59 protein-coding genes (1 of these 59 cut by a window edge) are annotated in these 57,217 nt (G+C 73.2%); 51 read left to right on the top strand and 8 right to left on the bottom strand.

Annotated elements, in window-relative coordinates; translation table 11 throughout:
• The 5 genes from DFQ13_RS28370 to DFQ13_RS28350 form a co-directional block, all read right to left on the bottom strand.
• A protein-coding gene (locus DFQ13_RS28370) for an acyl-CoA dehydrogenase family protein (RefSeq protein ID WP_181400181.1) crosses the window boundary here: on the bottom strand, positions 1-583 show its start. Its footprint begins 632 nt before the window's first position; the window shows 583 of its 1,215 coding nt (coding positions 1-583); it begins with the start codon at positions 581-583; its stop codon lies off the left edge, out of view.
• A gap of 10 nt (positions 584-593) precedes the next feature.
• Complete coding sequence (sfnG, locus tag DFQ13_RS28365; protein WP_110081989.1) at positions 594-1,724, bottom strand: dimethylsulfone monooxygenase SfnG; 1,131 nt, start codon at positions 1,722-1,724, stop codon at positions 594-596.
• 133 nt (positions 1,725-1,857) lie between these two features.
• Positions 1,858-2,454, bottom strand: coding sequence for a uridine kinase (locus DFQ13_RS28360; RefSeq protein ID WP_110081988.1), 597 nt, complete (start codon positions 2,452-2,454; stop codon positions 1,858-1,860).
• Positions 2,455-2,482: 28 nt separating this feature from the next.
• Entirely contained in the window at positions 2,483-2,788 is a 306-nt protein-coding gene (locus tag DFQ13_RS28355; protein WP_035280898.1) for a hypothetical protein, read from the bottom strand.
• A gap of 61 nt (positions 2,789-2,849) precedes the next feature.
• Complete coding sequence (locus DFQ13_RS28350) at positions 2,850-3,131, bottom strand: hypothetical protein (protein WP_110081987.1); 282 nt, start codon at positions 3,129-3,131, stop codon at positions 2,850-2,852.
• Positions 3,132-3,254: 123 nt separating this feature from the next.
• Here DFQ13_RS28350 and DFQ13_RS28345 point away from each other — a divergent pair, with 123 nt between their 5' ends.
• From DFQ13_RS28345 to DFQ13_RS28300, 10 genes are all read left to right on the top strand, one after another.
• Positions 3,255-4,121: a helix-turn-helix domain-containing protein gene (locus tag DFQ13_RS28345; protein WP_110081986.1), complete on the top strand. Its 867-nt coding sequence runs from the start codon at positions 3,255-3,257 to the stop codon at positions 4,119-4,121.
• 2 nt (positions 4,122-4,123) lie between these two features.
• A complete protein-coding gene (locus tag DFQ13_RS28340) occupies positions 4,124-4,330 on the top strand; it encodes a DUF397 domain-containing protein (RefSeq protein WP_110081985.1) in 207 nt (68 codons plus the stop codon).
• A gap of 18 nt (positions 4,331-4,348) precedes the next feature.
• Entirely contained in the window at positions 4,349-5,710 is a 1,362-nt protein-coding gene (locus DFQ13_RS28335; RefSeq protein ID WP_407643221.1) for a replication-associated recombination protein A, read from the top strand.
• Positions 5,711-5,883: 173 nt separating this feature from the next.
• Complete coding sequence (locus DFQ13_RS28330) at positions 5,884-6,300, top strand: DUF948 domain-containing protein (RefSeq protein WP_110081984.1); 417 nt, start codon at positions 5,884-5,886, stop codon at positions 6,298-6,300.
• Positions 6,297-6,632 (top strand): hypothetical protein, encoded by a 336-nt coding sequence (locus tag DFQ13_RS28325; RefSeq protein ID WP_110081983.1) that lies wholly within the window; start codon positions 6,297-6,299, stop codon positions 6,630-6,632. The genes DFQ13_RS28330 and DFQ13_RS28325 overlap by 4 nt, the downstream gene beginning before the upstream one ends.
• Positions 6,633-6,693: 61 nt before the next feature.
• Positions 6,694-9,366, top strand: a complete 2,673-nt coding sequence (gene alaS, locus DFQ13_RS28320; RefSeq protein WP_110081982.1) for an alanine--tRNA ligase — start codon at positions 6,694-6,696, stop codon at positions 9,364-9,366.
• Positions 9,363-9,857: a Holliday junction resolvase RuvX gene (gene ruvX, locus DFQ13_RS28315; RefSeq protein ID WP_110081981.1), complete on the top strand. Its 495-nt coding sequence runs from the start codon at positions 9,363-9,365 to the stop codon at positions 9,855-9,857. Before alaS ends, ruvX begins: the two co-directional genes overlap by 4 nt.
• Positions 9,854-11,068 (top strand): endolytic transglycosylase MltG, encoded by a 1,215-nt coding sequence (mltG, locus tag DFQ13_RS28310; RefSeq protein WP_035280920.1) that lies wholly within the window; start codon positions 9,854-9,856, stop codon positions 11,066-11,068. The genes ruvX and mltG overlap by 4 nt, the downstream gene beginning before the upstream one ends.
• On the top strand, positions 11,049-11,909 hold the full coding sequence (locus DFQ13_RS28305) for a shikimate dehydrogenase (protein ID WP_110081980.1): 861 nt from the start codon (positions 11,049-11,051) through the stop codon (positions 11,907-11,909). Before mltG ends, DFQ13_RS28305 begins: the two co-directional genes overlap by 20 nt.
• A gap of 104 nt (positions 11,910-12,013) precedes the next feature.
• The gene (locus tag DFQ13_RS28300; RefSeq protein WP_110081979.1) at positions 12,014-12,757 is read left to right on the top strand and encodes a prepilin peptidase; all 744 of its coding nucleotides are present in this window, start codon (positions 12,014-12,016) and stop codon (positions 12,755-12,757) included.
• 28 nt (positions 12,758-12,785) lie between these two features.
• Here DFQ13_RS28300 and DFQ13_RS28295 read toward each other — a convergent pair whose 3' ends face one another.
• Complete coding sequence (locus DFQ13_RS28295) at positions 12,786-13,157, bottom strand: hypothetical protein (RefSeq protein WP_110081978.1); 372 nt, start codon at positions 13,155-13,157, stop codon at positions 12,786-12,788.
• 122 nt (positions 13,158-13,279) lie between these two features.
• On the opposite strand from DFQ13_RS28295, the gene aroC reads away from it, so the two are divergent.
• The 5 genes from aroC (at position 13,280) to DFQ13_RS28270 (ending at position 18,305) form a co-directional block, all read left to right on the top strand.
• Complete coding sequence (aroC, locus tag DFQ13_RS28290; RefSeq protein WP_035280924.1) at positions 13,280-14,470, top strand: chorismate synthase; 1,191 nt, start codon at positions 13,280-13,282, stop codon at positions 14,468-14,470.
• The gene (locus DFQ13_RS28285) at positions 14,467-15,081 is read left to right on the top strand and encodes a shikimate kinase (protein ID WP_110081977.1); all 615 of its coding nucleotides are present in this window, start codon (positions 14,467-14,469) and stop codon (positions 15,079-15,081) included. Before aroC ends, DFQ13_RS28285 begins: the two co-directional genes overlap by 4 nt.
• A complete protein-coding gene (aroB, locus tag DFQ13_RS28280; protein WP_084175430.1) occupies positions 15,078-16,187 on the top strand; it encodes a 3-dehydroquinate synthase in 1,110 nt (369 codons plus the stop codon). Before DFQ13_RS28285 ends, aroB begins: the two co-directional genes overlap by 4 nt.
• On the top strand, positions 16,184-16,615 hold the full coding sequence (gene aroQ, locus DFQ13_RS28275; protein WP_035280929.1) for a type II 3-dehydroquinate dehydratase: 432 nt from the start codon (positions 16,184-16,186) through the stop codon (positions 16,613-16,615). Before aroB ends, aroQ begins: the two co-directional genes overlap by 4 nt.
• Positions 16,616-16,832: 217 nt before the next feature.
• On the top strand, positions 16,833-18,305 hold the full coding sequence (locus tag DFQ13_RS28270; protein ID WP_325050959.1) for a glycoside hydrolase family protein: 1,473 nt from the start codon (positions 16,833-16,835) through the stop codon (positions 18,303-18,305).
• A gap of 27 nt (positions 18,306-18,332) precedes the next feature.
• On the opposite strand, the gene DFQ13_RS28265 is transcribed toward DFQ13_RS28270, so the two are convergent.
• The gene (locus DFQ13_RS28265; protein ID WP_181400180.1) at positions 18,333-18,785 is read right to left on the bottom strand and encodes a B-4DMT family transporter; all 453 of its coding nucleotides are present in this window, start codon (positions 18,783-18,785) and stop codon (positions 18,333-18,335) included.
• A 136-nt stretch (positions 18,786-18,921) separates the two neighbouring features.
• Here DFQ13_RS28265 and DFQ13_RS28260 point away from each other — a divergent pair, with 136 nt between their 5' ends.
• From DFQ13_RS28260 to nusB, 3 genes are read left to right on the top strand one after another with little or no spacing between them, the layout of a single operon-like run.
• Complete coding sequence (locus DFQ13_RS28260) at positions 18,922-19,989, top strand: M24 family metallopeptidase (protein WP_110081975.1); 1,068 nt, start codon at positions 18,922-18,924, stop codon at positions 19,987-19,989.
• Positions 19,990-20,033: 44 nt separating this feature from the next.
• Entirely contained in the window at positions 20,034-20,597 is a 564-nt protein-coding gene (gene efp, locus DFQ13_RS28255) for an elongation factor P (protein WP_035280935.1), read from the top strand.
• A gap of 1 nt (position 20,598) precedes the next feature.
• Positions 20,599-21,018, top strand: coding sequence for a transcription antitermination factor NusB (gene nusB / locus DFQ13_RS28250; RefSeq protein WP_110081974.1), 420 nt, complete (start codon positions 20,599-20,601; stop codon positions 21,016-21,018).
• 72 nt (positions 21,019-21,090) lie between these two features.
• Here nusB and bldD read toward each other — a convergent pair whose 3' ends face one another.
• A complete protein-coding gene (gene bldD, locus DFQ13_RS28245; RefSeq protein ID WP_018686187.1) occupies positions 21,091-21,579 on the bottom strand; it encodes a transcriptional regulator BldD in 489 nt (162 codons plus the stop codon).
• 254 nt (positions 21,580-21,833) lie between these two features.
• Between bldD and pyrR the strand changes: the two genes are divergently transcribed.
• The 33 genes from pyrR (at position 21,834) to tyrS (ending at position 56,665) form a co-directional block, all read left to right on the top strand.
• Entirely contained in the window at positions 21,834-22,427 is a 594-nt protein-coding gene (gene pyrR, locus DFQ13_RS28240; RefSeq protein ID WP_110081973.1) for a bifunctional pyr operon transcriptional regulator/uracil phosphoribosyltransferase PyrR, read from the top strand.
• Entirely contained in the window at positions 22,424-23,374 is a 951-nt protein-coding gene (locus DFQ13_RS28235; RefSeq protein ID WP_110081972.1) for an aspartate carbamoyltransferase catalytic subunit, read from the top strand. Before pyrR ends, DFQ13_RS28235 begins: the two co-directional genes overlap by 4 nt.
• Positions 23,371-24,666 (top strand): dihydroorotase, encoded by a 1,296-nt coding sequence (locus DFQ13_RS28230; RefSeq protein WP_110081971.1) that lies wholly within the window; start codon positions 23,371-23,373, stop codon positions 24,664-24,666. Before DFQ13_RS28235 ends, DFQ13_RS28230 begins: the two co-directional genes overlap by 4 nt.
• The gene (locus DFQ13_RS28225) at positions 24,663-25,193 is read left to right on the top strand and encodes a PH-like domain-containing protein (RefSeq protein WP_035280946.1); all 531 of its coding nucleotides are present in this window, start codon (positions 24,663-24,665) and stop codon (positions 25,191-25,193) included. Before DFQ13_RS28230 ends, DFQ13_RS28225 begins: the two co-directional genes overlap by 4 nt.
• Positions 25,186-26,331 (top strand): glutamine-hydrolyzing carbamoyl-phosphate synthase small subunit, encoded by a 1,146-nt coding sequence (gene carA, locus DFQ13_RS28220; protein ID WP_233427511.1) that lies wholly within the window; start codon positions 25,186-25,188, stop codon positions 26,329-26,331. Before DFQ13_RS28225 ends, carA begins: the two co-directional genes overlap by 8 nt.
• The gene (carB, locus tag DFQ13_RS28215) at positions 26,331-29,642 is read left to right on the top strand and encodes a carbamoyl-phosphate synthase large subunit (RefSeq protein WP_035280948.1); all 3,312 of its coding nucleotides are present in this window, start codon (positions 26,331-26,333) and stop codon (positions 29,640-29,642) included. The genes carA and carB overlap by 1 nt, the downstream gene beginning before the upstream one ends.
• Entirely contained in the window at positions 29,639-30,475 is an 837-nt protein-coding gene (gene pyrF, locus DFQ13_RS28210; protein WP_035280951.1) for an orotidine-5'-phosphate decarboxylase, read from the top strand. The genes carB and pyrF overlap by 4 nt, the downstream gene beginning before the upstream one ends.
• A gap of 401 nt (positions 30,476-30,876) precedes the next feature.
• Positions 30,877-31,194 carry an integration host factor, actinobacterial type gene (gene mihF, locus DFQ13_RS28205; RefSeq protein WP_035280954.1) on the top strand — a complete coding sequence of 106 codons (318 nt, stop codon included), beginning with the start codon at positions 30,877-30,879 and terminating at the stop codon, positions 31,192-31,194.
• A 60-nt stretch (positions 31,195-31,254) separates the two neighbouring features.
• Entirely contained in the window at positions 31,255-31,815 is a 561-nt protein-coding gene (gene gmk, locus DFQ13_RS28200) for a guanylate kinase (protein ID WP_407643220.1), read from the top strand.
• Positions 31,815-32,099: a DNA-directed RNA polymerase subunit omega gene (gene rpoZ / locus DFQ13_RS28195; RefSeq protein WP_035281060.1), complete on the top strand. Its 285-nt coding sequence runs from the start codon at positions 31,815-31,817 to the stop codon at positions 32,097-32,099. Before gmk ends, rpoZ begins: the two co-directional genes overlap by 1 nt.
• Positions 32,096-33,355: a bifunctional phosphopantothenoylcysteine decarboxylase/phosphopantothenate--cysteine ligase CoaBC gene (gene coaBC, locus DFQ13_RS28190; protein ID WP_110081969.1), complete on the top strand. Its 1,260-nt coding sequence runs from the start codon at positions 32,096-32,098 to the stop codon at positions 33,353-33,355. Before rpoZ ends, coaBC begins: the two co-directional genes overlap by 4 nt.
• Positions 33,356-33,426: 71 nt before the next feature.
• Complete coding sequence (metK, locus tag DFQ13_RS28185) at positions 33,427-34,608, top strand: methionine adenosyltransferase (protein ID WP_084175435.1); 1,182 nt, start codon at positions 33,427-33,429, stop codon at positions 34,606-34,608.
• Positions 34,609-34,717: 109 nt separating this feature from the next.
• On the top strand, positions 34,718-35,185 hold the full coding sequence (locus DFQ13_RS28180; RefSeq protein ID WP_181400179.1) for a DUF5313 family protein: 468 nt from the start codon (positions 34,718-34,720) through the stop codon (positions 35,183-35,185).
• Between the two features lie 31 nt (positions 35,186-35,216).
• Positions 35,217-37,262: a primosomal protein N' gene (locus DFQ13_RS28175; protein WP_110081968.1), complete on the top strand. Its 2,046-nt coding sequence runs from the start codon at positions 35,217-35,219 to the stop codon at positions 37,260-37,262.
• 89 nt (positions 37,263-37,351) lie between these two features.
• Positions 37,352-37,897, top strand: coding sequence for a peptide deformylase (gene def, locus DFQ13_RS28170; RefSeq protein WP_035280965.1), 546 nt, complete (start codon positions 37,352-37,354; stop codon positions 37,895-37,897).
• A complete protein-coding gene (fmt, locus tag DFQ13_RS28165; protein WP_035280966.1) occupies positions 37,897-38,826 on the top strand; it encodes a methionyl-tRNA formyltransferase in 930 nt (309 codons plus the stop codon). Before def ends, fmt begins: the two co-directional genes overlap by 1 nt.
• Positions 38,823-40,292: an RsmB/NOP family class I SAM-dependent RNA methyltransferase gene (locus tag DFQ13_RS28160; protein WP_052020966.1), complete on the top strand. Its 1,470-nt coding sequence runs from the start codon at positions 38,823-38,825 to the stop codon at positions 40,290-40,292. Before fmt ends, DFQ13_RS28160 begins: the two co-directional genes overlap by 4 nt.
• The gene (locus tag DFQ13_RS28155) at positions 40,293-40,793 is read left to right on the top strand and encodes a flavoprotein (protein WP_035280967.1); all 501 of its coding nucleotides are present in this window, start codon (positions 40,293-40,295) and stop codon (positions 40,791-40,793) included.
• Between the two features lie 35 nt (positions 40,794-40,828).
• Positions 40,829-41,803, top strand: a complete 975-nt coding sequence (locus tag DFQ13_RS28150; protein ID WP_110081967.1) for an asparaginase — start codon at positions 40,829-40,831, stop codon at positions 41,801-41,803.
• 128 nt (positions 41,804-41,931) lie between these two features.
• Positions 41,932-43,131, top strand: a complete 1,200-nt coding sequence (locus DFQ13_RS28145) for a cytochrome P450 (protein ID WP_233438610.1) — start codon at positions 41,932-41,934, stop codon at positions 43,129-43,131.
• A 15-nt stretch (positions 43,132-43,146) separates the two neighbouring features.
• Positions 43,147-43,794 carry a TetR/AcrR family transcriptional regulator gene (locus tag DFQ13_RS28140; RefSeq protein ID WP_110081965.1) on the top strand — a complete coding sequence of 216 codons (648 nt, stop codon included), beginning with the start codon at positions 43,147-43,149 and terminating at the stop codon, positions 43,792-43,794.
• Between the two features lie 32 nt (positions 43,795-43,826).
• Complete coding sequence (gene argC, locus DFQ13_RS28135; protein WP_110081964.1) at positions 43,827-44,846, top strand: N-acetyl-gamma-glutamyl-phosphate reductase; 1,020 nt, start codon at positions 43,827-43,829, stop codon at positions 44,844-44,846.
• On the top strand, positions 44,843-46,021 hold the full coding sequence (gene argJ / locus DFQ13_RS28130) for a bifunctional glutamate N-acetyltransferase/amino-acid acetyltransferase ArgJ (protein ID WP_110081963.1): 1,179 nt from the start codon (positions 44,843-44,845) through the stop codon (positions 46,019-46,021). Before argC ends, argJ begins: the two co-directional genes overlap by 4 nt.
• Positions 46,018-46,905, top strand: coding sequence for an acetylglutamate kinase (gene argB / locus DFQ13_RS28125; protein WP_035280978.1), 888 nt, complete (start codon positions 46,018-46,020; stop codon positions 46,903-46,905). The genes argJ and argB overlap by 4 nt, the downstream gene beginning before the upstream one ends.
• Entirely contained in the window at positions 46,902-48,092 is a 1,191-nt protein-coding gene (locus DFQ13_RS28120; RefSeq protein ID WP_035280980.1) for an acetylornithine transaminase, read from the top strand. The genes argB and DFQ13_RS28120 overlap by 4 nt, the downstream gene beginning before the upstream one ends.
• Before the next feature lie 3 nt (positions 48,093-48,095).
• The gene (argF, locus tag DFQ13_RS28115) at positions 48,096-49,016 is read left to right on the top strand and encodes an ornithine carbamoyltransferase (protein WP_035280982.1); all 921 of its coding nucleotides are present in this window, start codon (positions 48,096-48,098) and stop codon (positions 49,014-49,016) included.
• The gene (locus tag DFQ13_RS28110; protein WP_035280983.1) at positions 49,013-49,534 is read left to right on the top strand and encodes an arginine repressor; all 522 of its coding nucleotides are present in this window, start codon (positions 49,013-49,015) and stop codon (positions 49,532-49,534) included. Before argF ends, DFQ13_RS28110 begins: the two co-directional genes overlap by 4 nt.
• Positions 49,527-50,720 carry an argininosuccinate synthase gene (locus DFQ13_RS28105; protein WP_110081962.1) on the top strand — a complete coding sequence of 398 codons (1,194 nt, stop codon included), beginning with the start codon at positions 49,527-49,529 and terminating at the stop codon, positions 50,718-50,720. Before DFQ13_RS28110 ends, DFQ13_RS28105 begins: the two co-directional genes overlap by 8 nt.
• A gap of 81 nt (positions 50,721-50,801) precedes the next feature.
• Positions 50,802-52,229, top strand: coding sequence for an argininosuccinate lyase (gene argH / locus DFQ13_RS28100; RefSeq protein ID WP_110081961.1), 1,428 nt, complete (start codon positions 50,802-50,804; stop codon positions 52,227-52,229).
• Positions 52,226-52,933 carry an SGNH/GDSL hydrolase family protein gene (locus DFQ13_RS28095; RefSeq protein ID WP_110081960.1) on the top strand — a complete coding sequence of 236 codons (708 nt, stop codon included), beginning with the start codon at positions 52,226-52,228 and terminating at the stop codon, positions 52,931-52,933. Before argH ends, DFQ13_RS28095 begins: the two co-directional genes overlap by 4 nt.
• A gap of 51 nt (positions 52,934-52,984) precedes the next feature.
• Positions 52,985-53,623, top strand: a complete 639-nt coding sequence (locus DFQ13_RS28090; RefSeq protein WP_035280991.1) for a DNA-3-methyladenine glycosylase — start codon at positions 52,985-52,987, stop codon at positions 53,621-53,623.
• A 38-nt stretch (positions 53,624-53,661) separates the two neighbouring features.
• Positions 53,662-55,359, top strand: a complete 1,698-nt coding sequence (locus tag DFQ13_RS34170) for a hypothetical protein (protein WP_181400178.1) — start codon at positions 53,662-53,664, stop codon at positions 55,357-55,359.
• A 22-nt stretch (positions 55,360-55,381) separates the two neighbouring features.
• Positions 55,382-56,665, top strand: a complete 1,284-nt coding sequence (gene tyrS, locus DFQ13_RS28080; RefSeq protein WP_110081959.1) for a tyrosine--tRNA ligase — start codon at positions 55,382-55,384, stop codon at positions 56,663-56,665.
• Positions 56,666-57,217: the final 552 nt, after the last annotated feature.

Raw genomic sequence — 57,217 nt, 5'->3', positions numbered from 1 at the left:
AGTCGTCGTGGAAGGTGAGGCCGGGGGTGTCGGAGGGCACGATGGCGAAGACGTGCTTGTCCGTGCCCTCCAGCACGCCCTCCAGCACGGTCAGGTCGGAGACCCGGCTGCCGGTGGAGAACGACTTGCGTCCGTTGTAGACGATCGTGTCGCCCTCGTCGGTGATGGTCACGTCGGAGTCGCGGGGGTTGACCGCGCCGCCGAAGAAGAGGCGGTTGGTCGTCGCCAGCTCCTCCACGGCGGTGATCTGCTCCGGTGTCCCCACCAGGCGCGCCGCCCAGAACCACAGGTAGTGGTAGCCGAGCAGTTGGCCGATGGAGCCGTCGGCCGCGGCGATCTCGCGGACGACCCGGTACGCGGTCGGCCACTCCTGCCCGCCGCCGCCGTGCTCGGTCGGGCCGAGCAGGGTCACCAGGCCGGAGTCCTTGAGCAGTCGGACCTCCGCGTGCGGGGTCTTGCCCTCCCGGTCGCGGGTGACGGCGTCGACGGCCAGCAGTGCGGACACCTCCGCCGCGCGGGACACCCAGCCCTCGGCGGTGGTCGGGGTCTCGGTCTTCGACCAGTCGGTCTCGGTGGTGGTCACGGTTTCCTCCTCAGACGGTCAGCGGTTCGGGGGTGGCCGCGCCGCGGTCGGCGTCGGCTTCAAGCGCGCGGACGATCGGCAGGACGTGCTCGCCGAAATACGCTACTTCCTCGTGGTAGTGCAGGAAACCCAGGAGAGCCAAGTTCACCCCGAGGGAGCGGTAGGCGACCAGCCGCTCGGCGATCTGCTCCGGGGTGCCGATCAGCTTCGAGCGGAAGCCGTCGTTGTACTGGACGAGGTCCTCGAACGAGGAGTCCGCCCACATGCCCTTCCCGTCGCCGGTGGAGCTGCCCGCCTGCTGAACGGCGTCGCGGAAACCCTTGACCGCGTCGGGATCGGCCTTCGCCACGACCTCCCGCAGCGTCTCCCTCGCCTCCGCCTCGGTGTCGCGGGCGATGAGGAAACCGTTGAGCCCGAAGCGGACCGTGCGGCCGTGCTGCTCGGCGGAGTGGTTCACCTCGGTGATCTGCTCGGTGACCCCGTCGAAGTCCTTGCCGTTGCTGAAGTACCAGTCCGAGACGCGCCCGGCCATCGCGCGGGCGGCGGTGGAGTTCCCGCCCTGGAAGATCTCGGGGTGGGGCCGCCCCTCGGCCGCGAGCGGCTTGGGCTTGAGGTCGTAGCCGCGCAACCGGTAGAAGTCACCCGCGAACTGGGCTTCGTCTTCGGTCCAGCTCGCCCGCAGCACCCGGATGAACTCCTCCGAGCGCCGGTAGCGCTCGTCGTGTTCGAGCCACGGCTCGCCGAGCGCGGTGAACTCGCCCTTGAACCAGCCGGAAACCACGTTGACCGCGGCCCGCCCGCCGGAGAGGTGGTCGGCGGTGGCGATCAGCTTCGCCAGCACCCCCGGGTGCCACAACCCCGGGTGCACCGCGGCGATCACCTTCAACCGCTGCGTCGCCAGCAGCAGGGCCAGGCTGAAGCTCGTCGACTCCTGCTGGAAGGCCGCGCCGTAGCTGGCCATGTAGCGGACCTGGCTCAGCGCGTACTCGAAACCGTTGTCCTCGGCCAGGACGGCGAGTTCGCGGTTGTAGTCGTAGGACCAGTCGGTGCGCTGCTCGATGCTGCTGACGACGAGACCACCGCTGACGTTCGGCACCCAGTAGGCGAACTTGAGCGGGTCTGGGGGAGGGGATGCGGCCATGGGCCAATCGGAGCACCACGCCCCGCGACCGGGCAACGACCGCGGGTTTCCTTCCAGCCGCTGGGAGAACTGTGGCGGTTCGTGGTCGGTTCTGTTGCGTGGGTTGCGCTCGCGGGCGCCGTGCGCGTGTCGGTCAGGCGTTCGCGAGGACCCCGGCCCCGGCGACCACCCGGACGGCCTCCTCCGGCGCGCAGCGGCGCATCCCGGCCCGCTCGCACCGGCGCACCACCGCCGCGTGCTCGCGCCACAGCCGCAGCCCCCGGCGCAGCAGCACCGGCACCGGCTTGCGCGACTCGGCCACGTCCCTGGCGAACCGCCGCAGCGCCGTCCGCCCCGCGCTCGGGTCCAGCACGATCGCCTCGGCCAGCACCCCGGCCGCCGCGCAGCCCTCGACGATCCGGTCGGCGAACAGCCCCTCGGCGACGAAGACCGGTGCCCCCGCCAACTCCACCCGGCGCGTGCCGACCCTGCGGTCGGCGCCGAGCTCGTACACCGGGATGTCGGCGGAACCGGTCGTGGCCAGCGCGACCACCGCGGCCAGGGCGTCCGGGGCGTGCCAGGAACCGGGCAGGTCCCAGTCGACGCGGCCCGCGGCGTCGCGCGGCAGGGCCGGGTCGTGGCCCTCGCGGTAGAAGTCGTCCAGCCGCAGCACCGGCAGGCCGAGGCGGGCGCCGAGGGTGGACTTGCCGGAACCGGAGGGGCCCGCGAGGAGGATGACGGTCGAGGTCACGGGACGTCATCCTCCCACACGACGCCCGCTATTCACCCCGCGTCTTCGGCAGGATCGTCTCGATGTAGGGCACGAACACCCTGTGGTACATCGTTCCGTCCATGAAGTCGGCCGAGGCGAGCACCCGGGTGCGGAACCGGCGCAGCTCACCAAGCCGCCCCTGAGCGGCCAGCCGCGCCCGCACCTGGATCGACTGCCTGGTCACCTCGTCGCGGGCGGCGCGGACCATCCCCGGCGGGGTGACCGCGTCCATCAGCACCGCCAGCTTGCCGATCTCCCGCTCGAAGTGCCGCAGGTCGTGCGGCACCCGGTAGAACCTGTCCAACAAGCCCACGCGTTCTCAACTCCCCGACAGCGCGCTCCGCCCCGTGGGGTCGCGGTCCCGGTGGCGGCCGTTACCCGGGTAGCGTCGCACGCTGTGGGCCAGCAGCCCGCGCTGGATCGTCATCCGCTTCTTCCCGGACGACGGCGCTGTCGAGTTCGGCGATCGCCTGGGTGGCGAGGTCGAGGAGTTGGCGCAGGTTGTCCCGGCCGAGGGTCAGGACGTACTCGCTGCTCTGCCCGAAGTGGAGTGTGGCGTTGTCGTTGAGCGCGCAGGCCTCGAAGTGCATGGGCACGGTATGGGTCATCTCGACCCATGTTTCGACCGACACGCCCGGTTGGGTATAGAGCGCCATGGTTCTCGCCTCCACCGGCTAGGGTTCCCAGCGGGCTTGGAAGCCCGACTGTCTCCCGGATAAGCTAGGGCGACAGTCGGGCTTGAAACAAGTCGTCTGATCGGGTGAAACAGGGAGTTCGACATGGGGCAGGCCCGCCCGACCTTCGAGCGCAGGCAGCTCGGCCTCACCCTGCGCAGACTGCGCGACTCGGCGGGCGTCACCCAGCAGGCGGCGGCGGATGCGGTGGGCAAGGTCCGGTCGCGGATCGTGCAGTTGGAGGACGGCACCGCGACCGCCAGCGAAGAGGACCTGACCACGCTGCTCGACTGCTACGGCGTGGCCGGGGACGAGCGCGAGACCGTGCTCGACCTCGGCGCCCAGGCCCGCAAGCGCAGGCAGCGGCGGGTGCACATCGACCAGTTGCCCGACGCCTACCAGCGGTTCGCCGATCTGGAAGCCAGCGCGGCGGAGATCAACTGGTTCGAGACCGGCATCATCCCCGGCCTCTTGCAGTCCCCCGGCTATGTGCAGGCCGTCCTGGCCGAGTGTGACGGCATCTGGTGGCCGCAAGCGGATTCGCAGGGCCCCGAGCGGCTCGCCTACCGGATGGACCGGCAGGCGCGCCTGCTCAAGGCCGAAGATCGACGGATCATGCGGTTCGTCGTCACCGAGGACGCCCTGCGGGCGAACATGGGCAGTGTCGAGGTCATGCGTGAGCAGTTGCACCACCTGCTCGGCCTGCTCGATAAGTTCCCGGACCTGAACGTCCGCGTGCTGACCAACGACGCGTTCGGCAATCCCGCGAGGGGGAGCGGTCTGTGGGTCTTCGGTTTCGGTGAGCGCGGGACGCCGGTCGGGTATTCGCCATCGGTCCTGGGGCCATCGATGTACTACGACGGCGAGGCCGAGGTCGAGAGTATGCTGCGTGCGTTCTACCGAGTATGGGAACTTGCGTTGAGCCGCAAGGAATCCCGGCGGCTGGTGCAGCGTATCGTCAAGGAGTTGTGATCATGGCCCTCGTGCGGGACACCGGCTGGTTCAAGAGCACCCGCAGCGGGGGAGCCAACGAAGGCTGTGTCGAGGTGCGGATCACCCCGTCGACGACCGGCGTGCGGGACACCAAGAACCGGACCGGTGGCGCGCTGAGCCTGCGCAGCGCCGCGTGGGGAACCTTCGTGACCGGCGCCAAAGACGGCCGGTTCGACCTGTCCCTGTGAACGGGTAGCGTCGCCCGGGTGGAACAGGAGTTCGACCTCGACCTCTTCGGCACGACCTCCGGCCCGCCCGCGCAGCCGCCGGGGCCGCGCCGGGTGAGCCCGTCCGCGCCACTGGCCGTGCGGATGCGCCCGGCCACCCTCGACGAGGTGCTGGGCCAGGACCACCTGCTCGGCCCCGGCGCCCCGCTGCGGCGGCTGGTGGAGGGCGCCGCACCCGCGTCGATCCTGCTCTACGGGCCGCCCGGCACCGGCAAGACCACCCTGGCCACCCTGGTGTCCTCGGCGATCGGCAGGCGGTTCGTGGCGCTGTCGGCGCTCTCGGCCGGGGTCAAGGAGGTGCGCGGGGTCATCGACGACGCCCGCAGGCGCCTGACCCACTCCGGCGAGTCCACCGTGCTGTTCATCGACGAGGTGCACCGCTTCTCCCGCACCCAGCAGGACGCGCTGCTCGGCGCGGTCGAGGACCGGATCGTGCTGCTGGTCGCGGCCACCACCGAGAACCCGTTCTTCTCCGTGGTCTCCCCGCTGCTGTCGCGCTCGATCGTGCTGCAACTGCACCCGCTCGGCGACGAGGACGTCCGCGCGCTGGTGCGCCGGGCGGTCGCCGACGAGCGCGGCCTCGCGGGCGCGGTGACGCTGGAGGCCGAGGCCGAGGACCACGTCGTCCGGCTCGCGGGCGGCGACGCCCGGCGCGCGCTCACCGCGCTGGAGGCCGCCGCCGACTCCGCCACCGCCACCCGCGGCGGCGTGGTCGACCTCGCCACCGTCGAGGCCACGCTGGACAAGGCCGCCGTGCGCTACGACCGCTCGGGCGACCAGCACTACGACGTGATGAGCGCGTTCATCAAGTCCATCCGCGGCTCCGACGTCGACGCCGCGCTGCACTACCTGGCCAGGATGGTCGAGGCGGGGGAGGACCCCAGGTTCATCGCCCGGCGGCTGATCGTGCACGCCACCGAGGACGTCGGCATGGCCGACCCGACCGCGCTGCCCGCCGCCGTGGCCGCCGCGCAGGCCGTGCAGCTCATCGGCATGCCCGAGGGCAGGCTGGCGCTGGCCCAGGTCACCGTGCACCTGGCCACCGCGCCCAAGTCCAACGCGGTGATCACCGCCATCGACAGCGCGCTCGCCGACGTCCGCGCGGGCGCCGCGGGCACGGTGCCACCGCACCTGCGCGACGGGCACTACGCGGGCGCCAAGGAACTGGGCAACGCCACCGGCTACCGCTACCCGCACGACGCCCCCGAGGGCGTGCTGCGCCAGCAGTACCCGCCGGACGCCCTGCGCGGCCGCGACTACTACAACCCCACGCAGCGCGGCGCCGAGCGCCCGCTGGCCGACCGGGTGCCGAAACTGCGCAGGCTCGTACGCGGAGACTGATCGACTCTCCGGTCCCTGTGGACAACTCTTCGCGCAGATCACCGGCGAAGCGGAGACTGTGGTGACAGCGGCGCAGGTCCGGGCAGGCCGGGCCGGACCGGGCGCGGTAGCCTGACGCCGATCACCCGCCCCCCGACCGCACCCGGGGAGCGACGGCCTAGGAGGAGAGTCTCGTGACAGCAGGGCAGATCGCCGCGCTGATCGCCGCGGGCGCGTTCGTCCTGCTCGTGGTGCTGCTGGGCATCGTGCTGTTCAAGCTCGGCCGCACCCTCGATGAGACGACCATCGCGATCCGCAAGGCGCACCAGAACAGCGACCCGCTGTTCGCGGGCGCCAACACCACGCTGACGCACGTCAACACCCAGCTCGAGCGGGTCGACGGCATCACCTCCAACGCGCAGGCCGTCACCGGCAACGTGTCGGCGCTGACCTCGGTCTTCACCGCCACCCTGGGCGGCCCGCTGGTCAAGGCCGCCGCGCTGTCCTACGGGGTGAGCAAGGCCGTCCGCGCCCGCCGCAAGGCCAAGGGCGCGCTGGAGGGCAAGCACGCGGGCCCGGGCCTGCGCCGCGGGCGGGGGGCGAAGAAGTGAAGCGCCTGTTCTGGCTCGGCGTCGGCGTCGCCACCGGCGTGGCCCTGTCCCGCAAGGCCCGCGACACCGCGCACGCGGTCACCCCGGCCGGGATCGCGGGCAACGTCGGCGACGCCGTGCGCGAGCTCGCCGGTGCCATCGGCGCCTTCGGCGCGGACGTCCGCGCGGGCATGTCCGAGCGCGAGGAGCAGCTGACCGGTGAGGTCGAGCGCCGCTCCGGGGTCACCCCCGGGGCGCGGCACGCCCTGACCGGCGCCACCGCCCCGCAGCGCAGGCCGCGCCGGGCGGAGCCGCGCGCCACCGACGCGCGAGCGCGCCGGGCGGACGGCTGAGCACACGCTCGGCCTCCGCCGTTCGCGCCCGCCGAACCCGCTCGACCCCTGAGGACCGACAGTGCAGACACACGAGATCTCCCGCCGCTTCCGGGAGTACTTCACCAGCAACGGCCACACCCCGGTACCCAGCGCCTCGCTGATCCTGGAAGACCCCAACCTGCTGTTCGTCAACGCGGGCATGGTGCAGTTCAAGCCGTACTTCCTCGGTGACGCCCCGGCCCCGTGGCCGCGCGCCACCAGCATCCAGAAGTGCGTGCGCACCGGCGACATCGACGAGGTCGGCAAGACCACCCGGCACAACACGTTCTTCCAGATGGCCGGGAACTTCTCCTTCGGCGACTACTTCAAGGCCCAGGCCGTCGAGCACGCCTGGGCCCTGCTGACGAACAGCCAGTCCGACGGCGGCTACGGCTTCGACCCGGACCGGCTGTGGGCCACCGTCTACACCGACGACGACGAGGCCCTCGACCTCTGGAAGAAGATCGCGGGCCTGCCCGAGGAGCGCATCCAGCGCCGCGACGGCAAGGACAACTACTGGGACATGGGCATCCCCGGTCCCGGCGGCCCCTGCTCGGAGATCTACTACGACCGCGGCCCCGAGCACGGCCGCGAGGGCGGCCCGGTCGCCGACGAGGACCGCTACCTCGAGGTGTGGAACCTCGTCTTCATGCAGGACGTGCGCGGCGAGCTGTCCCCCAAGGAGGGGCACAAGCCGATCGGTTCGCTGCCGCGCCGCAACATCGACACCGGCATGGGCATCGAGCGGGTCGCCGCGCTGCTGCAGGGCGTGGACAACGTCTACGAGACCGACCTGGTCCGCCCGGTGATCGCCAAGGCCGAGGAGATGTCCGGCCGCCGTTATGGCAACCCGGGCGGCGCAGTCGATGACGTGCGCTTCCGCGTCATCGCCGACCACGCCCGCTCCGGCATGATGATCATCGGTGACGGCGTCACCCCCGGCAACGAGGCCCGCGGCTACGTGCTGCGCCGCCTGCTGCGCCGCATCGTCCGCTCCGTGCGCCTGCTCGGCGTGCAGGAGCCGGTGCTCGGCGAGTTCGCCGCCGTCGTCCGCGACACCATGTCCCCGTCCTACCCCGAGCTGGCCACCGACTTCCCCCGCATCGAGTCGATCATGCGCAAGGAGGAGGAGACCTTCCTCGCCACCCTGGCCAGCGGCTCGCGCATCTTCGACCTGGCCGCCGACAAGCTCGTCGACGACGGCAAGGCCACCCTGCCCGGCGACAAGGCCTTCCAGCTCCACGACACCTACGGCTTCCCGATCGACCTCACCCTGGAGATGGCCGCCGAGCGCGGGCTGTCGGTGGACGAGACCGGGTTCCGCGAGCTGATGGCCGAGCAGCGCGCCCGCGCCAAGGCCGACGCCGCCTCCCGCAAGACCGGCCACGGCGACCAGTCGGTGTACCGCGAACTGCTCGCCCAGGGCAACACCGTGTTCACCGGCTACGAGGAGCTGACCACCGAGGCCAAGGTCATCGGCCTGGTCCGCGACGGCAAGCGGGTCCCCGGCGCCGCCGAGGGCGAGGTGCTGGAGGTCGTGCTCGACCGCACCCCGCTCTACGCCGAGGCCGGTGGCCAGGAGAGCGACGCCGGGACGATCACCACCGCCTCCGGCGCCGTGCTCGAGGTCGTCGACGTGCAGAAGATCGCCCGCAAGCTGTGGGTGCACCAGGTGCGCGTGCGCTCCGGCGAGATCACCGAGGGCGCCGAGGTCGAGGCCAGGGTCGACCCGGAGTGGAGGGTCGGCGCCCGGCAGGGGCACTCCGGCACGCACGTCGTGCACGCCGCCCTGCGCCAGGTGCTCGGCCCGACCGCGCTGCAGAGCGGCTCGTACAACAAGCCCGGCTACCTGCGGCTCGACTTCGCCTGGTCCGGCGCGCTGTCGCCGGAGACCAAGAGCGAGATCGAAGAGGTCTCCAACCTCGCCGTCCGCCAGGACCTGCCGGTCAAGGTCGTCTACACCGACATGGGCGGCGCCCAGGAACTCGGCGCGGTCGCCCTGTTCGGCGAAACCTACGACGAGACGGTGCGCGTCGTGGAGATCGGCGGCCCGTGGTCGCGCGAGCTCTGCGGTGGCACGCACGTGGAGCACTCCTCGCAGATCGGCCCGATCAGCCTGCTCGGCGAGTCCTCCGTTGGCTCCGGCAGCCGCCGCCTGGAGGCCTACGTGGGCATGGACGCCATGCGCTACCTGGCCAAGGAGCGCGCCCTGGTGCAGAACCTGGCCGCCATGCTCAAGGTGCCCGACGTGGAGGTCCCGGCCAGGGTCGAGGCTCTGGTCGACCGGCTGCGCAACGCCGAGAAGGAGCTGGAGAAGCTGCGCGCGGGCCAGTTGCTCTCCTCCGCCGGGACGCTGGCCGAGCAGGCCGAGGACGTGCGCGGCACGGCCCTGGTCGCGCTCAAGGTGCCCGACGGCATCGGCGGCGGCGACCTGCGCAACCTCGCCGTCGAGGTGCGCAACCGGCTCGGGACGCGCCCCGGGGTGGTCGCCCTGTTCTCCGCCGGTGACGGCGGCAAGGTCGCCTTCGTGGTCGCCACCACCCCCGCCGCCCGCGACGCCGGGCTGGCCGCGGGCAAGCTGGTGCCCGCCTTCGCCCCGGCCATCGAGGCCCGCGGCGGCGGCAAGCCCGACCTGGCCCAGGGCGGTGGCGCCAACGCCGGGGGCATCGGTGAGGCCGTCACCGCGCTGAGGCGGGCCCTGGACGGCGCGTGAACCCCTCACCGCACCGGCCCGGGGCCGACGACCCGGGGCGCGGCCGCAGGCTCGCCGTGGACGTCGGCTCCGTCCGGGTCGGGGTGGCGCTGAGCGACCCCGCGCCGATCCTGGCCACCCCGCTGATCACGTTGGCGCGGGACGAGAAGGCCGGGGCCGACCTGGCCGCGCTGGCCGGTCTGGTCACCGAGCACGAGGTGGTCGAGGTCGTGGTCGGCCTGCCCAGGACCCTGGCCGCCCGGCACGGCGCCGCGGCCGAGGCCGCGGTCGCCTACGCCACCGACCTGGCCGCCCGGATCGCCCCGGTGCCGGTGCGGCTGGCCGACGAGCGGTTGACGACGGTCAGCGCGTCGCGGATGCTCAGCCAACGCGGTGTCCGGGGGAAGAAGCAGCGCGCTGTGGTCGACCAGGCCGCGGCGGTGGAGATCCTGCAGGCCTGGCTCGACGCCAGGGCCGCTGCGCTCGCACGATCTGCGGAGGCGGACTCATGACTGACGACCTCGGTCTGTTCGAGGAGGAGCCGGAGCGCCGCGAGCGCCCGCGCAAACCCAGGACCGGTGCCACGGCGCGCCCGGCCAAGCCCGACCGCAGGCGGCTCAAGCTGATCGTCGTCGGGCTGGTCGTCCTGCTCATCCTGGGCGGCGGGGCCTGGTACGGCTACCGGTTCATCAGCGACATCGGCGGCTACGACGACTTCGCGGGCGCCGGGGAGACCGACGTCGTGGTCGAGGTCGAGGGCGGTGACTCCACCGCCAACATCGCCACCAGGCTCAAGGACACCGGGGTGGTGGCCAGCTCCAAGGCGTTCCTCTCCGCCGCCGCGACCGACGCCCGGGTCCGCTCGGTGCAGCCGGGCTACTACGTGATGCGCACCAAGATCTCCGGCGCGGACGCGGTCGCCCGCATCGTCGACCCGGCCTCCAGGGTGGGCAACCTGCAGATCCGCGCGGGCACGCAGCTCGATGACATCGTCAACGGCGAGACCACCACCCCCGGCGTGCTGTCGCTCATCGCCAAGGCCTCGTGCGCCAAGCTCAACGGCCAGGACGTCTGCGTGTCGGTCGAGGACCTGCGCCAGGTCGCGCAGACGGCGGACCTGGCCGCGCTGGGCGTGCCCGACTGGGCGGCCGTGGACGCCGCCAGGGCCGAGCCCAAGCACCGGCTCGAAGGCCTGGTCATGCCGGACGTCTACGAGGTCAAGCCGGGCACCTCCGCCGAGGAGGTGTGGAAGAAGCTGCTGGCCGACTCCGTCGCCAGGCTGCAGAGCATCGGGATGCCCGGCCTGGCCGACAGCACCGGCTTCACCCCGTACCAGGTCCTGGTCATGGCGTCGCTGGTGCAGCGCGAGGCCATCAAGCCCGACTTCGCCAAGGTCTCGCGGGTCACCTACAACCGCCTCGCCCTGCCGATGAACCTGCAGTACGACTCGACGGTGAACTACGTCCTGGACCGCCCGGACATCCGCACCCGGTCCGAGGACCGCGCCAAGGCCGGGCCGTACAACACCTACGCGAGCCCCGGTCTGCCCCCGACGCCCATCGCCGCGGTCAGCCGCGAGGCGCTGGAGGCCGCGGCCAAGCCCGCCGAGGGCAGTTGGCTGTACTTCGTGCGCTGCCAGAAGGACGGCACCTCCTGCTTCGCCGACACGCTGCCCGAGCACAACGCGAACATCAAGCTGGCCGATGAGAACGACGCCTACTGAGCGGCGCGCGGCGGTCCTGGGCTCCCCGGTCGCCCACTCGCTGTCGCCGGTGCTGCACGGTGCCGCCTACGCCGCGCTGGGCCTGGACTGGACCTACGAGCGGATCGAGTGCGACGAAGCCGGGCTGCCGGGCCTGGTCGCCTCGCTCGGCCCGGAGTGGGCGGGTCTGTCGGTCACCATGCCCGGCAAGCGCGCCGCCCTGCGGGTGGCCGACACCGCCTCCGACCGGGCCGTCGCGGTCGGCGCCGCCAACACCCTCGTGCACCGCCCCGACGGCTCGTGGCACGCCGACTGCACCGACGTCGACGGCGTCGCGGGTGCCCTGCTGGTGGCCGCCGCCTACCAGCCGAGGGCGGGCGACCCGGCCCTGGTCCTGGGTGCGGGCGGTACCGCCTGCGCGGCCCTGGCGGCCTTCGCCGCGCTGGGCCTGTCGTCGGCCACCCTGGTCGTGCGGGACCGCACCCGCGCCGCCGACGCCGAGGACTGCGCCGACCGCCTCAGCCTCCCGGTGACCGTCCTGGAGTGGGACACCGCCGACTTCCGCGCCCTGGCCGCGAACTGCACGGTGCTGGTCACCACCGCCCCCGCCCAGGCCGTCGAGCCCATCGCCGCGGACCTCGCGGGGGCCCGCCACCTGCTGGACGTCATCTACCACCCCTGGCCCACCCCGCTGGCCGCCGCCGCGGCCGAGTCCGGGGCCCACCTCGCCACCGGCCTGGACATGCTGCTGCACCAGGCTTTCGGCCAGGTCGAGCTCTTCACCGCCCAGGCGGCCCCCCGGGTCGCCATGCGCGACGCCCTCCGGGACGCCGTCGCCGACCCGGTGCCGCTGCCCCTGTAGACCCGCGGATTCCTTGCACTGCACGGAATCCGCGGGCTGTCAAACGTCCATCCCCACGCCATCGTGGCAATGACAAGGCTCCGCCGGGTTCGTACGGTGGAGTCATGACCAAGACATCGTTCCCCATGTCGTTCCCCGCAACATTTTCCGCCGCCGCAAGGGTTTCCGCCCAGGTCCTCGCCGTCGCCTGCCTGGTCTTGCTCTGCGCGGCCTGGCTCTCCCCGTTCCTGGTCCTCGCCCTGGCGACGGGTTCCCTGGCCGGGGCGCTCTCCCGCAACCTCCTGGCCAAGGTCCCGCACGGCACCAGAGCCGGACCGGGGCAGTGCGAGCTCCCCACGGCTCTCCTGTGGACAGTCGTCGCCTTCCTCTGGCAGCACGCCCACCTGCCGACGGCGTGGTTGACCGTGGTCCTCCCGCTCACCTGGGTGGCCGTGCCCCTGGCGGTGGTCGACCTCCACCACCGCCGCCTGCCCAGGGCCCTCACCGTTCCCACCGCGGCCTTGGCGTTACCGCTGCTGGCCGGGCCCGCGCTCACCACGGGTTGGGTGCTTCTGCTCCACGCGGTCTTGGGCGCGGCCGTCCTCGGTGCGCTCCACAGCCTCATCCACCACGCGAACCCCGCGGCGTTGGGCAGGGGAGACGTCTTCCTCTCCGCCCCACTGGGTGCCGTGCAGGGTGCCCTCGGCTTGCCCGCGCTGATCGCGGCGACCTTCCTGGCCGCGGTCACCACGCTCGCCCTCCACGTGGTGACCCGCCGCACTCCCCGCTACCGCACCGGTGTCCCGCACGCGCCCGGGATGCTGTTGGGCACGACGACGGTCGCCCTGGTGACCCTCGCCGGTGTGTGATCCGCGCCCGCCGACACGGGCGCCGGGATCAGCCCGCCGTGTAGTAGTAGTTGTCCGCCACGACCCGCCCGGTGCCGTCCAACGACAGCCGGAACACGTGGAACAGCGACGGGTGCCGCTCGATCCAGGTCACCGCGGTCTCGTAGAGGCTGCTGGTCCCGACCCAGTGCGCGGTGACGACCTCCTTGGGCACGTCGAACCGGCGGGCGGTCGGGAAGGTGAACGTCCGGGCCGTCCTGTCGATCGTGATCTGTCCCATCGCGATCAGGTCCTGCGGGGTGGTCGTCACCACGCCCCGCACCGCCGCGGATGCGGTCGGGGAGGCCGAGGCGGGAGTGGTGAACGCGGCCACGCCGGTCAGGGTCAGAACGGCGGCCAGGGCCGGGATGAGCTTCCACATTCGGCACTCCTGGTTTGTTTGTACCTTTTGTCCATTTTATCAGGTGAGGAGGTGACCGGCGGAGCGTCCAGCCTGCCCGAGGCTGTGCGGGCGGCGCGGGGTTGACATGACAGGATTGCCGCGTGCTGCGTTGGATGACCGCTGGAGAGTCACACGGGCCCGCGCTGGTCGCCGTGCTGGAAGGCATGGTGTCCGGGGTCGAGGTCACCACCTCTGACCTGGGGGAGCAGTTGGCCCGCAGGCGGCTCGGGTTCGGCCGGAGTCCCCGGATGGGCTTCGAGACCGACAAGGTCGACTTCCTCGGCGGCGTGCGGCACGGCCGCACCCAGGGCGGGCCGATCGCGGTGCAGATCGACAACGCCGAGTGGCCCAAGTGGTCCAAGGTCATGGCCGCCGACCCGGTGGACCCGGAGGAACTGGCCGACCTGAGCCGCAACGAGCCGCTCACCCGGCCCCGACCGGGGCACGCGGACCTGCCCGGGATGCAGAAGTACGACTTCCCGGAGGCCCGGCCGGTCCTGGAGCGGGCGAGTGCGCGGGAGACCGCGAGCCGCACCGCGCTGGGCACGGTGGCCAAGGCGTTCCTGCGCCAACTGCTCGGCATCGAGGTGATCAGCCACGTCGTCTCGATCGGCGCGGCCGCCGCGCCGGAGGGGCCGCTGCCCGGACCGGGTGACCTGGCGGCCATCGACGAGAGCCCGGTGCGCTCGTTCAGCCAGGCCGGGACCGACGCCATGGTCGCCGAGGTCGAGGCGGTCAAGAAGGCGGGTGACACCGTCGGCGGGGTCATCGAGGTGATCGCCTACGGGCTGCCGCCGGGCCTGGGCTCGCACGTGCACTGGGACCGGCGGCTGGACTCGCGGCTGGCCGGTGCCCTGATGGGCGTGCAGGCGATGAAGGGCGTGGAGATCGGCGACGGCTTCACCACCGCCCAGCGGTGGGGGAGTGGGGCCCACGACGAGATCGACCGGGACGCGGACGCGGTGTCCGGGGTCAGCAGGCGCTCCAACCGGGCGGGTGGGTTGGAGGGCGGCATCACCAACGGCGAGCCGCTGCGGGTGCGGGTGGCGATGAAGCCGATCTCCACCGTGCCGCGCGCGCTGTCCACCGTCGACGTCGTCACCGGGGAGCCCGCGGTGGCCATCCACCAGCGCTCCGACGTGTGCGCGGTGCCGCGCGCGGGCGTCGTGCTGGAATCGGTGGTGGCCCTGGTGCTGGCCGAGGCGGCGCTGGAGAAGTTCGGCGGCGACTCGCTGCCGGAGACCCGCCGCAACGCCGAGGGGTACCTCGAGGCGCTGCGGAAGCGCTGGTGAGCCCGGTCGCGGTCGTCGTCGGACCGCCGGGGGCGGGCAAGACGACGACCGGTGAGGGCTTGGCCGCGGCGTTGGGCCTGCCGTTCCGCGACACCGACGCGGACATCGTGGCGGGTGCGGGCAAGCCGATCACCGAGATCTTCACCGACGACGGCGAACCCGCGTTCCGCGAACTCGAGGAGCGGGCCGTCGCCGCGGCGCTGGCCGAGCACCCGGGGGTGTTGGCGCTGGGCGGGGGAGCGGTGCTGTCCCGGGCGACCCGGGCGCTGCTGGCCGAGCACACCGTGGTCTTCCTCAACGTCGGCTTCGCCGAGGGGGTCCGCCGCACCGGGCTGTCGGCGGCCCGACCGCTGCTGGTCGGGATCAACCCGAGGGCGCGGTTCCGGGAACTGCTCGACGAGCGCCTGCCGCTCTACCGCGAGGTGGCCACCGTCGAGGTGCTCACCGACGCGCTGACCCCCGACGAGGTCGTCGCCGAACTGGTGGCGTCGCTCCCGGCCCGCCCCGGTGGGCAGGCCGCGGACGGCACCGGACCGACCGCGGACCCCGCCGGACCGACCGCGGGCACGACCGCGGACCAAACCGCAGACCAGACCGAGGAGAGGCGTTGACCGTGCAGCCGGTGCGCATCAGGGTGGCCACCGACCGCCCCTACGACGTGGTGATCGGCAAGGGCCTGCTCGACGAGCTGGTGCAGGCGGTGGCCGGGGCGTCGAAGGTGGCGATCATCCACCAGCCGACCCTGGCCGCGACCGCCGAGGCGACCCGCGAGGAACTGGCCAGGGCGGGGCTGGACGCCCACCGGGTGGAGATCCCCGACGCCGAGGACGGCAAGGCGCTGTCGGTCGCCGCGTTCTGCTGGGAGGTCTTCGGCCGGATGGGCCTGGACCGCCAGGGCGCGGTGCTGGCGCTGGGCGGCGGCGCGGTCACCGACCTGGGCGGCTTCGTCGCGGGCACCTGGATGCGCGGGGTGAAGCTGGTCAACGTGCCGACCACCCTGCTGGGCATGGTCGACGCGGCGGTCGGCGGCAAGACCGGCATCAACACCGACGCGGGCAAGAACCTCGTCGGCGTCATCCACGAACCCTCCGCCGTGCTGGTCGACCTGGCCACCCTGACCACGCTGCCGCGCAACGAACTGGTCGCGGGCATGGCCGAGGTGATCAAGGGTGGCTTCATCGGCGACCCGAAGATCCTCGACCTGATCGAGGCCGACCCGGCCGCCGCCCTCGACCCCGAGGGCGACGTGCTCGCCGACCTGGTCCGCCGCAAGATCCAGGTCAAGGCCGACGTGGTCGCCTCCGACCTGCGCGAGGCCAGCCTGCGCGAATTCCTCAACTACGGCCACACCCTGGCCCACGCCATCGAGCGCCGCGAGCGCTACAAGTGGCGCCACGGCGCCGCGGTCAGCGTCGGCCTGGTCTTCGCCGCCGAACTGGCCCGCCTCGCGGGCAGGCTCGACGACGCCACCGCCGACCGCCACCGCGCCATCCTCACCGCCGTCGGCCTGCCCGTCACCTACGACGCCGACGCGCTGCCCCAGCTCGTCGAGGGGATGCTGACCGACAAGAAGACCAAGTCCGGCGTCCTGCGCTTCGTCGTGCTCGACGGCCTCGCCAAGCCCGCCCGGCTGGAGGGCCCCGACCCGGCGCTGCTGGCCGCGGCCTACTCGGTGGTGGCGACCGAGCAGCCCACGTCCGGGACGGTGCTGCTGTGAGGGTCTTCGTCCTCAACGGCCCCAACCTGGGCAGGCTCGGCACCCGGGAGCCGGAGGTCTACGGCAGCACCACCCACGCCGACCTGGTCGCCCGGTGCGAGGAGACCGGCCGGGAACTGGGCCTCGACGTCACCGTGCGCCAGACCGACCACGAGGGCGAAATGCTCGGCTGGCTGCACGAGGCCGCCGAGCAGTCGGTCCCGGTCGTCCTCAACGCCGCCGCCTGGACCCACTACTCCATCGCCGTCCGCGACGCCGCCGCGCAGCTCACCGCCCCGCTGGTGGAGGTGCACATCTCCAACGTGCACAAGCGCGAGACCTTCCGCCACACCAGCCTCCTCTCCGACATCGCGGTCGGCGTCATAGTCGGCCTCGGCGTCGACGGCTACCCCCTCGCCCTCCGCTGGCTGGCCGACAACACCCGCTGACCTGAGTCGGACAGCACCTGAACTGCGAAAATGGTCCTGGTGGGTCCGGGTGGAGGCGCTGTTCGAGGCTCCCGCGCCCCGTGCCGCAGGGCGGTGGAGGGGCGGTGGGGCGTTCGCCGGTGCCTAGACTGGGCCGGACGCCGACCCCGACGGCGTCCCGGCACGGAGGTCCCCACCGCACATGCCCAGCAGGTTTCGGCGCGTTCGCCATGCCCTCGTGTCCCTGGTCGTGGTGGTCGTCGCGGCGGGCTGCTCGGCGGACGCGGAGGGCGTGACCGAGCGGGGGCCGCAGCGGACCACCGCCGCCCCCGTCCCGGCCGCGCGGGCGGAGGCCGAGCCGGTGCGGTTGGGGACCGACCGGGAGCGGGCCGGCCCGCAGGTGGTGGCGGCGGGCGGTGGGGACGCGGTCTACAACTACGCGCCGACGCTGATGGCCGAGGGCGGTCGGTACCGGATGTGGTGGTGCAGCCAGCTCGGCACCGCCGCCCCACCCGGTGACGACGTCCTGCTGGCCGAGTCGGAGAGGCCGTGGGGCCCGTACAGCGGTCCGGACGGCAGCCCAGGCACCGCGGTGTTCTCCGGCAGCTCCACCGGCTTCGACGGCATGCACACCTGCGACCCGTCGGTGATCAAGGTCGGGGGGACCTACTACCTGTACTACACCGGTGCGGCGGGCCACCACGCCAACGGCAACGCCATCGGCCTGGCCACCAGCCCCGACGGCCGGGTGTGGACCAGGGCCAACGGGGGCGCCCCCATCGTCACCGCCTCCCACGACGTCCTCCGGGACAACGTCTACGGCACCGGCCAACCCGCCGCCACCCACGTCAACGGCTGGTTCTACCTGATGTTCACCGACACCACCGGCCGCGGCGCGGGCTGGAACGGGGCGGGCCAGTTCGTCCTCCGCGCCCGCGACCCCGCCTTCGGCACCGACGTGGAACTCCTCGGCGAGGGCGGCTTCCACCGCACCATGGGCACCGCCGACCGCAGCCGTTCCGTCGTCGACGCGTTCAGCGCCGACCTGATGTGGGTGCCCGCCCTGGGCGCGTTCGCCATCGCGCACGAAACCGCCGACGGCACCAGCCTGACGTTCTGGGACCGCGAGTTCCGCCGCAAGCCCTACACCTCGGTCGTCATCCCCGGCCCGTGGAAGGAGGGCCCCGGCCTCATCCGCACCCCGGAGGGCCACGCCCTGCCGTCCCTGGACGACCCCTGCGACCGGGTCCCGGTCGACCTGGTCCGCGCCACGGTCGACGCGGCGGCCCCCACGGCCCTCAAGTACTTCGGCGCCGACCTCACCGGCACCACAGCCTGCGCCGACGCCGCCCGCGCCCTCAGGGCACTGGAGGGTTTCGCCGTGCCCTCCCCGGAACGCACCATCGACGTGGTCCTGCACGGCAAACTCATCCGGGTCGAACGGCGCTCGGTGGCCGAACGCCTGTCGGTGAAGATCCTCGACCACCGCGTCCCCGCCCTGGACGCGGTCCCGGTGGCTGCCCGCCTCAGCACCGCGGCCGCCGGAATCCAAACCGGCCCCGCCCAGGCGGGCCTCCTCCTGGACGACAAGCGCCTGTGGGCGCTCTCGGACCCGAAGCTGGCCACCCTCAACTCCTCCAAGCTGGCCAAGGTCACCCCCCGGGAGTGGGCCGCCCACCAACGCGGCCCCGACCTGATCGCCCGCCGCTGACCCCCGCCCCAGAGGCGCGCGGACGCCCTAGCCGCGCGGCCGGGGCGACGGTTTCGCCCGCACGGGCTCGTCCTCGTCCTCACGCGGCCGGTCCGGGTCCAAGCGCGGGCCGACCACCAGACCCAACCCGGCCGGAAGCAGCACCAGCAGCGCGCTGAACGCCGCACCCCCGGTCAGCGCCCCGCCCAGCGCACTGACCCCGGTCTGATCGACGAAGATCCCCCGCCCGATCACCTGCAGCACCGCCGACCCCACACCCGCGACCAGCGCGGCGACCACCCAGGCCGTCACCCGCTCCGGCACCTGCCGCCACCCGTCGACGGCGGCCCACACGGCGGCAACGCCCACCAGGACCCCGAGCGAGATCGCCTCCACCACCGACTGGCCGGTCGGGTTCCCCGCCTTCACCGCGGCCACGACCACAGCCACGACGGCATGGACAACGGCCAGCACGGCCCCGCGCACCACCCACAGACGCATTCCCGCAGCGTAAGCCCGTCGCCGCGGCGGGTGCCAGCGCGCCCGTCCCGCCCGCCCCGCCTCCGACCGCCCCCGCGCCGCCGTCCCGGCGGCAGAGCGCGCCACCGCACCGGCCTGCTCGTCCTAAGCTCTCCCCATGGCTGTGCACGCGCGGCGGCGGGACGCCCTCCGGAAGGAACTCAGTGACCGTGGCCTGGACGGGCTGCTGGTCACCGACCTGCTCAACATCCGGTACCTGACCGGTTTCACCGGCTCCAACGCCGCCCTCCTGGTCACCCATTCGGAGGAGACGACCCTCTTCTGCACCGATAGCCGCTACACCGAGCAGTCCGCGTCCCAGGTGCCCGACCTCGCCAAGGTGATCGACCGCGCCAGCGCCCTCGCCCTGGCCGACAAGGCTTCCGGTGCCGTCGGTTTCGAGAGCCAGCACGTGACCGTCGACGGCCACGACGCCCTCGCAGGCGCCACGCGGGCCACGTTGACCAGGGCGCCGAACCTGGTCGAGGGGTTGCGGCTGGTCAAGGACGAGACCGAGGTGGACGCGCTGCGCCGGGCCTGCGCCGCCGCCGACAACGCCCTCGCCGACCTCGTCGAGGCGGGCGGCCTCGTCGGGCGCTCCGAGAAGGAGGTGGCCCGAGACCTGGAGAACCGGATGCGCGACCACGGCGCGGAGGGGCCGTCCTTCGAGTCGATCGTGGCCACCGGGGCGCACTCCGCGATCCCGCACCACCGGCCGACCGACGCCGTCCTCGCCGCCGGGGACTTCCTCAAGCTCGACTTCGGGGCGCTCGTCGACGGCTACCACTCCGACATGACCCGCACCCTGGTGCTCACCCGGGCCGCCGACTGGCAGCGCGACCTGTACGGCCTCGTCGCCCGGTCGCAGGCCGCCGGGGTCGCCGCGCTCGCGCCGGGGGTGCCCACCCGCGACGTCGACCGGGCGGCCCGGGGGGTGATCGAGGACGCCGGGCGCGGGGAGGAGTTCCTGCACGGGCTCGGGCACGGCGTGGGTTTGCAGGTCCATGAGGCGCCGAGCCTGGCCAAGACCTCGGTGGGTACACTTTCCGCCGGAATGGCGGTCACCGTCGAACCGGGTGTGTACGTGTCCGGCAAGGGCGGGGTCCGCATCGAGGACACGCTCGTCGTGCGGGACGCCGGTCCCGAACTCCTCACGCTGACCACCAAGCAGCTCATGGTCGTCTAGACAGCGACCATCAACGCGCGCGGATAACAGGAGATCGGAAGCAAGTGGCCTCGACCAACGACCTGAAGAACGGCCTGGTGCTCAACATCGAGGGCCAGCTCTGGACCGTCACCGAGTTCCAGCACGTCAAGCCCGGCAAGGGGCCCGCGTTCGTCCGGACCAAGCTCAAGCACGTCATGACCGGCAAGGTCGTCGACAAGACCTTCAACGCCGGGGTCAAGGTCGACACGGCCACCGTGGACCGCCGGGAGATGACCTACCTCTACAACGACAGTTCCGAGTTCGTCTTCATGGACGGCGACACCTTCGAGCAGATCTCCATCGCCGCCGAGGTCGTGGCCGAGCAGGCGCGGTTCCTGCTGGAGAACGGGACCGCGGTGGTGTCCTCGCACGAGGGCGTGCCGCTGTTCATCGAGCTGCCCACCTCGGTCGAGCTGGTCATCGAGCACACCGACCCGGGCCTGCAGGGCGACCGCTCCACCGGCGGCACCAAGCCCGCCAAGCTGGAGACCGGCGCGGAGATCCAGGTGCCGCTGTTCGTCACCACCGGCGAGAAGGTCAAGGTCGACACCCGCGACGGGCGCTACCTCGGCCGCGTCAGCAGCTGACGTGGGTGCTCGCAGCAAGGCCCGCAAGCGCGCCGTCGACCTGCTCTTCGAGGCCGCGGTGCGCAAGGCCGACCCGGTCACCATCATGGCCGACCGGGTCGGCTCCCCGGACGTGCCGCCGGTCAACGACTACACCGTCACCCTGGTCGAGGGCGTGACCACCCACCAGGCCCGGATCGACGAACTGCTCACCGAGCACGCCGAGGGCTGGTCGCTGGCCCGGATGCCCGCCGTCGACCTCGCGGTGCTGCGGCTGGGCCTCTACGAACTGCTCTGGGCCACCGACGTGCCCGACGCGGTGGCCATCGACGAGGCCGTGCAGTTGGCGAAGTCGCTGTCGACCGACGACTCGCCCCGGTTCGTCAACGGGGTGCTCGGTCGGATCGCGGGCATCGCCGACCGGCTCCGCGCCACCCTGTAGGTCCCCGCCGAACGGCGAAGACGCCCCACGCGCAGCATCCCCGTCTGCGCGTGCGGCGTCCCGCCGTCGACCCTAGTCCTCTTTCGAGGGGCGTGCCTCGGGAGGAAGCACCCCCCAGTCGATGAGCTGCTCGGTCAGCTCGCCGGGGGTCATGTCGTAGATGATCGCCAGCGACCGCAGGTCCTCGGTGCGGATGGACAGCACCTTGCCGTTGTAGTCGCCGCGCTGGCTCTGGATGGTCGCCGCGTAGCGGGCCAGCGGGCCCACCTTCTCCGCGGGCAGCTGTTGCAGCCGCTCCAGGTTGATCACGATCTTGGTGGCGGGTTCGGCACCGGAGGGCACCCGGCCCTCTGGCAGCAGTTCCACCACGGGCACGCCGTAGAAGTCGGCCAGCTCGGCCAGCTTCTGCACGGTCACCGCCCGGTCGCCGCGCTCGTAGGAGCCGACCACGACTGCCTTCCAGCGGCCGCCCGACTTCTGCTCGACGCCGTGCAACGACAGCCCCTGCTGCTGGCGGATGGCACGGAGCTTGGCTCCCAGCGCCTTGGCGTAGTCGCCCATACGGCGGTTCTCCATTTCCTTCGCCCCGTCGGCGCTATCGACCGACGCGGGGATCTTCACCTCAACACGCAGAGTAATGGTTACCCAGAGTTGCCAGCAGGTCAAGCCAATCCGGCGACCGGGCGTCGTCCAGCCCACACGGACCACCCCTTCGAACCCCTGCCGAAGCCTGATACGGTCGCCACGACCCCTGGTCAGGGGATCGACCGACATCCTTTAAGGACCCGTCCGGTGAGGCGGGGAAGGAGTCCACCGTGCCGCCGCGAGACCGTGGCGCGCCGGAACCGGCCGGGCAGCGCGAGCTGCTGACGGCGGGCGACGTCGCGCGCACCATCGCCCGAATGGCCCATCAGGTCATCGAGAAGACGTCGCTCGGTGCTTCCGGCGCACCGCCGGTCGTGCTGCTGGGCATCCCCACCAGGGGCGCCCCGCTGGCCGCCAGGCTCGCCGCCCGGATCGCCGAGTTCTCCGGTGTGACCGTGCCCACCGGCACCCTCGACATCACCCTCTACCGCGACGACCTGCGCAGGCGCCCGACCCGCCCGCTGGGCGAGACCGCGCTGCCGCAGGGCGGGATCGACAAGGCCCTGGTCGTGCTGGTCGACGACGTGCTGTTCTCCGGGCGGACCATCCGCGCGGCGCTCGACGCGCTGCGCGACGCCGGTGGCCGCCCGCGGGCGGTGCAGCTCGCCGTGCTGGTCGACCGGGGGCACCGCGAGCTGCCGATCCGCGCGGACTACGTGGGCAAGAACGTGCCCACCGCGCGCGCCGAGGAGGTGCACGTCCTGCTGACCGAGACCGACGACCGCGACGGCGTGCTGCTGCACCGGGAGGGGGAGTCCGGGTGAAGCACCTGCTGGGCACCGACGGCCTCGACCGCGACACCGCGCTGGCCGTGCTCGACACCTCCGACGGCCTCAAGCGGACCCTGCTGGGCCGCGAGGTGCGCAAGCTGCCGACGCTGCGCGGCCGCACGGTGATCACCATGTTCTACGAGAACTCCACCCGCACCCGGGTCTCCTTCGAGATCGCCGGGAAGTGGATGAGCGCCGATGTGGTGAACGTCTCCGCGGGCGGGTCCTCGGTCGGCAAGGGCGAGTCGTTGCGCGACACCGCGCTGACCCTGGCCGCCGCGGGCGCCGACTGCGTGATCGTGCGGCACCCGGCCTCGGGTGCCGCGCACCGGCTGGCGGGCTGGCTGGCCGAGGCCGGGACCAGCGTGGTGAACGCGGGCGACGGCACCCACGAGCACCCCACCCAGGCCCTGCTCGACGCCGCGACCCTGCGGGACCGGCTCGGCGACGTCGAGGGCAGGCGGATCGGCGTGGTCGGCGACGTGCTGCACAGCCGGGTCGCCCGCTCCAACGTGCACCTGCTGACGACGCTGGGCGCCGAGGTCGTGCTGGTCGCGCCGCCGACCCTGCTGCCGACCGGCGTCGCCGACTGGTCGGTGGGCGACGCCGGGTCGCTGGTGGTCAGCCACGAGCTGGACCCGGAGCTGCCGACGCTGGACGCGGTGATGATGCTGCGGGTGCAGGCCGAGCGGATGCACGGCGGCTTCTTCCCGTCGGCGCGCGAGTACGCGATCGCCTACGGGCTCAGCGAGAACCGGTTGCGGCTGCTGCCGGAGCACGCGCCGGTGCTGCACCCGGGGCCGATGCTGCGCGGCATGGAGATCTCGGCCGCGGTGGCGGACTCCCCGCGTGCGGCCATCACCCAGCAGGTGACCAACGGCGTGCACGTCCGGATGGCCGTGCTCTACCACCTGCTCGCCGGAGAAGAGGACGGGTCATGACCACGCTGCTCATCCGCGGCGCCACGCCGTACGGCGAGGGCGGCCCGGTCGACGTCCTGGTGCGCGACGGCGTGATCCGGGAGATCGCCGACCGGGTCGACGCCGACGCCGGGACCGAGGTGCTGGACGCGGGCGGGCTGGTCGCCCTGCCCGGGTTCGTCGACCTGCACACGCACCTGCGCGAACCCGGCCGCGAGGACACCGAGACCATCGAGACCGGCTCCCGGGCCGCCGCGCTGGGCGGGTACACCGCCGTGTTCGCCATGGCCAACACCGACCCGGTGGCCGACAACGCCGTGGTGGTCGAGCACGTGTGGCGGCGCGGCCGGGAGGTCGGGCTGGTCGACGTGCACCCGGTCGGCGCGGTCACCGTCGGGCTCAAGGGGGAGCGGCTGGCCGAGCTGGGCACGATGGCCCGGTCCGCGGCGGGCGTGCGGATCTTCTCCGACGACGGCCTGTGCGTGGCCGACCCGCTGATCATGCGCCGGGCGCTGGAGTACACGAAGGCCCTCGACGCGGTCATCGCCCAGCACGCCGAGGAGCCGAGGCTGACCGTCGGCGCGCAGGCGCACGAGGGCGAGCAGGCCGCGCGGCTGGGCCTGGCGGGCTGGCCCGCGGTGGCCGAGGAGTCGATCGTGGCCCGCGACTGCCTGCTGGCCCGGCACGTCGGCGCCCGGCTGCACGTCTGCCACGTCTCCACCGCGGGCACCGCCGAGGTGCTGCGCTGGGCCAAGGGGCGGGGCACCCGGGTCTCCGCCGAGGTCACCCCGCACCACCTGCTGCTCGACGACTCGCGGCTGAGCACCTACGACCCGGTGAACAAGGTCAACCCGCCGCTGCGCACCGCGACCGACGCCGCCGCGCTGCGCGCCGCCCTCGCCGACGGCACGGTGGACTGCGTGGCCACCGACCACGCCCCGCACGCGAGCCAGGACAAGGACTGCGAGTGGTCCGCCGCCCGGCCCGGGATGCTCGGGTTGCAGACCGCGCTGCCGATCGTGGTGCAGACCATGGTCAACCCCGGGCTGCTGGACTGGCGCGGGGTCGCGCGGGTGATGAGCGAGCGCCCCGCCGAGATCGCCGGGCTGCCCGACCAGGGCAGGCCGATCGCCGTGGGCGAGCCCGCGACGCTGACCCTGGTCGACCCGGCGGGCCGCTGGACCGTGCGTGGCGCGGACCTGGCCAGCGTCGCCGCCAACACCCCCTACGAGGGCATGGAGCTGCCCGGCGCGGTGGTCGCCACCGTGCTGCGCGGTGCCCTCACCGCCCGGGACGGGAAGGCCGCGAAGTGAACCGCCTCGGCCTGACCCTGCTGTTCCTGGCCGTGTTCGCGCTGCTGGTCGCCCTGATGTGGTGGGGCTACCGCAACCGGCGCAAGCGCCAGGCCGACCTGCCCGCCTTCCCGGCTGTCCCCGAGGGGCTGCTGGAACAGGTTCGCGGGGGCAAGACCGAACCACTGCTGCCGCCGAGCACCGGCGTCTACGCCAGCACGGTGACCGACCGGAGCTGGCAGGACCGGGTGGCCGTCGGCGACGTCGGCTTCCGCGCCGACGCCACCGCCCACCTGCTGCCCGGCGGCCTGCTGTTCGACCGCACCGGCGCCACCCCGGTCTGGATACCGGCGGAGTCGGTGCGCGCCGCGCGCACCGAGGCCGGGATCGCCGGGAAGGTGATGGGCGGCGGCGGCCTGCTGGTGGTCCGCTGGGCGGTCGGCGGGCACGAGTTCGACACCGGCTTCCGAGCCGACGACAAGGACGACTACGACACGTGGGTGCCGGCCATCGGCGCGCTGAACCCGGAGGTGGCAAACGGTGAGTGAAGCCCGGCTGACCAAGATTTCCGACCACGCCCCCGCCGCGCTGGTCCTGGAGGACGGGCGCGTCTTCCCCGGCGAGGCCTACGGCGCCACCGGGGAGAGCTTCGGCGAGGTGGTGTTCTGCACCGCCATGACCGGCTACCAGGAGACCCTGACCGACCCCTCCTACCACCGGCAGATCGTGGTGCAGACCGCCCCGCAGATCGGCAACACCGGCTGGAACGACGAGGACGACGAGTCCTCCCGCATCTGGGTGTCCGGCTACGTCGTGCGCGACCCCGCCCGCACCCCGTCGAACTGGCGGTCCACCCGGACCCTGGACGACGCGCTGGTCGACGGCGGGGTGGTCGGCGTCAGCGGCGTCGACACCCGGTCGCTGACCCGGCACCTGCGCGAGCGCGGCGCCATGCGCGCCGGGGTGTTCTCCGGCGAGGCGCTGCGCGACCGCGACGCGATGGTCGCCAGGGTGCGCGAGGCCCAGGGGATGGTCGGCGCCGCGCTGGCCGACGAGGTGAGCACCGCCACCGGCTACGTGGTCCCGGCCGAGGGCGAGCGCCGCTTCCGGGTGGCCGCGCTGGACCTGGGCATCAAGTCCAACACCCCCAGGATGCTGGCCGCGCGCGGGATCGAGACGCACGTGCTGCCGTCGACGACGAGCCTGGACGACCTGCTCGCGGTCGAGGCCGACGGGGTGTTCCTGTCCAACGGCCCCGGCGACCCGGCCACCGCCGAGCACCCGGTGGCGCTGACCAGGGCGGTCCTCGAGCGGCGCATCCCGCTGTTCGGCATCTGCTTCGGCAACCAGATCCTCGGCCGCGCCCTGGGCCTGGACACCTACAAGCTGCGCTACGGCCACCGCGGGGTCAACATCCCGGTGATCGACGTGGCGACCGGCTCGGTGGCGATCACCTCGCAGAACCACGGGTTCGCCATCCGGGGCGAGGTCGGCAAGCCGTTCGACACCCCGTTCGGCGCCGCCGAGGTCAGCCACTACTGCCCCAACGACGGCTGCGTGGAGGGCGTGCGCGCGCTCGACGTGCCCGCCTTCTCCGTGCAGTACCACCCCGAGGCCGCCGCGGGCCCGCACGACGCGGCGGACCTGTTCGACCGGTTCGCAGACCTGATGGAGGGCAACCGCTGATGGCCAAGCGCGAGGACATCAAGCACGTGCTGGTGATCGGCTCCGGCCCGATCGTCATCGGCCAGGCGTGCGAGTTCGACTACTCCGGCACCCAGGCGTGCCGGGTGCTGCGCGAGGAGGGCCTGCGGGTCAGCCTGGTGAACTCCAACCCGGCGACGATCATGACCGACCCGGAGTTCGCCGACGCCACCTACATCGAGCCGATCACCGTGGAGTTCGTGGAGAAGGTGATCGCGGCCGAGCGCCCCGACGCCATCCTGGCGACCCTGGGCGGGCAGACCGCGCTCAACACCGCCGTTGCGCTGCACGAGCGCGGGGTGTTGCAGAAGTACGGCGTGGAGCTGATCGGCGCCGACATCGACGCCATCCAGCGCGGCGAGGACCGGCAGAAGTTCAAGGACATCGTCGCCGACGTCGGCGCCGAGACCCCGCGCAGCCGGGTCTGCCACTCGATGGAGGAGGTCCGCGAGACCGTCGCCGAGCTGGGCCTGCCGGTGGTCATCCGGCCGTCGTTCACCATGGGCGGCCTCGGGTCCGGCATGGCGCACACCCCGGAGGACCTGGAGCGGCTGGCCTCGACCGGGCTCACCGAGTCCCCGGTGACCGAGGTGCTGATCGAGGAGAGCGTGCTCGGCTGGAAGGAGTACGAGCTGGAGCTGATGCGCGACAAGCACGACAACGTCGTGGTCATCTGCTCCATCGAGAACATCGACCCGATGGGCGTGCACACCGGCGACTCGGTGACCGTGGCCCCGGCGATGACCCTGACCGACCGCGAGTACCAGCATATGCGCGACGTCGGCATCGACGTGCTGCGCGCGGTGGGCGTGGACACCGGCGGCTGCAACATCCAGTTCGCGATCAACCCGGCCGACGGCCGGATGGTCGTCATCGAGATGAACCCGCGGGTGTCGCGGTCCTCGGCGCTGGCGTCGAAGGCCACCGGCTTCCCGATCGCCAAGATCGCCGCCAAGCTGGCCATCGGCTACACCCTCGACGAGATCACCAACGACATCACCCGCGAGACCCCCGCCTCGTTCGAGCCCACGCTCGACTACGTGGTGGTCAAGGTGCCGCGGTTCGCCTTCGAGAAGTTCCCCGGCGCCGACACCACGCTGACCACGACCATGAAGTCGGTCGGCGAGGCCATGTCCATCGGCCGCAACTTCCCCGAGGCGCTGGGCAAGGCGCTGCGCTCGATGGAGACCAAGGCCGCCGGGTTCTGGACCACCCCCGACCCGGCCGAGGCCACCGCCGAGTCCACACTGGACGCCCTGCGCACCGCGCACGACGGCCGCCTCTACACCGCGGAGCGCGCGCTGCGCCTGGGCGCGAGCGTCGAGCAGGTGCACGAGGCCTCCGGCATCGACCCGTGGTTCCTCGACCAGGTCGTCGCGCTGATCGAGCTGCGCGACGAGATCGCGGGCGCCCCCGTGCTCGACGGGACCCTGCTGCGCCGGGCCAAGCGCTCGGGCTTCTCCGACCGCCAGGTCGCCGCGCTGCGCCCGGAGCTGGCAGGCGAGGACGGCGTGCGCGCGCTGCGCCACCGGCTGGGCGTGCGCCCGGTCTACAAGACCGTCGACACCTGCGCGGCGGAGTTCGCCGCCACCACCCCGTACCACTACTCCGCCTACGAGCTCGACCCCGAGGCGGAGTCGGAGGTCGCCCCGCAGCCCGACCGGCCCAAGGTGCTGATCCTGGGCTCCGGGCCCAACCGCATCGGGCAGGGCATCGAGTTCGACTACTCGTGCGTGCACGCGGCCATGGCGCTGCGCGAGGCCGGGTACGAGACGGTGATGGTCAACTGCAACCCGGAGACCGTCTCCACCGACTACGACACCTCCGACCGGCTCTACTTCGAGCCGCTCACCTTCGAGGACGTGCTGGAGGTCGTGCACTCCGAGCGCCAGTCCGGCACCGTCGCGGGCGTGGTCGTGCAGCTCGGCGGGCAGACCCCGCTGGGGCTGGCGCAGCGGCTGGCCGACGCGGGCGTGCCGATCGTGGGCACCCCGCCGGAGGCCATCCACCTGGCCGAGGACCGGGGCGCGTTCGGCCAGGTGCTGACCGACGCGGGCCTGCCCGCGCCCAAGTACGGCACCGCCACCTCCTTCCCCGGCGCCAAGCGGATCGCCGACGAGATCGGCTACCCGGTGCTGGTCCGACCCTCCTACGTGCTCGGCGGGCGCGGCATGGAGATCGTCTACGACGAGCAGTCGCTGGCCGGGTACATCGAGCGCGCCACCGAGGTCTCCCCGGAGCACCCGGTGCTGGTCGACCGGTTCCTCGACGACGCGATCGAGATCGACGTGGACGCGCTCTGCGACGGCACCGAGGTCTACCTCGGCGGGGTCATGGAGCACATCGAGGAGGCCGGTATCCACTCCGGCGACTCGGCCTGCGCGCTGCCGCCGATCACCCTGGGCCGCGCCGACCTGGAGGCGGTCCGCCGCTCCACCGAGGCCATCGCGCACGGCGTCGGCGTCCGCGGCCTGCTCAACGTGCAGTACGCGCTCAAGGACGACGTGCTCTACGTGCTGGAGGCGAACCCGCGGGCCAGCCGCACGGTGCCGTTCGTGTCCAAGGCGACGGCCGCGCCGCTGGCCAAGGCCGCCGCCCGGATCATGCTCGGCGCCACCATCGCCGACCTGCGCGCCGAGGGCCTGCTCAACGCCGAGGGCGACGGCGCGGAGCTGCCGGAGGGGGCGCCGGTGGCGGTCAAGGAGGCCGTGCTGCCGTTCCACCGGTTCCGCACCAAGGAGGGCCACGGCATCGACTCGCTGCTGAGCCCGGAGATGAAGTCCACCGGCGAGGTCATGGGCATCGACGCCTCCTTCGGCAAGGCGTTCGCCAAGTCCCAGACCGCCTCCTACGGTTCGCTGCCCACCTCGGGCCGGGCGTTCGTGTCGGTGGCCAACCGGGACAAGCGGGCGATCGTGTTCCCGGTGAAGCGGTTGGCGGACCTGGGCTTCGAGATCCTGGCGACCTCGGGCACCGCGCAGGTGCTGCGCCGCAACGGAATCCCGTGCACGGAGGTGCGCAAGCACTTCGAGGGCGCGGACAACATCGTCGACCTGATCCGCGCGGGCGAGGTGGCCATGGTCATCAACACCCCGTACGGCAACCACGGGCCGAGGGTGGACGGCTACGAGATCCGCACGGCGGCGGTGTCGCGCGACATCCCGTGCGTCACCACCATCCAGGGCGCGGCGGCGGCGGTGCACGGCATCGAGGCGCTGATCCGCGACGACATCGGCGTGCGGCCGTTGCAGGAGTTGCAGGCCGCCCTGCGCGCGGAGATGGCGCAGCGGTGAGCGGGCAGCACTTCGGCGCCCGGCTGACCGGGGCCACGGCCGCGCGGGGTCCGCTGTGCGCGGGCATCGACCCGCACCCCGGGCTGCTCGACGCCTGGGGCCTGCCGCGCGACGCCGCCGGGCTGGAGCGGTTCGCCCTGACCTGCGTGGAGGCGCTGGCCGGGGTGGTGGCCGTGCTCAAGCCGCAGTCGGCGTTCTTCGAGGCGTACGGCTCCAGGGGCGTGGCGGTGCTGGAGCGGGTGATCGCCGAGTCGCGGGCGGCGGGCGCGCTGGTGCTGCTCGACGTCAAGCGCGGCGACATCGGCTCCACCATGGCCGCCTACGCCCAGGCCTACCTCGCCGACGGCTCGCCGCTGGCGGCCGACGCGGTCACGCTGTCGCCGTTCCTGGGCTTCGGCTCGCTCGACCCGGCGCTGGACCTGGCCGCGCGGACCGGTCGGGGCGTGTTCGTGCTGGCGCGGACCTCCAACAGCGAGGGCGCGTCGGTGCAGCGCGCGGTGGACGGCGGCGGGCGCACGGTCGCGCAGGCCGTCGTCGACGCCGCCGCCGCCCGCAACGCCGGGGCCGCCCCGCTCGGCTCGGTCGGCCTGGTCGTGGGCGCGACCGTGGGCAACAGCGGTCTGGACCTCTCCGCGCTCAACGGCCCGGTCCTGGCCCCCGGCCTGGGGGCCCAGGGTGCGGGCCCGGCCGACCTGCGGGCCGTCTTCGGCGCCGCGCTGCCGCACGTGCTGCCCGCCAGCTCGCGCGACATCCTCCGGCACGGGCCCGACGTCCCGGCCCTGCGCGACGCCGCCCTGCGCGTCCGCGACTCCCTGGTGGCCGCCGCGGGCTGATCCCAGGCGCGATTTCGCGACGTTCGCGGGAAGTTCCACGTGCCGTGTCCGAGTTGCCCCGGAAGGTCCCTTCTCGGACCTCCCGGGGCTTCCGCACGCCCACGCAGCGTTGTCGCAGGTCGGAGGGGTTGGGCTGACCGAGTGTGCCCGGGGGCCTGCGGAAAGTGGCGCCCGCGACACTTTCGCCCCCCGCAGTCGCCCGAGCGCGCTCCGTCACCGCCGCAACCGGCTCCGGCGCGCTATGATCGTCGCAGGTCACAGCCTCGACGTCACTGTTCGTTGATCAACTTCTGGGCTCCGGTCACGGTCCGCACAGGGCGACCCGCGTTGTCCTCGCAGGCCAGGGGTCGGTAACGTCGCGGCACCGATCCGGAAGAAATCCCACCCCCACGGAGGAAATCGTGGCCCTTCCCCAGCTGACCGAGGAGCAGCGGGCCGCAGCGCTGGAGAAGGCGGCTGCCGCCCGTCGTGCGCGAGCCGAACTCAAGGAGCGTCTGAAGCGAGGTGGCACCACCCTCAAGGAGGTGCTGACTCAGTCCGACAACGACGAGGTCCTGGGCAAGATGAAGGTCACCGCACTGCTGGAGGCCCTGCCGGGCGTCGGCAAGGTGCGGGCCCAGCAGATCATCGAGCGCCTCGAGATCGCGCCGAGCCGTCGTCTTCGCGGCCTCGGTGACCGCCAGCGCAAGGCCTTGCTGGCCGAGTTCAGCGGCGAGTGAGTGAGCCGCTCAACAGGCTCTGAGCCGAGGCCGGGCAACACCCGGCCTCGGCTCACTGTTGTGTCCGGGCCCTCGGGCGTGGGCAAGTCGAGCGTGGTCGCCGTGCTGCGCGCGCTGCACCCCGGGGTCTACTTCAGCGTCTCGGTGACGACGCGGGAGCCCCGGCCCGGCGAGGTGGACGGCAAGCACTACCACTTCATCGACAAGGCCGAGTTCGACCGGCTCGCCGCGGCCGGTGAGCTGCTGGAGCACGCCGAGTACGCGGGCAACCACTACGGCACCCCGCGCGCCGCGGTCGAGGCCGCTTTGGCGGCGGGGCGGCCCGCGGTGCTGGAGATCGAACTGCAGGGCGCCCGCCAGGTGCGGGTGGCCATGCCTGAGGCCCAGCTCGTCATGCTGGTGCCCCCGTCCTGGGAGACCCTGGTCACCCGGCTGGTCGGACGCGGAACCGAGGACGAGGCGCTGATCGCCAAGCGGCTGGCCGTCGCCAAGGACGAGCTGGCCGCCGAATCCGAGTTCGACGCGGTCGTGGTGAACAGCGACGTGGAGGTCGCGGCCCGCGAGTTGCTAACCTGGGTACTCACAGACTCAACCAAACTAGGTGCGGAGCGTTGCGAGTGATCACCCCTACAGAGCTGGGCCCCCTGGGCGAGCCGTCGACCGTTCTCGAGGGCATCACCAACCCCCCGATCGACGACCTGCTCGAGAAGGTCAGCTCGAAGTACGCGCTGGTGATCTACGCCGCCAAGCGCGCCCGCCAGATCAACGACTACTACGCCCAGCTCGGCGAGGGCCTGCTGGAGTACGTCGGCCCGCTGGTGGAGCCGGGTCCTCGGGAGAAGCCGCTGTCCATCGCCCTGCGCGAGATCCACGCGGGCCTGCTCGAGCACACCGAGGGCGAGTGACCCACCGGCCCCGTGTCGTCCTTGGCGTCGGCGGCGGTATCGCCGCGTACAAGGCGTGCGAGGTCCTGCGCGGGCTGACCGAGAGTGGGCACGACGTGCGCGTCGTGCCCACCGAGGCGGCCCTGCGCTTCGTCGGCGCGGCGACGTTCGAGGCGCTGTCGGGCAACAGGGTGCACACCGGCGTGTTCGCCGACGTGCCCGAGGTGCCGCACGTGCGGTTGGGCCAGGAGGCCGACCTGGTGCTGGTCGTGCCGGCCACGGCCGACCTGCTGGCCAAGGCGGCGCACGGCCTCGCCGACGACCTGCTCACCAACACCCTGCTCACCGCGCGCTGCCCGGTGCTGCTGGTGCCCGCGATGCACACCGAGATGTGGGAGCACGCGGCCACCCGGGCCAACGTGGCCACGCTGCGCTCGCGCGGCACGGTCGTCGTCGAGCCCGCCAGCGGTCGGCTCACCGGCAAGGACACCGGCAAGGGCAGGCTGCCCGACCCGGCCGAGATCGTCGACCTGGCCCGGCTGCTGCTGGCCCGCCCGGACGCGCTGCCGCGCGACCTCGACGGCCTGCACGTGGTCGTCTCCGCGGGCGGCACGCGCGAACCGCTGGACCCGGTGCGCTGGCTGGGCAACCGGTCCTCGGGCAAGCAGGGCTACGCGCTGGCCCGCACCGCCGCCCAGCGCGGCGCCCGGGTCACCCTGGTCTCCGCGCACACCCAAGCGCTGCCCGAGCCCGCGGGCGTCGAGGTGGTGCACGTGGGCACCGCCGCGCAGTTGCGCGAGGCGGTGCACCTGGCCGCCGAGAGCGCCGACGTGGTGGTGATGGCCGCCGCGGTGGCCGATTTCCGCCCGGTCGACCGGGCCGACTTCAAAATCAAGAAATCCGACCGCGACCCCGACCCGATCGCCCTGACCCGCAACCCCGACGTGCTCGCCGAACTGGTCGAGACCCGGCGCGGGGTGGCGGGTTCACGACAGGTGATCGTCGGTTTCGCCGCGGAGACCGGCAGCGGCGGCCCGGACGGCGCCGACGTGCTGGACCTCGCCCGCGCCAAGTTGGCCCGCAAGGGGTGCGACCTGTTGGTGGTCAACGCGGTCGGCGAGGGCAAGGCGTTCGAGACCGAGGACAACGCGGGCTGGCTCTTGGGTGCCGACGGCACGGAAAGTCCGATAGAACTGGGGTCGAAGGCGAAGCTGGCGACCGAAGTGTGGGACGCGGTCGGTCATTTGCGCCTGCGTTGCGGGGATGCGCCAGGCTGAGCCACAACAAACCTGACGGAACAATCGGAACTGAGTGGGGATATCGCGTGAGTGAGAACAACGGCCTGCGGCTGTTCACCTCGGAATCGGTCACTGAAGGCCACCCGGACAAGATCTGCGACGCGATCAGCGACTCCATCCTCGACGCCCTGCTGACCGAGGACCCCCGCTCCCGGGTCGCCGTGGAGACCCTCGTGACCACCGGCCAGGTGCACGTCGCGGGCGAGGTCACCACCTCGGCGTACGTCGACATCCCCGCCATCGTCCGGGGCAAGATCCTGGAGATCGGCTACGACTCCTCGGCCAAGGGCTTCGACGGCAACTCCTGCGGCGTCAACATCGCCATCGGCGCGCAGTCCCCGGACATCGCCCAGGGCGTCGACACCGCGCACGAGACCCGCGTCGAGAACGCCTCGGACGAGATCGACAAGCAGGGCGCGGGCGACCAAGGCCTGATGTTCGGCTACGCCTGCACCGACACCCCGGAGCTGATGCCGCTGCCGATCGCGCTGGCGCACCGGCTGTCGCGGCGGCTGACCAAGGTCCGCAAGGACGGCGTGCTGCCGTACCTGCGCCCGGACGGCAAGACCCAGGTCACCATCGAGTACGACGGCGACCGGGCGATCCGCCTGGACACCGTCGTCGTGTCCTCCCAGCACGCCGAGGGCGTGGACCTGGAGAAGCTGCTCGGCGTCGACGTGCGCGAGCAGGTCGTGCTGCCCGAGATCGCCGACCTGGAGCTGGACACCTCGAACGTGCGGCTGCTGGTCAACCCGACCGGCCGCTTCGTCATCGGCGGTCCGATGGGTGACGCGGGCCTGACCGGCCGCAAGATCATCGTCGACACCTACGGCGGCATGGCCCGCCACGGCGGCGGCGCGTTCTCCGGCAAGGACCCGTCGAAGGTCGACCGCTCGGCCGCCTACGCGATGCGCTGGGTCGCCAAGAACACCGTCGCCGCCGGTCTCGCCGACCGCGTCGAGGTGCAGATCGCGTACGCGATCGGCAAGGCCGCCCCGGTGGGCCTGTTCGTGGAGACCTTCGGCACCGAGAAGGTGGACCCGGCGAAGATCCGCTCGGCCATCGGCGAGGTGTTCGACCTGCGCCCGGCCGCGATCATCCGCGACCTGGACCTGCTGCGCCCGATCTACGCCCCGACCGCCGCGTACGGCCACTTCGGCCGCACCGACCTCGACCTCCCCTGGGAGAACACCGACCGCGCCGAGCAGCTCAAGAAGCTCGCCGCGGGCTGATCCAGCGCGTTCGCCACGGGCCGCCACCGGGTACTCCGGTGGCGGCCCGTGGCACGTCCGGTGCGGGTGCCGTCCGGTGCCGTCCGCGGGCGAGGAGGAGGATTGCGCCATGGGTGAGCCGAGCACCGCGGCCGGACCGGTCCGGTTCCGCCGCCCCGACCCGCTGCGCTGGCTGTGGTACGCCGTGGGCGGCACGCTGCCCGCGCGCAACCGGCCGTGGGTGCTGTGGGACCTGACCTGCCGCACCTGGGTGCTGCGGCACTTCGCCAGGGTGCTGGTGCTGTTCCTGCCGTTCTGGCTGCTGCTGCTGGTCCCCGGCCCGTCCTCGCTGCGCTTCTCCATGGTCGCGCTGGCCTACGTCACCGGGCTGTACTTCTCGCTGTCGTTCCTGGAGGACGCGTGCGAGCGGCGGCTGGTCAAGCACGGTTTCCCGCCCGGCCTCAACCGCCGCATCCGCGAGGAATCCGCCCGCCGCGACCGCGCGGAGATCGCCGAGCTGTACGTCGCCTACTACCTCGACGCGGAACCGGCGGCCGACCCGGAACGCGGGCCCCGGCACGACCCCCGAGCCGACTGACCGTCGGTCGGGTCTGGTAGACCAACCGGTCATGGCCACCTCCGACGCGAGCGCGAACGCGCTGTTCGAGGTGCCCGCGGAACCCCCCGCACCGGCGGCGAAACCGGCCAGGGGCGTCCAGTCGCCCGCCGCCGAGCTGCCCGTGGCGCGGGTCTGCGTGGACGTGCCGCTGGCCCACCTCGACCGCCCCTACGAGTACCTGGTGCCCGTCAAGTCCGACGCCGACGCGGTGCCCGGTGCCCGGGTGCGGGTCCGCTTCGCGGGCAAGCCGGTCGACGGGTACCTGCTGGAGCGGGTGGCTGAGGCCGAGCACCGGGGCAAGCTCCAGTTCCTGGAGCGGGTGGTGTCGCCGGAACCGGTGCTCGCCCCCGAGGTGGCGCGGCTGTGCCGGGCCGTGGCCGACCGCTACAGCGGCACCCTGACCGACGTGCTGCGCTTCGCCGTCCCGCCCCGGCACGCCAGGGTCGAGGCCGAGGAGCCGCCAGAGCCGTCGCCGGTCCCGGCCCGCCCGGCGGCCACCGCCTGGGGGGAGTACCGCCGCGGCCCGGCGTTCCTCGACGCGGTGCACGCGGGCAAGCAGGCGCACGCGGTCTGGCAGGCGCTGCCGGGGGAGGACTGGCCCGCCCGGCTCGCCGAGGTCGCCGCCACCGCCGCCGCGGCGGGCCGGGGCGCGGTCGTCGTCGTGCCCGACCACCGGGACGTGGCCCGGGTGCACGCGGCGTGCGTGGCGCTGGTGGGGGAGGCCGCGGCGGTCGCGCTGTCGGCCGACCTGGGGCCCGCCAAGCGGTACCGCGCCTGGCTGGCCGTGCGCCGCGGCAGCGCCAGGATCGTGGTCGGCACCCGGGCCGCGGCGTACGCGCCGGTGGTCGACCCCGGGGTGCTGGTGGTGTGGGACGACGGCGACGACCAGCACGCCGACCAGCGCGCCCCCTACCCGCACGGGCGCGACGTGCTGATCACCCGGGCCCGGCTGTGCGGGGCCGGGGTGCTGGTGGCCGGGTTCGCCCGCACCGCCGAGGCGCAGTTGCTCCTCGACTCCGGCTGGGCCGCCGAGGTCGCCGCCACCCGCGCCAGGGTCCGCGCCGCCGCGCCCAGGGTCACCGCGCTGGGCGAGCACGACAGCCAGCTCGCCCGCGACCCCGCCGCCCGCACCGCGCGCATCCCCACGGTCGCCTTCGACGCGGTCCGCGCCTCGCTGCAGGCCGGGTACCCGGTCCTGGTCCAGGTCCCGCGCCGGGGCTACGTGCCCGCGCTGACCTGCCAGGACTGCCGCGCCCCGGCCCGCTGCCGCCGCTGCGCGGGCCCCCTGCACGTCCCCGACACCGGCCCCCCGGCCTGCCGCTGGTGCGCGGCCACGGAAGCCAACTACCGCTGCACCGCGTGCGCCTCCCGGCGGCTGCGCGCGGTCGTGGTCGGCGCGAAGCGCACGGCGGAGGAACTGGGCCGCGCGTTCTCCGGCTTCCCGGTCCGCACCTCCGGCGCCCGCGACGTGCTGTCCACTGTGGATGACCGCCCGGCGCTGGTGGTGGCCACCCCCGGCGCGGAACCCCTGTCCCCCAAGGGCTACGGCGCCGCCCTGCTGCTCGACGGCTGGGCGATGCTCAACCGCGCCGACCTGCGGGCGGCCGAGGAGGCGCTGCGGCGGTGGATGACCGCCGCCGCCCTGGTCCGCCCGGCCACCGACGGCGGGCGGGTGGTGGTGCTGGCCGACTCGTCCATCGCCCCGGTGCAGGCCTTGGTCCGCTGGGACCCGGCCTGGCACGCGGGCGTGGAACTGGCCGCCCGCACCGAACTCGGCTTCCCCCCCGCCGTCCGCATGGCCTCGGTCGACGGCGCCCCCGACGCCGTCGCCCGCCTCCTGGGCGAACTGGCCCTCCCCCCCACCGGTGAAGTCCTCGGCCCGGTCCCCCTCGGCGACCCGGACTCACCCACCCCGCGCGAACGGGCCCTGGTCCGGGTGTCCCGCGCCGAGGGCAAAGCCCTGGCCGACGCGCTGACCACGGCGCAGAGCCTGCGCGCCACCCGCAAGGACCCCGACCCGCTGCGCGTCCAGCTCGACCCGCTCGACCTCATCTAGCGCCCGCGCGGGCGCGGCTCCGGAGCCGCGCCGGGGGCGGCATAGACTGGACCGACCGACCGCCCGCGAGCAGTGAGTGAGGGAGTCCCGTGACCGTCCAGCAGATCCGGTACTTCGGTGACCCGGTGCTGCGCACCCCGGCCGCCGAGGTGGTCGACTTCGACCGCGAGCTGCACAACCTGGTCCGCGACCTGTGGGACACCATGGAGCGGCAGGGCGGCGCCGGACTGGCCGCGCCGCAGTTGGGCGTGGGGCTGCGGGTGTTCACCTACCACTGCGGCGAGGCCGAGGGCCACATGGTGAACCCGGTGTGGACGGCGCTGGACGACGAGGAGCAGGACGGGCAGGAGGGCTGCCTGTCCATCCCCGGCCTGTACTGGGACTGCGTCCGGAAGAAGAACGTGGTCGCCCGCGGCTGGAACATGCACGGCGAGCCGGTGGAGGTGCGGGGCAGCGACCTGCTGGCGCGCTGCATCCAGCACGAGACCGACCACCTCGACGGCGTGCTGTTCCTCGACCGCCTCGACGAGACCACCCGCAAGCAGGCGATGAAGGAGATCCGCCGGGCCGACTGGTTCGACGGCGCGGTCCCCACCCTCAAGCAGAGCCCGCACCCGCTGTTCGGGGCGCGCTGATGCGGCTGGTGTTCGCGGGCACCCCCGAGGTGGCGCTGCCGTCGCTGCGCGCCCTCATCGGGTCCGACCGGCACGAGGTCGCCGCCGTGGTGACCCGCCCGGACGCGCCGTCGGGCCGCGGTCGCACCCTGCACCGCTCCCCGGTCGGCGCGCTGGCCGACGAGCACGGCATCGAGGTGCTGACCCCGGCGAAGGCGTCCGACCCGGTGTTCCAGGCGCGGCTGCGCGAGATCGCGCCCGACGCCTGCCCGGTGGTGGCCTACGGCGCGCTGCTGCCGCAGTCGGCGCTGGACATCCCGGTGCACGGTTGGATCAACCTGCACTTCTCGGTGCTGCCCGCCTGGCGCGGCGCGGCCCCGGTGCAGGCGACCGTGCGCTCCGGCGACGAGTTCGCCGGGGCCAGCACCTTCCGCATCGTCAAGGCGCTCGACGCGGGTCCGGTGTTCGGCGTGCTGACCGACCCGGTCCGCCCCGACGACACCGCGGGCGTGCTGCTCGACCGGCTCGCCGAGTCCGGCGCCGGGCTGCTGCTGGCCACCCTGGACGGCATCGAGGACGGCTCGTTGACCGCGGTGGAGCAGCCCGCGGACGGCGTCAGCCATGCTCCCAAGATCACCGTCGAGGACGCGAAGGTCGACTTCGCGCTGCCCGGCATGGCCGTCGACCGGCTGGTCCGCTCGGTCACCCCGGAACCGGGGGCCTGGGCGGAGTTCCGCGGCGAGCGGATCAAACTCGGTCCGGTCACCCGCGACGCGGTGGAGGCCGAACTCAAGCCCGGCGAACTCCTCGTCGAGCGCAAGCGCGTCCTCGTCGGCACGGCCACCTGGCCGGTGCGCCTCGGCGAGGTCCAGGCACAGGGCAAGAAGCGGATGCGGGCCACCGACTGGGCCCGCGGCACCCGTATCGAGGCAGGAGAACGGCTGACGTGACGCAGCCCGGCAAACGTCCATACCGCCCCAAGTCCGGGGCCCCGGCGAAGGGCGGCCCCGCGCGGCCCGCGCGCCCCCGCGGCGCGCACCCCCCGCGCAAACCGGACGGCCCCGCGCGCCCGCCCGCCGAGGACGCGGCCCGCCGCGCCGCGCTGGACGTGCTGCGCGCGGTCCGCGCCGACGACGCCTACGCGAACCTGGTGCTGCCCAAGCTGCTGCGCGACCGCCGCATCTCCGGCCGCGACGCCGGGCTGGCCACCGAGCTGGCCTACGGCGCCTGCCGGGCCCGCGGTCTGCTCGACGAGATCATCGGCGAGTGCAGCGCCCGCCCGCTGTCCGAAGTGGAGCCCGAGCTGCTCGACGCGCTGCGGCTGGGCGCCTACCAGTTGCTGCGCACCCGCATCCCGGCGCACGCCGCCGTGACCTCCACTGTGGACCTGGTGCGCGCCGACCTGGGTTCGCGGGTCACCGGCTTCGCCAACGCCGTGCTGCGCAAGATCTCCGAGCGCGACGAGAACGCCTGGCTGGCCGCGCTGGCCCCCGACCCGGTCACCGACCCGGTGGGCAACCTCGCCGCGCGCACCGCGCACCCGCGCTGGATCGCCCGCGCGTTCGCCGACGCCCTGGGCAGCACCGGCGACGAACTCGGCGACGCGCTGCGCGCCGACGACACCCGCCCGCTGGTGCACCTGGTGGCCCGGCCGGGCGAGGTCAGCGCCGAGGAACTGGCCGCGATGACCGGCGGCGACCCCGGCCCGTACTCCCCGTACGCGGTGCACCTCGACCCGGGCTCGGGCGACCCCGGCGCCCTGGAACCGGTGCGGGAGAAGCTCGCCGCGGTGCAGGACGAGGGCAGCCAGCTCTGCGCCCTGGCCCTGACCAGGGCCCCGCTGGAGGGCCCCGACCTGGCCTGGCTGGACCTGTGCGCGGGCCCCGGCGGCAAGGCGGCGCTGCTCGGCGCGCTGGCGGCCATCAACGGCGGCACCCTCGACGCGGTCGAGCAGGCACCGCACCGGGCGCGGCTGGTCGAGCAGAGCACCGGCGGCCTCCCGGTCACCGTCCACGTCGCCGACGGCCGCGACCCCGGCCTGGCGGCGGGCGGTTTCGACCGGGTGCTGGTCGACGCGCCGTGCACCGGGCTGGGCGCGCTGCGCAGGCGCCCGGAGGCCCGCTGGCGCAGGCAGCCCTCCGACGTCGGCGACCTGACCAAGCTCCAGCGCGAACTGCTCACCAGCGCCCTCGACCTGGTCCGGCCGGGCGGGGTGGTGGCCTACGTCGTGTGCTCGCCGCACCTGTCGGAGACCGAGGGCGTGGTGTCTGCGGTGGCCCGCAAGACCGGGGCCACCGTCCTCGACGCGCGCGGCGCCTTCCCGGACGTCCCCGGGCTGGGGGAGGGGCCGTACGCGCAGCTCTGGCCGCACCGCCACGGCACCGACGCCATGTTCTGCGCCCTGCTGCGCCGGTAGATGCCGACCCTGGGCCTGGTCGCCTCCGCCTGCGGCGGCGCCGAGAAGCGGCTGCTGCCGGAGGTGGCCGAACCCGCGGTGCGCCGCGGGTGGCGGCTGGCGGTCACGTTCACCCCCACCCTCGGGCGGTGGATGGACGCGACCGGGGCAGGCGCGCGGCTGGCCGCGCTGACCGACCTGCCGGTCCGGCACGAGCCGAGGCTGCCGACCGAACCCAAGCCGTACCCGATGCCGGACGCGTTCCTGTTCGTGCCCGCCTCGGCCAACTCGGTGGTCAAGCTGGCGCTGGGGATCGCCGACAACCAGGCGCTCACCGCGCTCAACGAGGCCATCGGCACCCCGGGCGTGCCGGTGGTCGTCGCCCCGCAGGCCGCCGCGGCGCCCCGGGCGCACCCGCTGTGGGAAACCCACCTGGCGGTGCTGCGCTCGGCCGGGGTGCGGCTGGTCGACCCGGTCGAGGGCCCGTGGACCACCCTGCTGGACCTGCTCGACGCCGGGTGATCGGTGGGACCCGCCCAACCCCTACCGTGGGGGCCATGAGCCGCATCGTCGTCCTCGGCATGGGCGGGACCATCGCCATGTCCCCCAGCGCGTCCGGCGGCGTGGTGCCCGCCCTGGACGCCTCGGCGCTGATCGCCGCCGTGCCGGAACTGGCCGCGCACGACATCACCGCCCGCACGCTGCGGTCGCTGCCGAGCCCGTCGGTCGGGTTCGACGACCTGGCCGCGCTGGCCGAGGCGGTGCGCGCCGAGGTCGACGGCGGCGCCGACGGCGTGGTCGTCACGCACGGCACCGACACCCTGGAGGAGTCGGCGTTCCTCCTCGACGCCACCCTGGACCCGGGGGTGCCGGTCGTGGTCACCGGCGCCATGCGCCACCCCACCGCCCCCGGCGCGGACGGCCCGGCGAACCTGCTGGCCGCCGTCACCGTCGCCGCGCACCCCGACGCCCGCGGCCTCGGGGTGCTGGTCGTGCTGTCCGACGAGGTGCACGGCGCCCGCTTCGTCCGCAAGACGCACACCAGCAGCACCGCCGCGTTCGCCTCACCGGGCGCCGGTCCCTACGGCATCCTCGTCGAGGGCGAGCCCCGGCTGCGCCGCGTTGACCCGGTGTCCCCTCGGCTGCCGGTGCCCGCGACCGCCACCCCGCCACGGGTCGGCCTGGTCACGGTCTCCCTCGGCGACGACGGCGAACTGCTCCGGCACGCCGCCCCCGCCCTGGACGGGCTGGTGCTGGCCGGGCTCGGGGCGGGCCACGTGCCCGAGGTGATGGTGCCCGCGGTGGCCGAGACCGCCGCCAGGGTCCCGGTCGTGCTCACCTCCCGCACCGGCGGCGGCTCGGTGCTGCGGACCACCTACGGCTACCCCGGTTCCGAACGCGACCTGCTGGCCCGCGGCCTGGTCCACGGCGGTTTCCTCGACCCGGCCAAGGCCCGCGTCCTGCTGCACCTGCTGCTGGCCGACGGCGCCGACCGCGCCCGGGTGGAGGCCGCCTTCGCCGCCTACCGGTAGCCGGGCAGCCGGGGGAGCGGGGGCACCCGTTCGGCCGCGTCACTCGTTCGTCGGATGACCCCGCATGTGATAGCTCGCTATCGTTTGCGCCGGGGGGAACTCCCCAACCGCTCATTCGGGAGGTCGGAGTGACACAGGCACCAGAGCTGCCGCTGCACATGCGGCGGACGGGCTTCCAGCTCGGCGACGAGCTGACCGGGCTGCGCGAGGGCGAGGGCATCCGCAAGGTCGACACCTTCCTGGGCCTGTCGGCCTGGCTGGTCACCCGCCAGGCCGACGTGCGCCGGGTCATGGGCGATCCGGCGACGTTCTCCAACGACCTCAACGCCCGGGGCCTGTCCCCGCTGGGGTTGGACCTCGGCGAGGAGGAGCTGAAGGTCATGCGGGCGGGCAACCTGCTCGGCTTCGACCCGCCGGACCACACCCGGCTGCGCAAGATCCTCGCGGGCGAGTTCACCGTGCGGCGGATGCGCAGGCTCGAACCCCGCGTCGCCGACATCGTCCGCGACCACCTCGACGCCATGGAGCGCAAGGGCGCCCCGGCCGACCTGGTGGCCGACTTCGCGCTGCCGATCCCGTCGCTGGTGATCTGCGAACTGCTCGGCGTGCCGTACTCCGAGCGCGAGGACTTCCAGGCGCGCACCGGCAAGCTGCTCGACGTCAGCCTCCCGGCGCAGGAGCGGATCGCCGAGTCGCGGCGGATGCGCGAGTTCATGAAGGGGCTCATCGCCAGGGCCCGCACCGAACCCGGCGACGACCTGATCGGGATGCTCCTGCGCGAACACGGCGACGACCTGGGGACCGAGGAACTCGCGGGCCTGTGCAACCTGCTGCTCATCGCGGGCCACGAGACCACCGCGAACATGCTCGGCCTGGGCACCCTGGCGCTGTTGCGGCACCCGGAGCAGTTGGCCCTGCTGCGCGCCGAGCCGGAGCGCTTCGACAACGCCATCGAGGAACTGCTGCGCTACCTGAGCATCGTGCACGCCAGCACGATGAAGTACGTCACCGAGGACACCGAGATCGCGGGCCAGGCCGTCTCGGCGGGTGACCTGGTGATGTGCTCGCTGCCCGCCGCCAACCGCGACGACGCCGTGGTCTCGGACCCGGAGTCGCTCGACGTGACCCGCGCGGACACCACGCACGTGGCCTTCGGCTACGGCATCCACCACTGCCTGGGCGCCCCGCTCGCGCGGATGGAGATGCGCACGGCGTTCCCCGCCCTGATCGAGCGGTTCCCGAACCTGCGCCTGGCCCCGGGGGTGGACCCGGCGTTCCGCTCCTTCAGCGTCGTCTACGGCGTTCTCGCCCTCCCGGTCGAGTGGTGAGCTAGCTTTCCCGGGGTGTCCGCCCAGCCGCGCCGCGCCGACGCGCGCCGCAACCTCGACCGCGTCGTCCGCGCGGGCATCGCCGCGTTCGAGGACCTGGGCGACACCCCGTCGCTGGAGGAGGTGGCCCGCCGCGCCGGGGTGGGCATCGCCACCGTGTACCGCCTGGTCGGCGGCCGGGAAGGCCTGGTCAGGGCGGCGTTCGAGGCGTTCTTCGCCGAGGAGATCGAACCGCTCGCCCTGACCGCCCGCACCGCCGCCGACCCCTGGCGCGCCCTCACCCACGCCCTCGCCGCCACGGTCGAGCGGATGGCCGCCCACCGCGTGCTGCTCGCCGCCGCCCACCGCTCCGGCGCCGTCTCCGTCGACACCGCCGAGCGCTACCTCGGCCCGCTGGCCCACGCCCTCGCCGCCGCCCAGCACGCCGGGCAGGCCCGCCCGGACCTGCTGGTCCGCGACCTGGCCGCCATCGTGGTCATGGCCCTGGCCACCACCCACCCCGGTGACCCGGACGGCCTCGACCGCCGCCGCTACCTGGCCCTCCTCCTCGACGGCGCCCGCCCCGGCACGCGGCCACCGCAGCCCCTGCCCCCACCCGCCCCGCGCCCTGCCCCGGCGCGGGCCGCGGCGCAAGCCGATCAACATCACTCGAAAGAGGTTTGAGTGAACTTGCACCGGCGTGCATAATCATCCACATGACAGTCCGGATCGCGGTCGCAGGCGCCAGTGGCTACGCCGGTGGTGAGCTGCTGCGGCTCCTCCTCGCCCACCCCGAGGTCGAGATCGGCGCGCTCACCGCGGGCGGCAACGCCGGTTCCCCCCTCGGCGAGCACCAGCCCCACCTGCTCCCGCTCGCCGACCGCGTCCTGCTCGACACCACCGCCGAGACCCTCGCCGGGCACGACGTGGTCTTCCTCGCCCTGCCGCACGGCCGCTCCGCCGAGATCGCCGCCCAGCTCGGCCCGGACACCCTGGTCGTGGACTGCGGCGCCGACCACCGGCTGACCGACGCCGCCGCCTGGACCCGCTGGTACGGCGGCGAGCACGCGGGTTCCTGGCCCTACGGGCTGCCCGAGCTGCCCGGCGGCCGGGAGGCCCTGGTCGGCACCAAGCGCGTCGCGGTCCCCGGCTGCTACCCGACCGTCAGCTCCCTCGCCCTGGCGCCCGCCGTCGCGGCCGGGATCATCGAGGACGACGTCACCGTCGTCGCGGTCTCGGGCACGTCCGGCGCGGGCAAGAGCAGCAAGCCGCACCTGATCGGCTCCGAGGTCATGGGTTCGCTCAGCGCCTACGGCGTCGCGGGCGCGCACCGGCACACCCCGGAGATCACCCAGAACCTCAGCGCGGTGGCGGGCCGCAGGATCGGTGTCTCCTTCACCCCGGTCCTGGCCCCGCTGCCGCGCGGCATCCTCGCCACCTGCTCGGCCCGGCTCACCTCCGATGAGGACCCGCGCGCGGTCTACGAGGAGGCCTACGCCGACGAGCCGTTCGTGCACCTGCTGCCCGAGGGCCGCTGGCCGACCACCGCCGCCGTCCTGGGCTCCAACGCCGTGCAGTTGCAACTGGCCGTCGACCCGGACCTGCGCAGGCTGGTCGTCGTCGCCGCGGTCGACAACCTGACCAAGGGCACGGCGGGCGCCGCCGTGCAGTCCATGAACATCGCCATCGGCCTGCCGGAGACGACCGGCCTGTCCACCGTGGGAGTAGCGCCATGAGCACCGACCGGAAGCAGGGTGTCGCGGCGGCGGGGGGGTTCCGCGCGGCCGGGATCGCCGCGGGCATCAAGCCCAACGGCAAGCCCGACCTGACCCTGGTGGTCAACGACGGCCCGGCGGCGGTCGCCGCGGGCGTGTTCACCCGCAACAAGGTCAAGGCCGCGCCGGTGCTGTGGTCGCAGCAGGTGCTCACCACCGGCAGCCTGCGGGCGGTCGTGCTCAACTCCGGCGGCGCCAACGCCTGCACCGGCCCCGGGGGGTTCCAGGACACGCACGCCACCGCGGAGAAGGTCGCCGACGTGCTCGGCGTCGGCGCCATCGACGTGGCGGTCTGCTCCACCGGCCTGATCGGCGAGCGGCTGCCCATGGAAGCCGTGCTGACCGGCGTGGAGACCGTCGCGAAAGCGCTTGCGCACGGGGCGGACGCCTCGCTCGACGCCGCGACCGGCGTGCTGACCACCGACTCGCACCCCAAGCAGACCGCGCTCGCCCACGCGGGCGGCTGGACCGTCGGCGGGTTCGCCAAGGGCGCTGGCATGTGCGCGCCGAACATGGCCACCATGCTCAGCGTGGTCACCACCGACGCCGCCGTCGACCAGGCCACCGCGGACGCCGCCCTGCGCGCCGCCGTGGAGGGGACCTTCAACCGCCTCGACGTCGACGGCGGCACCTCCACCAACGACACGCTGCTGCTGCTGGTCTCCGGCGCGTCCGGGGTCACCCCGGGCGCCGAGGAGTTCACCGCCGCCCTCACCGAGGTCTGCGCCGACCTCGTCGCCCAGCTCCAGGCCGACGCGGAGGGCGTCACCAAGCACGTGGCGGTCAAGGTCACCGGCGCGGCCACCGACGCCGAGGCGGTCGCGGTCGCCCGCACGGTCGCCCAGGACAACCTGTGCAAGACCGCCTTCTTCGCCGGGGACCCCAACTGGGGCCGGATCGCCATGGCCGTCGGCAACGCGCCCACCGAGTTCGACCCGGCGGACCTCGACATCACCATCAACGGCGTTCCCGTCTGCCGGGCGGGCACCGGCGTCGGCGACCGGCTGGCGGCGGACATGTCCGGGTTGGACATCCTCGTCGAGGTCGACCTGCACGCGGGCCCCGGAACCGGCACCATCCTCACCACCGACCTGTCGCACGCCTACGTCGAAGAGAACAGCGCGTACTCCTCATGACCACGCCCACCCAGAAGGCGGCCATCCTCGTCGAGGCCCTGCCGTGGCTGCGGCGGCTGCACGGCGCGCTGGTCGTGGTCAAGTACGGCGGCAACGCCATGGTCGACGAGGACCTCAAGCGCGCCTTCGCCGAGGACGTGGTGTTCCTGCGGCTCGCGGGCCTGCGCCCGGTCGTGGTGCACGGCGGCGGACCGCAGATCAGCGCCATGCTCAAGCGGCTCGGCATCCCCGGCGAGTTCAGGGGCGGCCTGCGGGTCACCACCCCGGAGACCATGGACGTGGTCCGCATGGTGCTCGTCGGGCAGGTCAGCCGGGAACTGGTCGGGCTGATCAACCAGCACGGCCCGCACGCGGTCGGCATCTCCGGCGAGGACGCGCGGCTGTTCACCGCCGAGCGGCGCACCACCACCGTCGACGGCGAGGTCGTCGACCTGGGCCAGGTCGGCGACGTGGTCGCGGTCAACCCGGACGCGGTGCTCGACATCGTCCGCGCGGGCCGCATCCCGGTCGTGTCCACTGTGGCCCCCGACGCCGACGGCGTGCCGCACAACGTCAACGCCGACACCGCCGCCGCCGCGCTGGCCGTGGCGCTGGGGGCGCAGAAGCTGGTGGTCCTCACCGACGTCGAGGGCCTCTACGCCGACTGGCCCGACCGGTCCTCGCTGCTGCACGAGGTGCGCGCGGGGGAACTGGCGGAACTGCTGCCGCGCCTGGAGAGCGGCATGGTCCCCAAGATGGAGGCCTGCCTGCGGGCGGTCACCGCCGGGGTGCCCCGGGCGCACGTGATCGACGGCAGGCTGGCACATTCGCTCCTGCTGGAAGTGTTCACCGAGACAGGCGTCGGCACCATGGTGCTGCCGGACCGGGAAGGGGTGCAAGCATGATCACGTCCAACGAGGACGGACAGCGCCGCTGGCGCTCGTCGCTGATGGACAACTACGGCACGCCCGCGCTCACCCTGGTCCGCGGCGACGGCGCGCACGTGTGGGACGCCGACGGCACCCGCTACCTCGACCTGGTCGGCGGCATCGCCACCAACGCCCTGGGCCACGCGCACCCGGCCGTCGTCGAGGCGGTCACCGCGCAGGTCGCCACCCTCGGGCACACCTCCAACCTGTACGTGAACCCGGTCGCGGTCGAGCTGGCCGACGCGCTGCTCGACGTCGCCGGGCTCACCGGCCAGGCGAAGGTCGTGTTCTGCAACTCCGGCGCCGAGGCGAACGAGGCCGCGCTCAAGCTGACCCGGCTCACCGGCCGCACCAGGGTCGTCGCCTGCGAGGGCGCCTTCCACGGCCGCACCATGGGCGCGCTCGCGCTGACCGGCCAGCCCGCCAAGCGCACCCCGTTCGAACCGGTCACCCCCGGGGTCACGCACATCCCGTTCGGCGACCTCGACGCGCTCCGGGCCGCCGTCGACACCGACACCGCCGCGCTGTTCCTCGAACCCGTGCTCGGCGAGGGCGGCGTCGTCCCCGCCCCGGACGGCTACCTCCAGGCCGCCAGGGAGATCACCGCCGCGGCGGGCGCCCTGCTGGTCCTCGACGAGGTGCAGACCGGCATCGGCCGCACCGGCACCTGGTTTGCCTTCCAGCGCGCTGGCGTCACCCCGGACGTCTTCACCCTGGCCAAGGGCCTCGGCGGCGGCCTGCCGCTGGGCGCCTGCGTGGCCGTCGGCGCCGCGGCCGACCTGTTCGCCCCCGGCTCGCACGGCACCACCTTCGGCGGCAACCCGGTCGCCGCCGCGGCGGGCCTGGCGGTGCTGCGCACCATCGCCGCCGACGACCTGCTCGAGCACACCGCCGCCCTGGGCAAGGACCTCGCCGCGGGCATCGAAGAACTCGACCACCCGCTGGTGGCGGGGGTGCGCGGCTCCGGCCTGCTGCTCGGCGTCGTGCTCACCGAGCCCGCCTCCGCCAAGGTCGCCGCCGCGGCGCGCGACGCCGGGTACCTGGTCAACAACGTCCAGCCCGACGTGGTGCGGCTCGCCCCGCCGCTGGTGCTGACCGGCGAGCAGGCCGACGGCTTCGTCGCCGCCCTGCCCGCGATCCTCGACACCGCCCGGGAGGGCTGAGCCATGGTCCGGCACTTCCTGCGCGACGACGACCTGACCCCGCCGGAGCAGCGCGAGGTCCTCGACCTGGCCATCGCCTACAAGGCCGACCCGCTCGCGCACCGCCCCCTGGAGGGCAAGTCGGTCGCGGCGATCTTCGAGAAGAACTCGACCCGCACCCGGCTCTCCTTCGACGTCGGTGTCCACCAGCTCGGCGGCCACCCGGTCATCGTCGACGGCCGCACCATGCAGCTCGGCCGCGAGGAGACCATCGAGGACACCTCCCGCGTCCTGTCCCGCTACGTCGACGCCGTGGTCTGGCGCACCTACGCGCAGAAGCGCATCGAGGCCATGGCCTCGGCCTCCCGCGTCCCGGTGATCAACGCGCTGACCGACGAGTTCCACCCCTGCCAGGTCCTCGCCGACCTGCAGACCATCGAGGAGCGCCTGGGTCGGCTCGCGGGCGTCACCGCCACCTACCTCGGCGACGGCGCCAACAACATGGCCCACTCGCTGCTCCTCGGCGGCGCCACCGCGGGCCTGCACGTGCGCCTGGTCTCGCCCCAGGGCTTCCAGCCCGGTGAGGCCGTCGTGCTCGACGCGAAGAAGCGCGCCACCGAGACCGGCGGCAGCGTCACCCTGTTCACCGACCCGCACGCCGCCGTCGACGGCGCCGACGTGCTGATCACCGACACCTGGGTCTCCATGGGCCAGGAGAACGACGGCCGCGACCGGGTCAGCCCGTTCCGCCCGCTGCAGGTCAACGCCGACCTGCTCGCCCGCGCCGCCGACGGCGCGATCGTGCTGCACTGCCTGCCCGCCCACCGCGGCTGGGAGATCACCGACGAGGTCCTCGACGGGCCCTCCAGCGCGGTCTGGGACGAGGCGGAGAACCGGCTGCACGCGCAGAAGGCCCTGCTGGCCTGGCTCGTGGGGCACCCGTGACCACCACCCGCGCGGCCCGCCAGGCCCGCATCGTCACCCTGATCTCCGAGCGGCCGGTGCACAGCCAGACCGAGCTGGCCCGGCTGCTCGCCGAGGGCGGGGTCGAGGTCACCCAGGCGACCCTGTCGCGCGACCTCGACGAACTCGGCGCGGTGAAGCTGCGCGGGGCCGACGGCGGCGTGCCCGTCTACGTCATCCCCGAGGACGGCAACCCGGTCCGCGGCGTGCAGGGCGGCACGTCCCGGCTCAGCAGGCTGCTCACCGAACTCCTCGTCTCCGCCGAGGGCTCGGCGAACCTGATGGTCCTGCGAACCCCGCCCGGTGCCGCGCAGTTCCTGGCCAGCGCGATCGACCGGGCCGCCCTCGCCGAAATCGTCGGCACCATCGCCGGTGACGACACGATCATGGTCATCTGCCGCGAGCCGGTGACCGGCGCCCGGCTGGCGGACCGCTTCACCGCGATGGCCAGCCGCGGCAACCCAGACTTGGCAAACCAGCAAGGAGAGATCAATGAGTGACAGGGTGGTGCTGGCCTACTCCGGCGGGCTCGACACGTCGGTGGCCATCGGCTGGATCGCCGAGGAGACCGGCGCCGAGGTCGTGGCGGTGGCCGTGGACGTCGGCCAGGGCGGCGAGGACCTCGACACGATCCGCAAGCGCGCGATCGACTGCGGCGCGGTGGAGGCGGTCGTCGCCGACGCCCGCGACGAGTTCGCCACCGAGTACTGCCTGCCCGCCCTGCAGGCCAACGCGCTCTACATGGACCGCTACCCGCTGGTGTCGGCCATCTCCCGGCCGGTGATCGTCAAGCACCTGGTCGAGGCGGCCAAGTACCACGGCGCGACCACCGTCAGCCACGGCTGCACCGGCAAGGGCAACGACCAGGTCCGCTTCGAGGTCGGCATCGGCGCCCTCGCCCCCGACCTCAAGTGCGTCGCCCCGGTCCGCGACTTCGCCTGGACCAGGGAGAAGGCCATCTCCTGGGCCAACGACCGCAACCTGCCCATCGACGTGTCGAAGAAGTCCCCGTACTCCATCGACCAGAACGTCTGGGGCCGCGCGGTCGAGACCGGCTTCCTCGAGGACATCTGGAACGCCCCGATCGAGGACGTCTACGACTACACCGCGAACCCGGCCGAGCCGCGCGACGCCGACGAGGTGGTCATCACCTTCGACAGGGGCGTCCCGGTCGCCATCGACGGCGAGACCGTCACCGTGCTGCAGGCCATCCAGGAGCTCAACCGCCGCGCGGGCGCCCAGGGCGTCGGCCGCCTCGACATCGTCGAGGACCGGCTGGTCGGCATCAAGAGCCGCGAGGTCTACGAGGCCCCCGGCGCGCTCGCGCTGATCACCGCGCACCAGGAGCTGGAGAACGTCACCGTCGAGCGCGACCTGGCCCGCTTCAAGCGGACCGTCGAGCAGCGCTGGGGCGAGCTGGTCTACGACGGCCTCTGGTTCTCCCCGCTCAAGGACGCCCTCGACACGTTCATCGCCGAGACCCAGCAGTACGTCTCCGGCGACATCCGGATGACCCTGCACGGTGGTCGCGCCGTGGTCTCCGGTCGCCGCTCCGACGTGTCCCTGTACGACTTCAACCTGGCCACCTACGACGAGGGCGACGAGTTCGACCAGTCGCTGGCCAAGGGCTTCATCCAGCTCTGGGGCCTCCCCAGCAAGATCGCGGCCCGCCGCGCGCAGCGTTAATCTTCTCCACCCACCCGGCATCGTCCCCGCTCCGTCGGGGACGATGCCGGTTCCCAACCACAACCTCCAGGAAGTCTCACCGTGACCCAGCAGGAACCCACCGCACTCTGGGGTGGGCGGTTCGCCTCCGGACCCGCAGAAGCCATGTCCGCCCTGAGCCTGTCGACGCACTTCGACTGGCGCCTGGCGCACCACGACATCGCCGGGTCCCGGGCGCACGCCCGCGTCCTGCACCGGGCCGGTCTGCTCACCGACTCCGAGCTGTCCGGGATGCTCACCGCGCTCGACCTGCTGGAGAACGACGTCGCGGCGGGCACCTTCACCCCCGTGGTCGCCGACGAGGACGTGCACACCGCCCTGGAGCGCGGCCTGATCGAGCGCGCGGGCACCGAACTCGGCGGCAAGCTGCGCGCCGGGCGCTCCCGCAACGACCAGATCGCCACCCTGTTCCGGATGTGGCTGCGCGACGCCGCCCGGCACCTCTCCGGCGGTGTCCTCGACGTGGTCGAGGCCCTGCTGCACCAGGCCCAGCTGCACCCCGAGGCCCCCATGCCGGGCCGCACCCACCTGCAGCACGCCCAGCCGATCCTGCTCGCGCACCACCTGCTCGCCCACACCCAGGCCCTGCTGCGCGACGTCGACCGGCTGCGCGACTGGGACAAGCGCGCCGCCGTGTCCCCCTACGGCTCCGGCGCCCTCGCGGGTTCCTCGCTCGGCCTGGACCCGGCCGCGATCGCGGAGGAACTGGGCTTCGACGCTCCGGCCGAGAACTCCCTCGACGGCACCTCCTCGCGCGACTTCGCCGCCGAGTTCGCCTTCGCCGTGGCCATGCTCGGGGTGAACCTGTCCCGCATCGCCGAGGACGTCATCCTCTGGTGCACCGCGGAGTTCTCCTACGCGCGGCTGCACGACTCCTGGTCCACCGGCAGCTCGATCATGCCGCAGAAGAAGAACCCCGACGTCGCCGAACTGGCCCGGGGCAAGTCCGGTCGGCTCATCGGCAACCTGGCCGGGCTGCTGGCCACCCTCAAGGCGCAGCCGATGGCCTACAACCGCGACCTGCAGGAGGACAAGGAGCCGGTCTTCGACTCCGTCGACCAGCTCCAGCTCGTGCTGCCCGCCATGGCCGGGATGATCGCCACCCTCGACTTCGACACCGACCGGATGGCCGAGCTGGCCCCCGCCGGGTTCACCCTCGCCACCGACATCGCCGAGTGGCTGGTCCGCCAGGGCGTGCCGTTCCGGGTCGCGCACGAGGCCGCAGGCGACTGCGTCCGCCGCGCCGAGGCCCGCGGCGTCGGCCTCGACGAGCTGACCGACGCCGAGTTCGCCGAGGTCGACCCCGCGCTGACCCCCCAGGTCCGCGAGGTGCTCACGGTGGCGGGCTCGATCGCCTCCCGCGACGCCCACGGCGGCACCGCACCCGCCAGGGTCGCCGAGCAGCGCGACCGCGTCGTGCGCCGGGTCGAGGAGCACCGGTCGTGGGCGGAGCAGGTCATCCGGAAGTGACCCTGCCGACCCGGGTCCTGTTCGTCGGCAACAGCTTCACCTACTTCCACGGCCTGCCGACCCAGCTCGCGGTGCTCGCCCGCCCGGAACGCGCCGTCGAGGTGCGCGCCATCGCCACCGGTGGCGCGCACCTGGCCGCCACCTGGGCGGGCGGCGAACCCACCGCCGCGCTGGCCGAGGGGTGGGACTTCGTCGTGCTGCAAGAGCAGAGCTGCCTCGGTGAAGGCAGCTACGCCGACGGCATCCCGCAGGTGCGCGACCCGGCGGACTTCCACGCCGCGGTCCGCGCGATCGTCCCCGAGGTGGTCGCCGCTGGCGCGAACCCGGTGCTGTACCTGACCGCGGCCCGCCGCGACACCCCGGCGGCGCAGGACCTGCTGAACGCCGCCTACACCGCGATCGCGGGCGAGGTCGGTGCCACGGTCGCCCCGGTCGGCCCCGCCTGGGCAGCCGCCCAGGCCGAACGCCCCGGGCTGCGCCTGCACGAACCCGACGACAGCCACCCCGCCCCCGCGGGCAGCTACCTCACCGCCTGCGTCTTCCTCTCCACCCTGTTCGGCCTGGACCCGCGCGGCAGGCCGGGCACCATCACCGGTCCCCGGGTCGACCCCGACGCGGTTCCCCTCGGCCACGGCACCCTGGTCGACCTCCCGCGCGCCGACGCCGCGTTCCTCCAGCGCACCGCCCGGCAAGCCACCCGATGAGGGGCGTGGCGGACCACCCGATGCGACAATGCACCCGATGAGGCGCACCAGATGAGGCAGTTCACCGAGGCGGAACTCGCCGTCGACCCGGTCGCCGCCGCCCACCTCCTGCTCGGCGCCGTCCTCGAGTCCGACCGCCCCGACGGCACCGTCCGCGTGCGGCTGACCGAGGTCGAGGCCTACCGCGGCGGCGACGACCCCGCGTCGCACTGCTACCGCGGCAAGACCCCGCGCAACGAGGTCATGTTCGGCCCGGCGGGCCACCTCTACGTCTACTTCGTCTACGGCATGCACCACTGCGCCAACGTCGTCACCCTCACCGACGGCGTCCCCGGCGCCGTCCTGCTGCGCGCGGGCCAGGTCGTCGACGGCGAAGCCCTGGCCAGGACCCGCCGCCCCGCCGCGCGCGGCACCACCGACCTCGCCCGCGGCCCCGCCAAGCTCACCGGCGTCCTCGGCCTCGACCGCGCCGACAACGGCCTCGACCTCACCGACCCGGCCTCCCCGGTCCGCCTGCTGGTGGGCGACCCGGTCGCCACCGAGGACATCCGCTCCGGCCCCCGCGTCGGCGTCGCCGCCGCGGTCGACGTGCCCTGGCGGTTCTGGATCGCGGGGGACAAGTCCGTCAGCGCCTACCGACTCGGCGGCCGCCGCCGCAAGCAGGTCCGAACGGACCCATTCCCGACGTAGCCTCACCAACGGCGCCCGCTGTTCGGTACAAGTGGTGCATGGAGCCAGACCCGCAGGCGCACACCGAGCTGAGCGGCACGGTCGACGGCGACGTCGCGATGGTCCGCGACGTGCACGGCAACATCATCTTCAACGCCCCACCCCCCACCCCGGCACCCGCCGCACCCCGGGTCCCCGACCAGCTCCCGCCCGCCACCTGGCACTTCACCGGCCGCGCCGCCGCCCTCGCCGAACTCGACGCCGCCGCCGAGACCGCCACCGCCGTGGTCATCACCGACCCCACCCCGGGCCTGGGCAAGTCCACCCTCGCCGTGCACTGGGCCAGGCTGCGCGCCGACCGCTTCCCCGACGGCAGGCTGCACCTGGACCTGCGCGGCTCCCGGCCCGGCCACGCCCGCCACCCCGCCGACGTCGTCCGCGACGTCCTCGCCGCGCTCGGCGAACCCGCCCACCGCGGCGACGACGCCCAGCTCTCGCAGTACCGCACCCTGCTCAGCAACCGCCGCGTCCTGCTCCTGCTCGACGACGCCCGCGACGCCGACCAGGTCCGACCGCTGCTGCCACCGGGCACCGGCTCGCTCGCCCTGGTCACCGGCCGGGGCAGGCTGGGCGCACTCGCCGCCCGCCCCGTCGCCCTCGGCGACCTCGACGTCGCCGAGTCCACCGAACTGCTCGCCAGGGTCGTCGGCACCGCCCGGGTCGAGGCGGAACGGGCGGCCGCGCACCACCTGGTCCTGTGCTGCGCGGGCCTGCCCGGCGCGCTCGTCGCCGTCGCCACCGCCGCGGGCACCGGCCCCCTCGGCGCGCCTGCCGCCGAACTGGACCGCGACCCCGGCGTCCGCGCCGCCCCCGACCCGCGCACCCGCGCCCAGGCGGTCATCGCCTGGAGCCGCACCCGCGAGGCACCGCACCGCCCGGTCCGCGTGCCCGGCGGCGCCCCCTGGCTGCGCGACCACCGGGTGCTGGCCGTGGTCGCGGCGGTCGCCGCCGCCTGCGTCATCGGCGTCACGTCGGAGTACCTGTCGGACACCCCGTGGTTCGCCGTCCCGTACTACCTGCTGCGCTGCGCGATCCTCGCCGTCGCCGTCGCCTGGATCGGCAAGACCGACCACCGCAGGGTGATCGGGGTGGGCGCCGCGTTCGGCACGGCGGTCAACTTCCTCGCCGACGCCTTCGTCTCGGCCAACCAGAACGGCCGGTTCCTGGTGTGGCTGGAACTGCTCTCGGCGGTGTTCCTGACCGTCCTCCTCGTCCTGCGCGCACCCCGCCTGCGGCCGGACCGGGTGCGCTGGCTCCCGCCCGCGGGCAGACCCGCGGCCATCGCCGTCGGCGCGGGCGTGCTGCTGTGGTTCGTGCTGCTGTTCATCGCCTTCCAGGTCGACGAGTACTACGGCTTCACGACCACGCTCATCCAGACGGGCGGCGCCCTGGGCATGCTGCTGCCCATCGCGGTCGTCGGCGGCCTGGCCCTCTACACCGCCGCCCTCGAACCGCCGGACGACGGCGCCACCCGCTTCGCCGAGGCCGCCGTACTGGCCTACCTCGTGCCCGAGGTCCTGCTGCTGCTCACCAACCTGATCCCGACCGGGGGCACCGCCTACCTCGGGCACGTTGTGCTGTTCCCCGAACCGGTCGCCTGGCTGGTCGCGCTGGAGACCCTTGCCGCCACCGCGATCGCGGGCGGCGTCGGGTGGCTGACCCGGGGCGGAGCGCAAACCCGGTGGTCCCGGCGCTGACGCACCGTGGAGACTGGAGCACGTGAGTGAACACATCCTCGACGAGCTGACCTGGCGCGGCCTCATCGCGCAGTCCACCGACCTCGACGCCCTGCGCAAGGACCTCGACGCGGGACCGCTCACCCTCTACGCCGGGTTCGACCCCACCGCCCCCAGCCTGCACGCGGGCAACCTCGTCCCGCTGCTGATGCTGACCCGCTTCCAGCGCGCCGGGCACCGCCCGATCATCCTGGCGGGCGGCGCCACCGGCATGATCGGCGACCCGCGCGACACCGGCGAGCGCACCCTCAACACCGCCGACGTCGTGGCCGAGTGGGCGGGCCGCATCCGCAGCCAGTTGGAGCGCTTCGTCGACTTCGACGACACCCACGGCGCCGGGACCGCCGCCACCGTGGTCAACAACCTCGACTGGACCGGCAGCACCTCGGTGCTCGACTTCCTCCGCGAGACCGGCAAGCACTTCTCGGTCAACGTCATGCTCGCCAGGGAGACGGTCAAGCGCCGCCTGGAGTCCGACGGCATGTCCTACACCGAGTTCAGCTACCTGCTCCTGCAATCCAACGACTACCTGCGGCTCAACCGCTCCCACGACTGCAAGCTCCAGGTGGGCGGCTCCGACCAGTGGGGCAACATCGTCGGCGGGGTCGACCTCATCCGCAAGGTCGACGGGAAGTCCGCGCACGCGCTGACCGCCCCGCTGGTCACCGACGCCGAGGGCCGCAAGTTCGGCAAGTCCACCGGCGGCGGCAACGTCTGGCTCGACCCGGCCATGACCTCGCCGTACGCCTGGTACCAGTACTTCGTGAACGTCGGCGACGCGGACGTGCTGCGCTACCTGCGGCTGTTCACCTTCCTCGACCGGGAGGAGATCGCCGCCCTGGAGCGCGACACGGCCGAGCGCCCGCAGTTGCGCGCCGCGCAGAAGCGGCTGGCCGAGGAGTTCACCACGCTGGTGCACGGGCGCCGGGAGACCGACCAGGTGATCGCCGCCAGCCAGGCGCTGTTCGGCCGGGGCGAGCTGGCCGACCTCGACGCCTCCACGCTGGACGCGGCCATGGCCGAGGTGCCCGGCGGCAAGGCCCGGCTGGCCGACGGGCCGACCATCGTCGACCTGCTGGTCACCGGCGGCCTGGCCGACAGCCGGGGCGCCGCGCGGCGCACGGTCAACGAGGGCGGGGCGTACGCGAACAACACCAAGGTCACCGACGAGGAGTGGACGCCGTCGAAGGAGGACCTGCTGCACGGCAAGTGGCTGGTCCTGCGCCGGGGCAAGCGCAACACCGCGGGCGTCGAGGTCAGCCCCTGACCGTCACGCTCCGGGGTCGAAACCCGGCCATCCGAGTGGTCCCCGAGGGCCGCCGGTCCGCTCCGGACCGGCGGCCCTCGGTGTTTCCGCAGGTCAGGCCACTTCGGGGTGCTGTGGCGGGGCAGCGGGGAGAAAGTTTGAGTGACGGCGGTCACATTTCCACCGGGATGAGGGTGGGATACGTTGGGTTCAGACCCCGCGCGGGGGTGATGACCTGCGGTTTCTCCCTGCGACGGGCTCCTGGGGGTGCGATTTGACCCCCGGTTGGTCTGCGTGTAACTTTATCCAAGTCAGAGCGACACGGGCCGGGAAAACAACCGGAACGAGCACTGACCGGAGATCACGAACCAAGCTCCCGCCTCGCGGTGGTAGAGTGGGTGAGCTCGAATCAGCAAGACAAAACTTTGACGCAATACCAGCCTCGATGAAGGTCGCTCCGACCGGAGCTTCTGACTGAGATGTGCGTGTGTTGTTTGAGAACTCAACAGTGTGCCGATTTAAGCCAGTAGAGCTTAATATCATGAAACCCTGTCAGGGGTTTCCTTTGAGATG

Source organism: Actinokineospora spheciospongiae, from assembly GCF_003182415.1.
Taxonomy (GTDB): domain Bacteria; phylum Actinomycetota; class Actinomycetes; order Mycobacteriales; family Pseudonocardiaceae; genus Actinokineospora; species Actinokineospora spheciospongiae.
Note: the sequence above shows the minus strand (reverse complement) of the source record. Positions and strands in the feature narration are given on the sequence as shown.

Excerpts from the sequence above, each read along its gene's own strand:
- sfnG (WP_110081989.1), bottom strand. The coding sequence starts at position 1,724 with ATGGCCGCATCCCCTCCCCCAGACCCGCTCAAGTTCGCCTACTGGGTG.
- DFQ13_RS28350 (WP_110081987.1), bottom strand. The coding sequence starts at position 3,131 with ATGGCGCTCTATACCCAACCGGGCGTGTCGGTCGAAACATGGGTCGAG.
- DFQ13_RS28345 (WP_110081986.1), top strand. The coding sequence starts at position 3,255 with ATGGGGCAGGCCCGCCCGACCTTCGAGCGCAGGCAGCTCGGCCTCACC.
- DFQ13_RS28340 (WP_110081985.1), top strand. The coding sequence starts at position 4,124 with ATGGCCCTCGTGCGGGACACCGGCTGGTTCAAGAGCACCCGCAGCGGG.
- mltG (WP_035280920.1), top strand. The coding sequence starts at position 9,854 with ATGACTGACGACCTCGGTCTGTTCGAGGAGGAGCCGGAGCGCCGCGAG.
- DFQ13_RS28305 (WP_110081980.1), top strand. The coding sequence starts at position 11,049 with ATGAGAACGACGCCTACTGAGCGGCGCGCGGCGGTCCTGGGCTCCCCG.
- DFQ13_RS28300 (WP_110081979.1), top strand. The coding sequence starts at position 12,014 with ATGACCAAGACATCGTTCCCCATGTCGTTCCCCGCAACATTTTCCGCC.
- DFQ13_RS28295 (WP_110081978.1), bottom strand. The coding sequence starts at position 13,157 with ATGTGGAAGCTCATCCCGGCCCTGGCCGCCGTTCTGACCCTGACCGGC.
- DFQ13_RS28265 (WP_181400180.1), bottom strand. The coding sequence starts at position 18,785 with ATGCGTCTGTGGGTGGTGCGCGGGGCCGTGCTGGCCGTTGTCCATGCC.
- DFQ13_RS28260 (WP_110081975.1), top strand. The coding sequence starts at position 18,922 with ATGGCTGTGCACGCGCGGCGGCGGGACGCCCTCCGGAAGGAACTCAGT.
- bldD (WP_018686187.1), bottom strand. The coding sequence starts at position 21,579 with ATGGGCGACTACGCCAAGGCGCTGGGAGCCAAGCTCCGTGCCATCCGC.
- DFQ13_RS28230 (WP_110081971.1), top strand. The coding sequence starts at position 23,371 with ATGACCACGCTGCTCATCCGCGGCGCCACGCCGTACGGCGAGGGCGGC.
- carB (WP_035280948.1), top strand. The coding sequence starts at position 26,331 with ATGGCCAAGCGCGAGGACATCAAGCACGTGCTGGTGATCGGCTCCGGC.
- DFQ13_RS28180 (WP_181400179.1), top strand. The coding sequence starts at position 34,718 with ATGGGTGAGCCGAGCACCGCGGCCGGACCGGTCCGGTTCCGCCGCCCC.
- DFQ13_RS28175 (WP_110081968.1), top strand. The coding sequence starts at position 35,217 with ATGGCCACCTCCGACGCGAGCGCGAACGCGCTGTTCGAGGTGCCCGCG.
- fmt (WP_035280966.1), top strand. The coding sequence starts at position 37,897 with ATGCGGCTGGTGTTCGCGGGCACCCCCGAGGTGGCGCTGCCGTCGCTG.
- DFQ13_RS28155 (WP_035280967.1), top strand. The coding sequence starts at position 40,293 with ATGCCGACCCTGGGCCTGGTCGCCTCCGCCTGCGGCGGCGCCGAGAAG.
- DFQ13_RS28150 (WP_110081967.1), top strand. The coding sequence starts at position 40,829 with ATGAGCCGCATCGTCGTCCTCGGCATGGGCGGGACCATCGCCATGTCC.
- argC (WP_110081964.1), top strand. The coding sequence starts at position 43,827 with ATGACAGTCCGGATCGCGGTCGCAGGCGCCAGTGGCTACGCCGGTGGT.
- argJ (WP_110081963.1), top strand. The coding sequence starts at position 44,843 with ATGAGCACCGACCGGAAGCAGGGTGTCGCGGCGGCGGGGGGGTTCCGC.
- argB (WP_035280978.1), top strand. The coding sequence starts at position 46,018 with ATGACCACGCCCACCCAGAAGGCGGCCATCCTCGTCGAGGCCCTGCCG.
- DFQ13_RS28120 (WP_035280980.1), top strand. The coding sequence starts at position 46,902 with ATGATCACGTCCAACGAGGACGGACAGCGCCGCTGGCGCTCGTCGCTG.
- argF (WP_035280982.1), top strand. The coding sequence starts at position 48,096 with ATGGTCCGGCACTTCCTGCGCGACGACGACCTGACCCCGCCGGAGCAG.
- DFQ13_RS28105 (WP_110081962.1), top strand. The coding sequence starts at position 49,527 with ATGAGTGACAGGGTGGTGCTGGCCTACTCCGGCGGGCTCGACACGTCG.
- DFQ13_RS28090 (WP_035280991.1), top strand. The coding sequence starts at position 52,985 with ATGAGGCAGTTCACCGAGGCGGAACTCGCCGTCGACCCGGTCGCCGCC.
- DFQ13_RS34170 (WP_181400178.1), top strand. The coding sequence starts at position 53,662 with ATGGAGCCAGACCCGCAGGCGCACACCGAGCTGAGCGGCACGGTCGAC.